The sequence below is a fragment of the Bradyrhizobium sp. NBAIM18 genome (assembly GCF_020193825.1).
GTDB classification, from domain to species: Bacteria; Pseudomonadota; Alphaproteobacteria; order Rhizobiales; family Xanthobacteraceae; genus Bradyrhizobium; species Bradyrhizobium yuanmingense.
Genome location: NZ_JADYVO010000032.1, coordinates 1 through 51,849 on the forward strand (window position 1 = coordinate 1; position 51,849 = coordinate 51,849).

Sequence of the window (51,849 nt, forward strand, 5' to 3'; positions counted from 1 at the left end):
GCGGCCGTCAAGGCTGGCCGTCGCTCTGCTCTCGCCTCATACCCGCTGCCGCCAGGCCACGCCTTGACGGTCGCAAGCGCGGCGTCATGCTCAAGGCAATCGGGCGCCCGCTTTAATGGTTGCTACGGAATCAATTCACCCGCCGATCCTTCCCCGCCCAATACGGCTCGCGCAGCTGCCGCCGCAGGATCTTGCCTGACGGATTCCGCGGCAGCGCAGGCAGGAATTCCACGCTCTTCGGCGTCTTGTAACCGGCGATGCGCGTCCGGGTGAAGTTGATGATCTCCGTGGCAGTCGCCTGCTTGCCCGGCTTCATCACCACCACGGCCTTCACGGCTTCGCCCCATTTGTCGTCAGGCACGCCGATCACGGCGGCTTCCGCGACATCGGGGTGGTCGCACAGTGCGCTCTCGACCTCGGCCGGATAGATGTTCTCGCCGCCGGAGATGATCATGTCCTTGATGCGGTCGTGGATGTAGAGATAGCCGTCCTCGTCCATGTAGCCGGCATCGCCCGTGCGCAGCCAGCCGTCGCTGCGCAGCGTCGATGCGGTCGCCTCCGGCAGGTTCCAGTAGCCCGCCATGTTGGAGCCCGAGCGCGTCGCGATCTCGCCGACCTGGCGCGGCGGCAGCGGCTTGCCGTCCACGTCCAGGATCGCGATCTCGACGCCCGGCAGCGCCTTGCCGGCCGAGCGCATCCGCTCAAGTCCCTCGACGTGATCCTCCGGCGGCAGCGCGACGATGGTGCCGGTGGTCTCGGTCATGCCGTACAATTGCACGAAGCCGCATTTGAAGACCTCGATGCACTCCTTCAGCAGCGCTGCGGGAATCGGCGAGGCGCCGTACAGCATGTATTTCAGCCGCGAGAAGTCGACCGTCCTGGCGCGCGGCTGCCGCACCACGAACTGCATCGCCGCCGGCACCATGAATAGTTTCGTGATGCCGGACTGCTCGAAGAAATCCAAAACCTTGGTCGGATCGAACTCGCGCGCGATCACGCCGCGGGCACCGTGATAGAGTCCCATGACGCCCCACCCCGAACCGCCGATGTGAAAGATCGGCATCGCCACCAGCGAGACATCGTCGGTCGACCACCGGTTCCACTCCGGCTTGTCCTCGGCATTGCCTGATTGCACCAGGTTGAGGAAGTTGGCATGCGACAACATCGCACCCTTCGGCTTGCCCGTCGTGCCCGACGTGTAGAGCTGGATCGCGATGTCGTGGGTGTCGATCGGCACCTTCGGATCATCGCCGCTCTGCGCATTGCGCCAGGCCGTAAAATCCGGCCATTCCGGCGCGCCGCCCTCGGTGGTGATGACGGTGCGCACGCTTGGTATCTGCTCCCTCATCTGGCGGACGAGCGTGATGAACTCCGGCCCGACGAAAAGCGCCGGCGCATTGCAATCCGAAACGATGAAGGCGACCTCGGGCCCTGCTAGCCGCCAGTTCACCGGCGCCATCACGACGCCTGTCTTCATCGCCCCCATCAGGAGCTCGAAATAGATGTCGCTGTTCTTGCCGAGATAGGCGATGCGGTCGCCCTTCTTCACGCCCATTGCCAGGAGCGCGTTCGCGACCTTGTTGGTCTTGGCGTCGAACTCGGCGAAGCTGGTGGTGCGGCCTTCGAATTCATAGGCAATAGCGCTGCCGCGGCTCTTCGCACGCTCGCGCACCATGTCGGCGAGGTTCGCCAATGGCTGTGTGGACATGTTTCTCCCGGAGCTCTTGTTCTTATGCCCGGGAGTGTGGCGTCATCCGCCGGTGAAGACAAGATGGGTCCCGCTGTCGTCCCGGACAAGCGCGCCTCGAGCGCGCGCAAATCCGGGACTCATAGCCAGAGGAAGTTGTTTGGCGAAGACACGCAGTTACCTGTCTCGCGCCACGACTGCTCCCTGTGGTTATGGGTCCCCGCCCCCGTGCGTTTTGCGCACTAGGCGGGGACGACAACTGGGGGCGTGGTGAAAACGTCAGCCCCTCACACGTCCGCGCATTTGCAATGCGCCGTCACCCCCGCTTCGCGCGGTCCTTCTCGTTCTGAGCCATGATGCTCTCGCGCGCGGTCTTCCAGTCGTCGTCGCTCCAGTCGCGGAGCTGGTAGAAGTTGCCGCCCATGGCGAGCGCCTGGGCGCCGTCCATGGCGATGGTCTCGCCGTTGATCCAGTCGCAGCCGCCGGAGATCAGGAACACGGCCACGTTCTGCAGTTCCTCCATGGTGCCGACGCGGCCCATCGGGTTCATCGCCTTGGTGCGCGCGCCGGCTTCGTCACCGGGCTTGATGCGCTTGCTCATGCCCTCGGTCGGGATCTCGCCCGGGGCGATGGTGTTGAGGCGGATGCCGTGTCGTCCCCATTCGGTGGCAAGCGACATCGTCATGGCGTGGATCGCCGACTTGCTCATCGCCGAGGGCACCACGTAAGGCGAGCCGTTGCGCACCCAGGTTGTGCTGATCGAGACGACGTTGCCGGGCTGCTTCAAGGCGATCCAGCGCTTGCCGACCGCATGTGTCACGTAGAACGTGCCGTGCATGACGATGTTGGCGACCGCATCGAAGCCGCGCGGCGAGAGCTCCTCGGTCCGCGAGATGAAATTGCCGGCCGCATTGTTGATGAGATCGGTGAGGGGGCCATCGCGGAAGATGCTCTCGATCATCTCCTCGACCGCGAGCGCATTGCGGATGTCGACGCCGTGGCTGGTGGCGCGGCCGCCGTAGAGATCCATCAGCTCGGTTGCGGTCTCGTCGCACACGATCTTGCGCCGACCGCAAATGTGCACCTCGGCGCCGAGTTGGAGAAAGCGCGCCGCCATCGACTTGCCGAGGCCGGTGCCGCCGCCGGTCACGAGAATGCGCCGGCCCGCCAGAAGATTTTCCTTGAACATGGCTGTTTCCTCTGCCGCGATTGTCAGTTAATTGGTCGATTGACTAAATCCGGCCGCCGGCGTCCTGTAAAGCGGCACTGAACAAGAACAGGCAAGAACTAGGGGAGAATTCGTCCATGGACGACCGCGTCTCGATCTCGATCTCGGAAGGCGTCGCCGATGTGCGCCTGGTGCGCGCCGACAAAATGAACGCGCTCGATCAGCCCATGTTCGAGGCCCTCGTCGCCGCAACCGACCGGCTGTCGAAGGAGAAGGGCGTGCGCGCCGTTGTGCTCTCGGGCGAAGGCCGCGCCTTCTGCGCCGGGCTGGACATAGGGCGTTTTGCCGCCATGAAGGAGAAGGGTGGCAACGGAATTCCGGGTGGCGAAAATCGCGATCTCACGGTGCGCACCTATGGCAAGGCCAACTTCGCGCAACAGGCGGTGTGGGGCTGGCGCCAGCTACCGATGCCTGTGATCGCGGCCGTGCACGGCGTCGCCTTCGGTGGCGGCTTCCAGCTCTCGCTCGGCGCCGACATGCGCTTTCTCCGCTCGGATGCGCGCATGTCGATCATGGAGATCAAATGGGGTCTCGTGCCCGACATGGCTGGTACGCCGATCCTGGCCTCGCTGGTGCGCGACGACATCCTGCGCGATCTCACCTACACCGGGCGGATCTTCTCGGCGCAGGAGGCGCTGGCTTACGGCCTCGCCACGCGCATCTGCGACGATCCGCACGCTGCGGCGCTTGATGTCGCGCGCGAGATCGCAGGGAAAAGCCCCGATGCGATCCGCGCGGCGAAGCGAATGCTGAACAATCTCTCGGTCGATCCGGGCCCGGCGCTGCTCGCCGAATCCGTCGAGCAGCAGAAGCTGATCGGCAGCCCCAACCAGACCGAGGCCGTGCGCGCCAACCTGGAGAAGCGCGCGCCGAATTTTGCGAATTAGCAGTCTGCCGTCATTCCGGGGCGATGCGAAGCATCGAGCCCGGAATCCATAACCCCGACTCGTGGTTATGGATTCCGGGCTCGCGCCAAGAGGCGCGCGCCGGAATGACGACCGTGGTTGTGTCGACGCCCTTCAAACCCGACGAAAGATCGGAACTCAACAATGAGCCAAACGCCCCCCTTCCTCGGCATCGTCTCCGGCGAGCGCCGCCGCTCTCACGCCGAGGTCACTGAGCGCGCCGACCGTATCGCGTCCGGCCTCGCCAAGATCGGCGTCCGCCCGGGCGATAGCGTCTGCATGCTGATGCGCAACGACATCGCCTTCCTCGAAGCCGCCTATGCCGCGATGCGGCTGGGCGCCTATGGCGTGCCGATCAACTGGCACTTCAAGCCGGAGGAGATCACCTACATCCTCAAGGATTCCGGCACCGCCGTGCTGATCGCTCATGCCGACATGCTGCACGCTTTGCGCGATGCGATTCCTGAGGGAGTCACCGTGCTCAGCGTGCCGACGCCGCCGGAAATCCGCTCCAACTACAAGATCGATCCCGATCATCTGAAGACGCCGGACTTCGCGATCGACTTCGAAGCCTGGCTCGCGCAACACCCGCCCTATGACGGCCCGATCGTGCCGCAGCCCATGAACATGATCTACACGTCGGGCACGACAGGCCATCCCAAGGGCGTCCGCCGCAACGCGCCGACGCCGGAGCAGCAGTCTGCCGGTGAGCGCATGCGTGCGATGATCTATGGGCTCAAGCCCGGCGCCCGCGCATTGCTGCCGGGGCCGCTCTATCATTCCGCGCCGAACTCGTTCGGCATCCGCGCCGGCAAGCTCGGCGGGGTGCTGGTGCTGATGCCGCGCTTCGAGGCCGAGGAATTCCTGCAAGCGATCGAGCGCTACAAGATCGACACCATCTTCATGGTGCCGACCATGTTCATCCGCCTGATGAAGCTACCCGAGGAGGTGCGCAGGACGTACGACGTCTCCTCGCTCCGCCACGTCATCCACGCCGCCGCGCCGTGCCCGGCCGACGTCAAGCGCGCCATGATCGAATGGTGGGGGCCGGTGATCTACGAGTTCTACGGCTCGACCGAATCCAGCGCCGTGACCTTCGCAACCTCCGAGGATGCGCTGAAGAAGCCCGGCACCGTCGGCAAGATCTCGCCGGGCGCCGAGCTGCGCTTCATCGGCGACGACGGACGTGTGCTCGGCGTCGGCGAGATCGGGGAGATCTATTCCCGCATGGCCGAGATGGCCGATTTCACCTATCACAACAAGCCGGAGAAGCGCGCCGAGATCGACCGCGACGGCTTCATCACCTCCGGCGACGTCGGCTATATCGATGAAGACGGCTACGTCTTCATCTGCGACCGCAAGCGCGACATGGTGATATCAGGCGGCGTCAACATCTACCCGGCCGAGATCGAATCCGTGCTGCATGCGGCGCCCGGCGTGCATGATTGCGCCGTGTTCGGCATCCCCGACGCCGAGTTCGGCGAGGCGCTGATGGCCGTGGTCGAGCCGCAACCCGGGATCACGCTCGCTGCGTCCGATGTCCGCGCCGCGCTGAAGGCGCATCTGGCCGACTACAAGGTGCCCAAGCACATCGAGATCCGCACCGGCCTGCCGCGCGAAGATTCCGGAAAGATATTCAAGCGCCGCCTGCGCGATCCCTATTGGGAGCAGGCGGGAAGGAAGATCTAGCTACTTCGTAGCCCGGATGGAGCGCAGCGCAATCCGGGATGATCTCTCCACGGCAAGAGATCCCGGATTACGCTTGCGCTCCATCCGGGCTACGCCGCTTCACCTTGCGCGCCCTGAAGCGTCCTGGCACGGACAAATTCCGAGCCTATATGGATGGGATCATCCACCTCCGGATCGTCCCATGGCCCCCGTTTCCATCCTGCTCAACATCCTCTGGATCCTCATCGGCGGCGCCTGGATGGCGTTCGGCTGGCTGATCGCCGCGATCGTCATGGCGATCACCATCATCGGCCTGCCCTGGGCGCGGGCGGCGTTCAACATCGCCGTCTACACGCTGCTGCCGTTCGGCTCGCGAGCAGTCAGCCGCTACGAGGTTACCGGTGTCGAGGATATCGGCACCGGCCCGCTCGGGGTAATCGGCAACATCATCTGGTTCGTGCTCGCCGGCTGGTGGCTGGCGCTCGGTCACCTCCTGACCGCGCTCGTTCTCGCCGTCACCATCATCGGCATCCCGTTCGCCTGGGCTCATCTGAAGCTCGCCGGCATCGCGCTCTGGCCGATCGGCAAGGTGATCGTGCCGGCTTAGGACGTTGCCTCAACGTCGGCGTTCGGCGGCAGAGCGGAGCCGTGTGGCGCCGTCGCGGACTCAATCGCGCGGGCTACTTCTTTTTTGGTGTCAACCAGTCCTCGTCTTCCAGGGACGGTGCTTGTTTCTGCTGTTCCAGGATTTTTCTGTACTCCTCCGGGATCACCTGGCTGCGAGATGCTTCATGCAGCGTGTGTGGGAACCAGGTCGCAATGCCGGGGAAGGCAATCATCAGGCCAACGCAGATCACCTGCAGCACCATGAACTGGAACATGCCAGCGTAGATCGTTCCGAGACTCCAGCCCTTGACCACCTGCTTGAGATAGTACGCTGACATGGCGACGGGCGGCGACAGGAAGGCGGTCTGCAGCACCACCGCAACCAACGCTCCGAACCATATGAGGTCGATGCCCATGCCTTTCACGACAGGATAGAAGATCGGCAGAAACACCAGGATGATGGCCGGCCACTCAAACGGCCACCCCAGCAGGAAAATGAGAAGGAGCACGACAATCAGCATGAGGCTCGGCGGCAACTGCAGGCCGAGCATCGTCTCGGTGATCCAGTTCGCTGAGCCAAGGCGGGCGAACACCGCACCGAAGATGTTCGACGTGACCGCCAGCAGGAGGACCATGCTCGACGTCGCCATCGTCGAGATCAGCGCCCGTTGCAGTCCCCTGAGCGAGAACCTGCGATATGCGATGGCCAGGATCAGCGCGCCGACGCTGCCGATGCCGGCGGCCTCCGTCGGCGTCGCAAGCCCCCCGATGATCGAGCCGAGCGTCGCCGTGATGAGTCCGAGCAACGGCAGCGTGCCGACGGCCACCTCGCGTGCAATGTATCCAGCGGAGTAGATCCGCTCATCCTTTGGCACTGGCGGCCCGAGCTTGGGATTGATGAAGGAGCGGCCCATCAGATAGATGATGTAGACGCCGGCCAGCAGAAAGCCCGGTCCGAAGGCTGCAGCATAGAGATCGGCGACCGAAACCCCGAGCACCGGCCCCATCACGATCAGCATGACCGACGGGGGAATGAGAATACCGAGCGTGCCGCCCGCCGTGATGGTGCCCGCTGAAAGCTTGGCATCATAGCCCGCCTTCGTCATGATCGGCGATGCCATGATGCCAAGAACGGTGACGGCTGCGCCGACGATGCCTGTCGCCATCGCGAACACGGTCGAGGTCAGGATGACGACGAGGAAGAGTGCGCCGCGCACCGGCGCAAGCAGCATGCGGAATGCCGTAAAAAGGCGCTCCATCAGTCCAGCCTGCTCGGTGATGAAGCCCATGAAGATGAACAGCGGTACGGCGGCGAGAAGTTCTTCCTTCATCATGCCGATGGTCTGGAAGTAACCAAGCTCGAAGACCGTCCCGCCCATGCCCCAGTAGCCGAACGAGAAGGCGAGAAACAGCAACGTGAACGAGATCGGCACACCGATGAAGATCGCGCCCAGCAGCACCAGCAGCATGATGAGGCCGATGAGCGCTTCTGCGGTCATATCTCGACTTTCTCCTTATGCTCCAGCTCGACGCCGGTGCGCGCCATGTAGATGCTCTTGATCAACTCGGACACGCCCTGGACCAGCAGCAGAAGGCAGGCGAGCGGCACGACGAATTTGAACGGCCACAGCACGGGCCGCCAGGGAGTCTGGTCCGAAGTCTCGTTGATCAGCCAGGCGTAGTGAAATTCGTTCCAGCTGATCAGGAAGAGCATGATCAGGCTCGGGAAGAAGAAGACGACATAGGAGATCGTATCGATCCAGCCCTTCCTACGGATCGAGAACTTCTCCCAGAAGAAGTCGGTACGGATATGAGCACCCTTGTGCAGCGCGTAAGCGGCGCCAAGCATGAAGAGCGAGCCGTACAGCATGTAGGTTGCGTCGTAGGCCCATATGGTCGGCGCGTTGAACAGGTAACGCGCTCCAACCTCATAGGCGACGGCGAGAACCAGCGGCACCGAGAGCCACGAGATGATCGTGCCGGTCCGGTCGGTGAAGCCGTCGATCATCCTGATGATAGCCAGAAGCGCCGGTGGCTGCCCGCCTGTTATCTCAGCCATGCCTCGCCCCTTTCGCCGATCATTCGTGCGGCGCAAAGCAGGCCGCCTGCGTGCGAATTGAGGGCGGCCAAATCGGCCGCCCTCGGAGGAAGTCCTATTTCTCGGTTGGGAAGTAGTAGTTCGCCATGAAGGAGTATGGCGGGAAGTAAGACCTCTTGTACGGCACGACAGCGCTGGCATACGCCTTCTGCGAGTCGTGCACCTTCTTGAAGAACGGGTTCCTGGCGCCCTCGGCCGCCGCGATCTCGTCCCACTTCTTGATGAAGGCCAGCAGGATCTCCGTCGGTGTGCGGAGGATCTGTACGCCGTGCTTCTGCTGCATCTCAATCAGCGCATCGGCGTTCTGGCGCTGCCACTTGGTCCACCAGACGAGGAATGTCTCGTTGGCCGCCGACTTGATGATCTCCTGATGTTGCGGGCTGAGCTCTTTCCACACATCGCCGTTGATGACGAGCTCGCCGACCGTCACGTTCTCATGCAAGCCGGGTGAATAGTGATACTTCCAGACGTTGTGGAAGCCGAGCTGCATGTCCTCGATGCCGCCGACCCATTCGGCGCAATCGATCACGCCGCGTTGCGCGGAGGGAATGATTTCTCCGCCCGGCATGTTGACCACCGTGAAGCCGAGCGCCTGCCACACTTCGCCGGCCATGCCGGTCTGGCGGCATTTCATGCCCTTCATGTCCTCGACCGTCTGGATCGGCTTCTTGAACCAGCCGAACGCCTGCGGCCCTGCAGGCAGGATTGGAAACACGACGAGGTTGAGCTTGAGCTCCTTCTGATAAAATTCGTTGTAAAGCTCGAGGCCGCCGCCGTGATAGAGCCAACCCATCACGTCCATGAAGTCCATGCCGAAGGTGCCGCCGGGACCGCCGGTGAACAGGATCGCGGTCTTGTTCTTGCCGGTCCAGTAGCCGGCCCACGCATGCGCTCCGTCGAGCACCTTCTTGTTGGTTGCGTCCAGCACCTCGAACGCCGGCACGACCTGGCCGGCGGGCATCGCCTCGATCTTCAGCGCGCCGGCTGACAGCTTGTTCACTCGGTCGACGAAATAGGTGAAGTTGTCATAGAGCGTGAGCGACGCCGGCCATGTGGCCTGCATCTTCAACACCTTCGTCTGCGCCATGACTGTTGTGGTGGATACGACAAACGCCGAAGCGATCAAGGCAACGGCGACCAATCCCAGAAACATGCGTTTCATGAGCCATCTCCTCCCTTGGACAACGTGACCGCGGCGAACTATTCTCTTCGTTGTTCTTGGTCGCCAAGTCTTCAAACCACGTCTGTCATCATTCTGCCACCATCGTCGCAAGTTGTCATCTTGCTTTCTGGCCGTAGCAAGCGCTGGAATTGGACATGGTCGAGACGTCAGCTCTTTGACCCTTCGGCGACGAACCTCCATTCGTTTGTTACGCTGGCTGTCGGTGGCAAACCAGACGCCCGGGGCGCCTTTGGCTGCGGCGGGACGCGGCCAGGCGATCGGCGCACACCATGCCTCGCGTTGCCCGACGGGCAAAACACGCGAATGCAGGTCAAGTGGCGGGAGTGCAAATATTCTGATTGACCGAATTCGCTGTTTCGGGTAAACCGCAACACATCCCGGCTCGTCAAAGGGACGTTTCGCGATCGTCACGATACGTAGGCCGGGATGCGATGGACGCGGCAGCGCCGGCGCGTGACGGGATGGCAGGGCGGGCAAACCCGTGAGCCATCGCGATCCGCGGCACGACACGGTGTGGTCACAACGTTGCTTTTCGGCATTGGGGGCGAGCACGCGCGAGCTTCCGACAGTCCGGGAGAGACGTCCGCGGATGGCAAAAGCGTGTGGTCCTGACGCCCGGGGTCTGTGCGTCAAGGCTTGCGGTGGTGAAGCGGCCCGACCGGGCGCGCGCATCAGTGATCCGCAAGGCGACGGGGGCAATAGTGCATCGCTCCCGGGGAGAGCGCGCCATAAGCCGTAAAACCATTGCGCAGGGAAGGCCGGGATGTTCCGGCATCACCTGTGGTCACCCCGCGTGCGTCTTGTCGCGTGCGGACCTCGGGTGCCGGCTGGCGCCCGGCCTTCCCTGCGCCCTTGCTTCTCGATGAGGGCGAAACGGATAGCAAAACTTCGGGCGCCTGCGCCGCGAGACCGCGAAGGCATGTTTGTTGACCAGGCTGGCCATTCTCGTGCCCCGGACGCAGCGCAGCGCTCCTTCAGCGATGCGACTGCAGAGTCGGGGCCCATGTCGCGGCTGTCGCCCCTGGGGCCCCGGCTCTGCGCAGCAACGCTAAGCGGCGTTGCTGCTTGTCCGGGACACGAGCGCCGCCAGCGGTTTGCGTCGCCCCAACTTCATCTTGCACTGCGGTAGAAAAATATCGCACACTCTGCCGGACCGGGCCGCCAAGGGCGCGAGCAGGGGAGCGAGCCATGTCCCTCCAGACCGTATCATCCGACAGCACTGAGCAGCGCCCCAACCGCTCTGAGGATGTCCAGGCGATGGAGGCCGATGCCCGGCTGCGGGACGACATCCGCCTGCTTGGCCGCATTCTCGGCGACACCGTGCGCGACCAGGAAGGGGCCGACGTGTTCGACCTGGTCGAGCGCATCCGCCAGACCTCGATCCGGTTCCACCGCGACGAGGACCGGCTCGCCCGCCGCGAGCTCGAGCAGATCCTCGACAGCATGTCGACCTCCGAGACGGTGCGCATCGTCCGCGCCTTCAGCTATTTCTCGCATCTCGCCAACATCGCCGAGGACCAGAACAACATTCGACAGATGCGCGCGCGCGCGGCGGCCAAGAATGGCAGCTCCGGCGTGCTGGCGGAGACACTGGCGCACGCCAAGGCGGCGGGCATTGGTCCCGATCAGCTCCGCAACTTCTTCAAGACCGCGCTGGTCAGCCCGGTGTTGACCGCGCATCCGACCGAGGTCCGCCGCAAGAGCACCATGGACCGCGAGATGGAGATCGCAGCCCTGCTCGATCGCCGCGAGCGTGTCGCCATGACCGCGGAGGAGGCCGATGCCGGCGACGAGCAGCTCCGCCGCGAGGTGCTGACGCTGTGGCAGACCAACCTCTTGCGCCGGACCAAGCTCACCGTGCTGGATGAGGTCGCCAACGGCCTGTCGTTCTACGACTACACCTTCCTGCGCGAGGTGCCGCGGCTCATCAACGCGCTGGAGGATCGGCTGGAGGAGGGCGGCGAGCAGCAGGCGGCCGGCGAGCTCGCCTCGTTCCTGCGCATGGGCAGCTGGATCGGCGGCGACCGCGACGGCAATCCCTTCGTCACCGCCGACGTGATGCGCGGCACGCTGCGGCTGCAGTCGAGCCGGGTGATGCAGTTCTATCTCAACGAGCTGCACGTGCTCGGCTCCGAGCTGTCGATCGCAGCCCACCTCGCCGACGTCTCCGAGGAGCTGCGAACGCTTGCCGAGCGCTCGCCGGACACCTCGCCGCATCGGAGTGGCGAGCCCTATCGCCTCGCGGTATCAGGCATCTATGCCCGTCTCACCGCGACGGCTGAAAAGCTCGAGGTCGAGATCACGCGCCGGCCGGTCGGCAAAGCGGCGCCTTACGAGAGCGTCAGGGAGCTGCTGGCCGATCTCGACGTGCTGCATCGCTCGCTGATCTCCAACAACGCCCGCGTCATCGCCCGCGGCCGGCTGCGGCTCTTGCGCCGCGCGGTGGATTGCTTCGGCTTTCACCTGGCCCGGCTCGACATTCGCCAGAACTCGGCCGTCCACGAGCGCACCATCGCCGAGTTGATCGACGCCGCCAATCCCGGCATGTCCTATCTCGCGCTCGGCGAGGACGCTCGCATCTCGCTGCTGACCAACGAATTGCGCTCGACGCGCGCACTGGTCTCGCCCTTCGTCAAATACAGCGACGAGACCATGGGCGAGCTCAACGTGTTCCATGCCGCCGCGGAAGCGCATGCGAAATTCGGCTCGGACGCCATTCCTCAATGCATCATCTCGATGTGCAAGGGCATGTCCGACATGCTCGAGGTCGCCGTGCTCCTGAAGGAGGTCGGCCTCGTCCATCCCTCCGGCCGTAGCGCCATCAACATCGTGCCGCTGTTCGAGACCATCGAGGATTTGCAGGCTTCGAGCAGCATCATGGACCGCATGCTGTCGTTGCACGATTACCGCCGGCTCGTCGACAGCCGCGGCAGCGTGCAGGAGGTCATGCTTGGGTACTCCGACAGCAACAAGGACGGCGGCTTCGTCACCTCGGGCTGGGAGCTCTACAAGGCCGAGATCGGCCTCGTCGAAGTGTTCGAGCGGCACCACGTGCGCTTACGTCTGTTCCACGGCCGCGGCGGCTCGGTGGGTCGCGGCGGCGGGCCGAGCTATGACGCCATCATCGCGCAGCCCGGCGGCGCGGTGAACGGCCAGATCCGCATCACCGAGCAGGGCGAGATCATCTCGTCGAAATATTCCAACACCGAGGTCGGTCGCAACAATCTGGAAATCCTCGCCGCGGCGACGCTGGAGGCAAGTCTGCTGCATCCGCGCCAGAGCGCGCCGCGCCGCGAATATCTGACCGCGATGGACGAACTCTCGAACCTCGCCTTCAAGGCCTATCGCGGCCTCGTCTACGAGACCGAAGGCTTCGTCGAGTACTTCTGGTCGTCCACCGTCATCAACGAGATCGCCACGCTCAACATCGGCAGCCGTCCGGCCTCGCGCAAGAAGACCCGCGCGATCGAGGACCTCCGCGCGATTCCCTGGGTGTTCTCCTGGGCGCAATGCCGACTGATGCTGCCGGGCTGGTACGGCTTCGGCAGCGCGGTCGAGCAGTGGATCGCGGAGCATCCAGAGCAGGGCATGCCGTTCCTGAAGGAGCTCTACAGGGAATGGCCGTTCTTCCGCATGCTGCTGTCGAACATGGACATGGTGCTGGCCAAGAGCTCGATCGCGATCGCCTCGCGCTATGCCGAGCTGGTGCCGGACGAGGCCTTGCGCGAAAAAATCTTTGGCCGCATCCGCCGCGAATGGCATTCCTGCATCGAGACGCTGCTCGACATCATGGGTCAGGACCGTCTGCTCCAGGGCAACCCGCTGCTGGAGCGCTCCGTGCGCCACCGCTTCCCCTATCTCGATCCGCTTAACCACGTGCAGGTCGAGCTCTTGAGAGAGCACCGCGCGCAGAACCCCGACGAGCAGGTGCTGCGCGGGATCCAGCTGACCATCAACGGCATCTCGGCGGGGTTGAGGAATACGGGGTAGGGCGAGTTGCGAATGGCGAGTAGCGAATAGAAACCCTATTCGCCATTCGCCACTCCATATTCGCGCTACCTTACACCGGATCCCAGGTGAAGATGTCGGCGGAGCGGTCGAGCTTGTAGAACGAGCCCTTCAGCGCCGGCATGCCGTGGTCCGCGATCGACTGCGGAGTCCAGCCTTCGTTCCGCTGCACCGAGCGGATCGGACGGTTCTGGCTGAACAGGAAGATCTCGTTCATGCGCACGCCAAAGATCTGGCCGGTGACGTCCTTGGCGGAATCGCCGAGCAGATAGCCGCAGAGCGGCGCGATCTTCTCCGGGCCCATCTGCTTGATCTTCTCGACACGCGCCTTCTCGGCGTCGGTCTCGGTCGGGATGGTGCCGATCATGCGGGTCCAGGCGAACGGCGAGACGCAGTTGGAGCGGACGTTGAAGCGGCCCATGTCGAGCGCGATCGACTTGGAGAGCCCGACGATGCCGAGCTTGGCCGCCGCATAATTGGCTTGGCCGAAATTGCCGATCAGGCCGGAGGTGGAGGTGAAGTGCACGAACGAGCCCGACTCCTGCTCACGGAAAATGCGGGCCGCGGCGTGGCTGACGTAGAACGAGCCCATCAGATGCACCTTGATGACGGCTTCGAACGCTTCGACGCTCATCTTGTGGAAGATCATGTCGCGCAGGATGCCGGCATTGTTGACGACGCCGTCGAGCCGGCCGAAATGATCGGTCGCGGTCTTCACGATCTTGCTGGCGGGAATGGCTTCCGCGACGCTCTCGAAATTGGCGACCGCCGTGCCGCCGCGCTTCTTGATCTCCTCGACTACCTCCTCGGCAGGCGCCGCGTTCGAACCCGCGCCGTCGGCGGCTCCGCCGGGATCGTTGACGACGACCTTGGCGCCCTCGGCGGCGCACAGAAGCGCAATCTCGCGCCCGATGCCACGGCCTGCGCCGGTGACGATGATGACCTTGTCTTGCAGTGATTTTGTCATGCTAGCCTCTCTATGTTGCCTTCGGCCGCAGCTAACTCGGCTCGTCATGCGCGGGCTTGACCCGCGCATCCATCTTCAGAAGAGGATGGATTGCCGGGTCAAGCCCGGCAATGACGAGCACATGTCGTCCGCGCCGCTTACCTCTCGTTCGTAAACACGATCGTGCCACTCGCCGCGAACATGCCGCCGACGCCGTGGCACACCGAAACCTTCGCGTTCGGCACCTGGGCCGGCGCGATGCCGCGCATCTGACGCACGCTCTCCTGCAGCGCGTACATGCCGTACATGCCCGAGTGCATGTAGCTTAATCCGCCGCCATTGGTGTTGAGCGGCAGCTTGGCCCCAGGCCGTGTGTTGCCGTCCGCGATGAACTGGCCGGTTTCCTCGTAAGGCATGAAACCGAGATCGCCGAGGCCGAACAGCGGCAGATGCGCGAACGCGTCGTAGATCATGAGATGGTCGACGTCGTTGTGCGCGATGCCGGCCTCCTTGAACGCCAGCGGCCCGGCCGTCTTGAACGCACGCGAGGAGTTGAACGTCTCCATCTGGCTGACCATCGGCGTTTCCACGCTCTCGCCGGTGCCCATGATGTAGACCGGCTTGCGCGGAAAATCCCTGGCGCGGTCGGCCGAGGCCAGGATCAGCGCGCCGCCGCCGTCGGTGACGAGGCAGCACTGCAGAAGCCGGAACGGGTAGGCGATCATGCGCGAGTTGAGGACGTCGGCAACCGTGATCGGGTCCTTCATCAACGCGCGCGGATTCTTCGCCGCCCATTCCCGCTGCACCACCGCAACCGAAGCCAGCTGCTCGTGGGTAATGCCGTAGGTCTTCATGAAGCGCAGCACGGGAATGGGGAACATGCTTGGCGGGCCGTAGACGCCGTAGGGCGCCTCGAACTGGCCGTTGAGGCTGTCGGCCGGCGTCGAGCGCGGCAATTTGCCGATCATCGACTTGCCGCTTTCGGCATGGGTGATCAGCACCGTCTTGCAGAGACCCGCCTCGATCGCCGCCGCGGCGTGGCGGACATGCAGCATGAAGGAGCAGCCGCCGACCGAGGTGCCGTCCACCCAGGTCGGCTTGATGCCGAGATAGTGGCAGACCTGCTGCGGCGTTTCGACCGCGGTGGCAAAGCCGTCGATGTCGGACAGCTTCAGCCCGGCGTCGGCAATGGCGTTGAGCGCGGCATCCGCATGCAGCTGGAGCTGCGAGGCGTTCGGAATGACACCGAGCTCTGTGGTCTCGGCCGCGCCGACGACGGCAACCTGGTTCTTGCGCATGGCCTTACCCCTTCGCCGGGCGGAAGACGGGGAGGGTGATCTTGTCGTCGAGCTCCTGGAACGCGACCTCGAGCTTCATGTCGAGTTCGAGCGCCTCGGGGGTCTGCGGGCAGTCGATGATGTTGCTCATCATCCGCGGGCCCTCGTCGAGCTCGACCACCGCGATGGCGTAAGGCGGCGTGAAGCCCGGCGCGGCCGGACGATGGTTGATCACGTAGCTGTAGAGAAAGCCCTTGCCGCTGGCCTTGAAGATGCTGACCTTGCGCGAGGCGCAGGAGGGGCAGAACGGGCGCGGCGGGAAGTAGACATGGGCACAGGCATCGCAGCGCTGCAGGCGCAATTCGCCGGCCTTGGTGCCGTCCCAAAAGTGCTGGGTCTCCGGCGTCGGTTTCGGTCGCGCGCGCTGCGGTTCGGCCATGTGGGCGGCTCCTCCCAAAAGACAGGCCCCGCGCCCGCCGGTTTCGAACTTGATGCGACAATCGACCATGGCGCGTCAACGGTCCAGCAATGCGCATGCATGCCATCATGCGCACAATGCTTGTGTCGAGCTGAGCCAGCGCTATAGATTGCGCGCGAAATATTCCGTGAGACAGACATGCCTGATTTTCCGACACTGGCGCAGCTTGCCGAAGACCTCGAAAGCGGCCGCACCACCTCCCGCAAATTGGTCGAGGCCTGCCTCGCCAGGATCGCCGACCCCGCGGGCGAGGGCCAGCGCGCCTTCATCCATGTCGACAAGGACGCCGCGCTCGCGGCGGCCGATGCGATGGATGGCTTGCGCAAGGCCAAGGCGGCGCCGTCGCGCTATGCGGGCATCCCGGTCTCGATCAAGGATCTGTTCGACATCAAGGGCCAGGTGACGCGCGCCGGCTCGCGCGCGCTGGATGACTCAGCCCCGGCCGAGCACGATGCCTCGACGGTGGCGCGGCTGCGCAAGGCCGGCTTCGTCGTGATCGGCCGCACCAACATGACCGAGTTCGCCTATTCCGGCATCGGCATCAATCCGCATTATGGCACGCCGAAGGGGGCCTGGAACCGGTCCGAGGGCCACGTGCCCGGCGGCTCGTCCGCCGGCGCGGCGGTGTCCGTGCTCGACGGCATGGCGCATGGCGCGCTCGGCACCGACACTGGTGGCTCCTGCCGGATTCCGGCCGCCTTCAACGGCATCGTCGGCTACAAGCCGACGCAGCGCCGCGTGCCGCTCGACGGCTCGGTGCCGCTGTCGTTCTCGCTCGATAGCATCGGGCCGCTGGCACGATCGGTCAGTTGCTGTGCCATACTCGATGCCGTGCTCGCGGCCGAGCCGATCGTCGCCTTGAGGCCGCGGCCGATCCAGGGCATGCGCCTCGCGGTGCCCACCACGATCGCGCTCGACGATCTCGACGCAGAGGTGGCCAAGACCTTCGAGCGCGCGCTGAAGACGCTGTCCGATCACGGCGCCATCGTCGAGCGTATCGAGATGGCGGAGTTCCATGACGTCGGCCCGATGAACGCCAAGGGCGGTTTTGCGGCCTCCGAGAGCTATGCCTGGCACCGCTATCTCATCACGGCCAAGGGCGACGTCTACGATCCCAGGGTGGCCGTGCGCATCATGCGCGGCGAGGCGCAGAGCGCGGCCGACTACATCGATCTGCTCAACGAGCGCCGCTCGCTGATCGCGCGCGTCAATGCGCGCATCGCGCCCTATGACGCGCTGGTGCTGCCGACCACGCCCAATACGCCGCCGAAGATCGCCGACCTCGCCGACGATCAGGCATTCACCCGCGAGAACATTCGCGCCTTGCGCAATTGCAGCCTGATCAACCTGATCGACGGTTGCGCCATCTCGCTGCCCTGTCATCGCGAGGGCGACGTTCCCGTCGGCCTGATGCTGGCGGGCGCAGGCGGCTCGGACCGCCGCATCTTCGAGCTTGCTGCCGGCATGGAGGCCGTCATTCGTGTTTGACCTGACTTTCACCGTCGACGCCAAGGACACCACCACGCCGCTGACGCTGGCGATCGACCAGCTGGTCATCGCCGGCTGGACCGGCCGCGACACGGTCGCGCGCGACAAGCACATCGCCGAGCTGGAGGAGATGGGCATCGCCCGGCCGGCCTCGACGCCGATCTACTATCGCGCCTCGGCGCGCCGGCTGACCCAGGAGGACAGCATCGAATGCACCGGTGGCGATTCCTCCGGCGAGGTCGAGTTCGTGCTGATCGGCTGGCAGGGCCGCATCTTCGTCGGCTGCGGCTCCGATCACACCGACCGCAAGGTCGAGGCCTACAACGTCACGGTCTCCAAGCAGATGTGCGACAAGCCGATCGCCTCCACGCTGTGGGAGCTGGAAGACGTCATCGGTCATTGGGACAAGATGATCCTGCGCTCCTACGCCACCATCAAGGGTGAGCGTGTGCTCTACCAGGAGGGCACGCTGGATGCGATGCTGCCGGTCGCCGACCTCATCGCGCGCGGCTTTGACGGTGGCAAGTTCCCCGACGGCTGCGCCATGTTTGGCGGCACCTTCGCCGCCAAGGGCGGCATCCGCCCGGCGGATCGATTCGACTTCGAGCTGGAAGACCCCGTGCTGAAGCGAACGATCAGGCACGGGTACGACGTCGCGACGTTGCCGGTGAGGGGGTAACTCGCGCCACAAGCGACGGCCTCGTAGGGTGGGCAAAGCGAAGCGTGCCGACGTATTGCGAAGACGTGGGCACGGCGCAAGAGCGCCTTTGCCACCCTACGAAACTGCCGGTGAGGGGCTGATCTCTCTCCGCGTCATTGCGAGCGAAGCGAAGCAATCCAGGGTCTCTCCGCGGAACCAGTCTGGATTGCTTCGTCGCAAGGGCTCCTCGCAATGACGGGGAGAGAGTCATCGGAAATCGGGTGGTTGTGGCGCCCGGGATCTGCGACACCCACATCCGTCATTCCGGGGCGCGCCCACTTGGGCGCGAGCCCGGAATCCATACTCCCGATCGTGGTTATGGATTCCGGGCTCGCGACTGCGTCGCGCCCCGGAATGACGGATGTGGATAGGATCGTCGCCATGGCCATCGCGAAACTCGTTTCCGCTCTCGATGAAACAGCCAACCTCGCCTCCCATGTCGACGCTCTCGACTGGCCGCAGATCACCGCTGAGCTCGACTCCCAGGGCTGCGCCGTCCTGAAGAACCTGCTGACGCCGGACCAATGCCGCGCCATCGCCGCGCTCTACCCGGACGATGCGCAATTCCGCAGCCGCATCGTCATGGGCCGCCACGGTTTTGGCCGCGGCGAGTACAAGTACTTCGCCTATCCGCTGCCCGATCTGATCGCGCAGCTCCGCCCGGCGCTCTACGCGCACCTTCAAGCCGTCGCCAATCGCTGGAACGAGGCGATGGGGATCGACATCCGCTATCCCACCGCGCACGCGGCGTTCCTGAAGCGCTGCCACGACGCCGGGCAGACGCGGCCGACGCCCCTGCTGCTGCAATATGAGGCCGGTGATTACAATTGCCTGCACCAGGACCTCTATGGCGAGCACGTGTTCCCGCTCCAGGTCGCGATCCTGCTCTCCGATCCCGGACGCGATTTCACCGGTGGCGAATTCGTGCTGACCGAGCAGCGTCCGCGCATGCAGTCGCGGGCCGAGGTGGTGCCGCTGGCACAGGGCGATGCGGTCGCCTTCGCTGTGCATCATCGTCCGGTGCAGGGGACACGCGGCACCTACCGCGTTAATCTCCGCCATGGCGTCAGCCGGATCAGGTCCGGCCGGCGCCACACGCTGGGTGTGATTTTTCACGATGCCAAATGAGTGGAGCCGTTGACGGCTGATTTGTTCGATAGCGTCGCCGAAGCCCAACCGTCGCGCGAAAACATCGCCGACGGCGCCGTGCTGCTGCGCGGCTTCGTCAAGCCGATCGAGAGCGGGCTGATCGACGCCGTGCGCGCCATCGTGGCGCAATCGCCGTTCCGGCGGATGACGACGCCGGGCGGCCATCTGATGTCGGTGGCGATGACCAATTGCGGCGAGCGCGGCTGGATCACCGATCACACCGGCTATCGCTATGATCCCATCGATCCGCGCACCGGTGCGCCATGGCCGGCGATGCCGCCGCTGTTGGCCGATCTCGCCCGCCGCGCCGCGGAGCAGGGCGGCTTTGAAGGCTTTGCCCCCGATGCCTGCCTCGTCAACCGCTACGAGCCGGGCACGCGGCTGTCGCTGCATCAGGACAAGGACGAGCTGGACTATTCCGCGCCGATCGTCTCGGTCTCGCTCGGCCTGCCCGCGACCTTCCTGTTCGGCGGCCTCGCGCGCAATGACAAGCCGCGCCGCTTCCGCCTCGTCCATGGCGACGTGGTGGTCTGGGGCGGGGCCAGCAGGCTCGCCTATCACGGCGTCGCGCCGCTCGCCGACGGCGAGCATCCGCTGCTCGGCCGGAAGCGGATCAATCTGACCTTCCGCAGGACGCGCTGACGCGTTTCCTCGCCGCCTTCGCTCGTCTAAGCTTCGGGCGGGGAGGCGGCGACATGACCACCACACAGAACTCGACCGGCACGGGCACGGCGAACCGCACGGGGCTTTATCTCGCAGGCCTGCAATTGGTGTTCACGCTGGGCTGGACGACCTACGTTGTCTACCTGCCAAAGCTGGCCGCAGAGGTCGGCATCGCGCCGTCCGCCGTGATCCTCATCTGATGCTGGATCAGGCGATCTTCACCATTGCGGACACCGCGATGGGAATCGCCGCCGACAAGCTCGCGCCCCATGTCGGCAGGCTCGGCCTGTTCGTCGCCCTCGTGACCGCGATCTCCTGCGGCGCCTTCGTCGCGCTTCCGTTCGTTGCCGGAGCCGGTGCGGCGGCGCAGGGCTGGTTCATCGCGCTGATCGTGATCTGGTCGATCACGTCCTCTGCGTTGCGGGCGCCGCCTCTGACCTTGCTCGGCAAGTACCGCGCCAAGCCGCAAGTGCCGTTCCTCGCCGCGCTGACCATGCTAGGCTACGGCGTCGCCGGCGCGCTCTCGCCCTATCTCGGCGTGGTGCTGCGCGAGCACGATGCGCGGTTGCCCTTCGTGATCTCCAGCGCGGTGCTGCTCCTGACCGCGCTCGGGCTGTCGCGCATCGAGCATGACGTGGCACGCGACACCGCGCCGCCCACACCGGACGAAGCGGCAAAGCCGCTCGGTCTCGTCCCGATCGCCTTCATCGTCGCGATGATCGCGCTCGCACTCGGCTACCAGCTGCACTTTCCATGAACAGCGCGCCGTTCTATCTGCGCTTTGCAGCTCCCGGCGACCTGCAATGGCTGATGCCGGTATTCTGGATCGGCTTCAACATCGCGATGTTTCCGGCAAGCCTGATCGTCAAGCATCGCGGCGGCCTCGTCGTGATGGGTGCCGCCGGCCTGTTCGGTGCGGTGGCGATTGTGGCGGCCGAATTCGCCGGCAATCTCAACACGCTGATCGCCGCGCAATTTCTCGCCGGAGCCGCGTGGGGCTGCATGCTGATGAGCGCGGTCTCGGCTGCGCTCGCGATCGGCTCGACCGGCGCGGAAGGCAAGGTCACGGGCCTCGTCTTCTCCGCGCTTGCTCTCGGCACCTTCGCGCGGATGGCGGCGGTTGCCGGCGGGCCTGGAGAAGATGCCGGAATACACGCCGCTGCTGCACTGGGCGCCGGTCGCCTGCTGGTCGGTCGCAGGCGCCGGTCTGCTGGTGATTGCAGCCGCGCGGCTACAGGGAGCGTCCGGCCTCAAGGCTTCGGCGGGTGAATGAAAGCCCACGGGCTGACTTCGGAATCCCTGGGCACCTCGACTGAAATCAGCACCGGCCCGCCGTGGCCGAGCGCCTTCTCCATCGCCGCCTTGAACTGCTCCGGCGCGGTGACGCGCGCCGCGGCGACGCCAAAGGATTCCGCGAGCTTGACGAAATCCGGATTGACGAGGTCGGACGCCACCACGCGGCCATCGAAATGCTGGCGTTGGTCGCGGCGGACATTGCCGTAGGCGTTGTTGTTGAACACCAGCGTCACCACGCCGATGTTGAACTGCACGGCGGTGGCAAGCTCCTGCACGCCGAACATGAAGCCGCCGTCCCCGGTGATGGCCACCACCGGCTTGTCGGGATTGGCGACCTTGGCGCCGAGCGCGGTCGGGAAACCCGAGCCGAGCGTGCCCTGGTAGCCCGAAGTGATGAAGGTGCGCGGCTGGTACACCGGAAAGCCGTACCAGGAGGCGAAGCCGACCTGCGATAGTTCGTCGGTGACGATCGCGTTCGCCGGCAGTACCTCGCGCAGGATGTTGAGATAGGCCATCTGCGGCTGGACCCGCTGGATCTCGGCTTGCGCGGCCGCGGTGGCCTCGCGGATCGTGCCGCGCCGTCCGGAGGTCTTGCTGTAGCCGGCCTTGCGCACGGCGGCGGCGAGATCGCGGGTAGCGGTCTTGGCATCGGCGACGATCGCGGTGTCGGACGAGAACCGCCGCATCTCGACCGGATCGATGTCGATGCGGATGCACTTCAGGCCAGCGGGCCGATACGGCCAGCGCGACATGGTCGGCAGCTCCAGCCGCGTGCCGATGCCGATCATGAGATCGGTATTCGGCCACAGCCTGTAGGCCGCGGCCATGGTGAGCCCGAGCTCGTGTGCATTGGAGACGATGCCGCGGCCGCTGCGGAAGGCGACCACGGGCGCATCGATCATCTCGGCGATCTCGAGGATTTCCTCGCCGGCTTCGATCGCGCCGCTGCCGACGAAGATCATCGGCGCCTTGCTGGTCCTGATGAGCGCAGCGGCCTGCTTGATCATATCAGGATCGGGCTGCGGCGCCGGCAGCGGCTCCAGCACCTGCGCAGGCACTGTTGCCGCGCGCTGCGTGAAGACGTCCCAGGGCATCTCGACCGAGGCGGGGCCGCGCCGTCCCGACATCATCTCCTGGAACGCGCGCGCGACGATCGTAGGCGCATTGCCCGGATATTCGATGCGCTCGGCCCATTTCACATAGGTGCGCAAGGTCGCGAGTTGGTCCGGCATCTCATGCAGATGGCCGCGACCCTTGCCCAGGAACGAAGTCGGCACCTGGCCGGTGACGCACAGCACCGGCTCGTTGCAGCCGAACGCGGTGAGCAGCGCGGCGCTGGCATTGAGCACGCCCGGGCCGGGCACGACGCTGAACACGCCGGGCCGGCCGCTGGAGCGGGCATAGCCGAATGCCATGTAGCCGCAGGCCTGCTCGTGCCGCGCGCCGATCACCTTGAGCTGGGCCTGGTGGAAGGCGTCGAACAGGCCGTAGACCTGCGCTCCCGGCAGGCCGAACACGGTGTCGACGCCGTGGGCGACAAGGCCGCTTACGATCGCTTCGCCGCCGGTGAGGGTGGTCATTGCATCATTCCACTTCGTTTGTTGGCCAGGCCTCGTCGACGACGCCGTTGCGCAAGCGCCCGATCCCCTCGGCCTCGACCTCGACAACGTCGCCGGGCTCTAGATATCGCGGCGGATCGAACCGCGCACCGGCTCCGGTCGGCGTGCCCGTGACGATGATATCGCCGGGGACCAGGGTTGCGAAGGTCGAGATATAGTTCAGGAGATAGCGGAACGAAAACATCAGCCGGCTGGTGCGATCGTCCTGCCTGAGCTCGCCGTTGACATGCGTGGTCAGCCTGATGTCCTCGATCTGCGATTCCCGCGCGTAGGGCACGAGCCACGGGCCGAGGCTGCCGCTGGAATCGAAGTTCTTGCCCTGCGTCACGTTGAACTTGGCGTGGCGCAGCCAGTCACGCACCGAGCCCTCGTTGCAGAGCGTGAGCGCGGCGATGTGATCGAGCGCCGCGCTTTCCGGAATGTGCCGGCCTTGCTTGCCGATCACCAGCACGATCTCGCCCTCATAGTCGAGCTGCGCCGAGGCGCGCGGGCGCACCAGCGGCGTGTCGTGGCCGACGAAGGAGCGGGGCGAGCGCATGAACATGCTCGGATATTTCGGCGCCTCCTGGCCGTCCTTGTACTCGGCATTGCGGTCGGGATAGTTGACGCCGATGCAGATGATCTTCTCCGGCGCCGGGACCGGCGGCAGCCAGGTGATGTCGCCGAGCGCGTGATCCGGTTTGCGGCCGGCGGCCTCTTCGGCAAAGCTGATCAGCTTGCCCGCAGCGATCACCTCGCGCAGCGTGGGATAGTCTCTGGCGTGACGCGCGGAGAGATTGACGATGCCGCCCTCCAGGACGGCGCCATAGCTGACATCACCCTTGACGGAATAGGTGGCGAGACGAGGCAGCTTCATCAATCCGCCACCAGCACATCGGCCACGAATTTCGGCTCGCGCACGGCCTGCCCCGTGAACGGCGAGCCCTGCTCGAACCAGGAGCGCGGGGCAGGGGCGCCCCACAGCGTTTGGCGGCGGGGATCGCGCAGCGACCAGCGCAGCGGCTCGTGGTCGTGATCTCCGGTGAAATAGTCGCTGGTGTAGAGCTCGAGGCGGTGTCCGTCGGGATCGCGCACATAGAGGAAGAACGCGTTCGAGATGCCATGGCGTCCGGGCCCGCGCTCGATGTTCTTCACAAAACCTTGCGAAGCCATGACGTCGCAGAGGTGGATGATGTTCATCGCCGTCGGCGTCCAGTAGGCGAAATGGTGCAGCCGCGGGCCCTTGCCGTTGGTGATCGCAAAATCGTGGACGTTGCCCTTGCGATGCATCCAGGCCGCGGCGATGCGCCCGTTCGGCCCGTCCTCCTCGGCATATTCGGTGAGGCGAAAGCCGAGCCGGGCGTAGAATTCCATCGTGTCCTGCACTTCTGCGGCGAAGACGTTGAAATGGTCGAGCCGCTGCGGGTGGCAGCCTCGGTAGAGGTCGTAGCGGCGCAGGAGATGCGGCCGCCGCTCCATCGCCGCGTAGAGCTCGATTCTAAAGCCGAATGGATCGGTGAATTGCAGCGTGCGGCCCTGGAACGACTGGTCGACGAAGGTGTAGGCGAGGCCGTTCTCGGACAGGAACGCGGCGGCCTTGTCGAGATCTTGGTCGTTGCCGACCTTGAAGCCGAGCCGGGCGCAAGCCGGCACCGCGGCCTTGCGCAGCACCAGCGAGTGATGCTGGTGCTCCTCGGCCGCGCGCAGGTAGACGGTCTCGTCGTCGGCGTCCTCGACATGCAGGCCGACAATGGTCTCATAGAACTCGCGGCTCAGCTTCAAATCGGTGACGTCGAGCACGACGTGGCTGGAGCGGATGATGTTGAACGGCGGTTCGAAGACATGTTGCGGTACCGGCATGTGCGTTTCCCCTCTCTCGGCTTCGTCATTCCGGGGCGTGCGAAGCACGAACCCGGAATCCATTCATCCACCAACTCTGCTGCTCGATGGATTCCGGGTTCGGCTCTTCGAGCCGCCCCGGAATGACACCGCCGCTAGATTCCCAGCTTCTGAATCTTGTGCGTGCCCCGCGCCAGCGAGACGTGCTTGGTTTCCATGTAGAAGTCGAACGAGTAGTCGCCGCCGTCGCGCCCGATGCCTGAAGCCTTCATGCCGCCGAACGGCGTCGGCAGGTGGCGGACATTCTCCGAGTTCAGCCAGATCATGCCGGCCTCCAGCGCATCGGCAACGCGCAGCGCGCGTCCCATGTCATTGGTCCAGACATAGCCGGTCAGACCGTAACGGATGTCGTTGGCGATCTCAATCGCGTCCGTCTCGTCGCGGAACGGCAGTACGGTGAGGAACGGCCCAAACACTTCTTCCTGCGCCACACGCATCTTGCCGTGCGCGCCAGTGACCAAGGTGGGCTCGACGTAATGCCCGCCGCCGGGGCCGTCGTAGGCCTTGCCGCCGACCGCGATCGTCGCGCCGTCCTGGCGCGCCACGTCGAAATAGGAGCAGACCTTTGCTAGATGCCGCTCATGGATCAGCGGCCCGATCTCGGTGGCGGGATCGAGGGGATGGCCGACCTTGAGCGCCTTCACCCGCGCCGTCAGCTCCTCCACGAATTCTTTCGCGATGCTCTGCTGGATCAGCAGGCGGCTGGAAGAGGTGCAGCGCTCGCCGTTGAGCGAGTAGATCATGAACACGACGGCATCGAGCGCGCGGTCGAGATCGGCATCGTCGAACACGATCACCGGATTCTTGCCGCCGAGTTCGAAATGCACGCGTTTTAGCGTGGGCGCGCCCTGCATCATGATGGCCGAGCCGGTCGCGCTCTCGCCGACGAAGCCGATTGCCTTGATGGCGGGATGCTCGGTCAGCGCCTTACCCGCTTCCTCGCCGAAACCGTGCACGGTGTTGAGCACGCCGTCGGGGACGCCGGCTTCCTTCACGAGCCTTCCCAGAATGGAAGCGGTCACCGGCGACCACTCGGCTGGCTTGTGCACGACGGTGCAGCCGGCCGCCAGGGCAGGGGCGATCTTCCAGGTCGAGAGCATGAATGGCGTATTCCATGGCGTGATCACGCCGACCGGGCCGATCGGCACCCGCGTGGAGACGTTCCAATGCTCGTCACTCGGCGTGTTGTGGCCGTCGCGTGCTTCGGCGCATTTGTCGGCGAAGAAACGGAAATTCTCTGCGGCGCGGATCGCGGCCTTGGCCATGAAGCGATAGGCCTGCCCGGTGTCGATGCATTCGAGCACCGCGATGTCGTCGGCATTGTCCTCGATGGCGTCGGCCACCCGATGCAGCAGCTTCTTCCGCATGGCCGGACCCATGTCGCGCCAGGACTTGAAGGCGAGCGCAGCCGCAGTCGCCGCCGCGTCGATATCTTCGGCATTGCCGCGCGCGACGCTGGCGAGCACGGCGCCATCGACCGGTGACCTGGTCTCGAACGTCTCGCCCGAGATCGAGGCGACGGTCTTGCCATCGATCATGTGGCCAATGCCGTCCGCGCGCAGAGTCTTCAGCAGCGGCGCGACGCGGTCGCGGTTGGCCTGGAACAGATCGGTTTTCGGCGTGGGCTTATCCATGAGCGGCCTCCGCTTTCAGGGCGTCGTGAATGTTGTTGCGCTTCCAGCTGGTGTCCTTGTCGTTGATCTGCATGTCGAACGACAGGGCGAACTTGCTGGCGGCGAAGACGGGATCGAGATGTCTCGAGAGCGCCTGGAAGACGTGCTCGCCAGCTTTCTGGCGCGTCCCGAGATCGCGCCCCTCGCCGATGCGCAGCACCATGTCGAGAAAGCCGTAATCCTGCTTTGCATCCGCAATCGCATAGTGCTCGCAGCGGATGGCGCGGACGCGGATGCCGCCGAGCGGGAAGATGCCAGTCTCGACCGCTGCGTTGCGTACGACCTCGCACACCGCACCGATGTCGAGACGGCCGTCGAGATTGGCCGAATATTCGATGGTGAAATGCGGCATCGCGGTTTCACTCCCTGTCTTCGTTCGTTCTACGCGAAGTAGCAGCTCACCGAGCCATAGGCGCCATAATCGGCCTGGATTGTGTCGCCCTTGCGGGTCTCGATCGGACGGATGAACGAGCCGGCGAGCACGACCTGGCCAGGCTCGAGCGCCAGCCCAAGCGGGGCGATCTTGTTGGCGAGCCAGGCGACGGCAGTCGCGGGATGGTTGAGCACGCCGGCGGCAAGGCCGGTCTCTTCCAGCTGGCCGTTCTTGAAGCACAGCGCACCGATCCAGCGCAGGTCAGCATCCAGCGGGCGGATCGGCCGCCCCCCGAGCACGATGCCGGCATTCGCCGCATTGTCGGCGATGGTGTCGAAGATCTTTCGCGTCGCCTTGGTCTTGGGATCGACGCGCTCGATCCGTGTATCCAAAATCTCCAGCGCCGGCACCACGAAGTCGGTGGCGTTGAGCACGTCGAATAGCGTGCAGTCGGGCCCTGAAAGGCGCTTGCTCATGACGAAGGCGAGCTCGGCCTCGACGCGCGTCGCGATGAAGCGCTCGGTCGGCACCAATCCGCCATCGGCAAAGAACATGTCGTCGAGCAGCACGCCGGAATCCGGCTCGTCAATGCCAAGCGCGCTCTGCATGGCCTTCGAGGTCAGGCCGATCTTGTGGCCTTTGACCACGCGCCCCTCGGCGATCTTGACGTCGACCCAGGCCTTCTGAATCGCATACGCATCCGAGATGCTGATGTCCGGGAAGTCTTGCGAGAGCTGGCGGATCTGCGTGCGCGTCTTCTCCGCCTGGTGCAGACGCCTCGCGCAAGCTTGGATATCGTCGTTGGAAAGCGCCATTTGTGATCTTACAAATCGTGGTGCCGCGAGATACTTAACATGTTAAGTGAATGCGTCAAACACAAATTCGGCTTGTTGCACTGCAAACGTTTTGCGGCTTGAAAGGGCGGTCATGACCAAGAAATCCGTCGATCCCGCCAACGGTCACCCGCCTGCCGCGCGGCAAGTGCCGATGCGCGATTTCTCGCGTTCGCTGCCGATGTCGCTGCTGCGGGCCCGGGAAGCTGTGATGCGGCAGTTTCGTCCCTCGCTGCGCGAGCACGGCCTGACCGAGCAGCAATGGCGCATCCTGCGGGCGCTGGCGGCGATCGAGGCGGTCGAGGTCACGGAACTCGCGCGCACCGCGTTCCTGCTCGGGCCCAGCCTGTCGCGCATCCTGCGAGACCTCGAGGCGCGCAACCTGATCGAGCGCAAGACGGCGAAAGCGGATCAGCGCCGCAGCATGGTCTCCATCTCGAAGGAGGGGCTGAAGCTGATGGCCTCTGTCGCGCCGACGTCGGAGGCGATCTATGCCGAGATCACGCGGCGTTTTGGCGCCCGCAAGCTCGCCGAATTGCAGGAGATGCTCGGCGAACTCGAACGGAGCCTTGCGGGGCTCGGCAGCACCGATGATACCCTCGCGGAGGGATGAACCCTGATATGCGTGCGTGCGCGGCGAGAGCCATGGACATTGACGCTTTTTTTCGCTCAAAGTGCGGCCCAACCCGATCCGCGGCGAAGTGAGAGCAACAGGGAAGGAAAGGCAACGTGGCCAATAAAGTCAAAGAGATCTGGAAGTCGGGCAAGGCGGTCGTCAACGCGTGGCTTGCCATTCCCTCCGGCTTCTCGGCCGAGATGATCGCGCAATGCGGTTTCGACAGCGTCACCGTCGACATGCAGCACGGCGTGCAGGACTATCTCTCGATGGTGCAGTGCTTCCAGGCCATGGACAAGCATCCGATCACCCCAATGGTCCGCGTGCCCTGGAACGAGCCCGGCATCATCGGCAAGGTGCTCGACGGCGGCGCCTATGGCGTGATCTGCCCGATGGTCAACACGCCGCAGGAAGCCCGGAACCTGGTCTCCTATTCGAAGTATCCGCCGAAGGGCGTGCGCTCCAACGGTCCGATCCGCGCCGGCATGTACGGCACCGCCGGCTCCTATCAGAAGACGGCCAACGACGAGATCGTGCTGCTGCCGATGATGGAGACGCGGACCGCCGTGGAGAACATGGAAGCGATCCTCGACGTCGAAGGCCTCGACGGCGTCTATATCGGCCCGTCCGATCTCGGCTTCTCCTACGGCCTCGAGCCCAAGCTCGACCGCAGCGAGCCCGAGATCCTCGCGATCTACGAGAAGATCATCAAGGAATGCGGCAAGCGCGGCCTCAACCCCGGCATCCATTGCAGCGGCGCCGAAGGCGCAGCGCGCGCCATCAACATGGGCTTCAAGCTGGTGACGCTGTCCAACGAAGTCGGCCTGATGACGACCTACGCCAAGATGCAGGTGAACGCGACCCGCAAGGATTCGGGCGGCAAGGCCTGAGAAACTCGCGAATGGCGAATGGGGAGTAGCGAATAGGGCTACTCCCTTTTCCATTCGCCACTCGCCATTCGCTATTCGCCTCCAAAGGAGACTTCCATGACCATCAGTCCCGTCATCCGCCTGCATCCCGATGATGGCGTGGTGATCGCGCGCGCGAGCCTGCCGCCGGGAACAGTGGTCGCCGACGGCGTCACCACGGTCGATCGCATTCCCTCCGGCCACAAGGTTGCGATCAAGCCGATCGCTGTTGGCGAGCCGATCAGGCGCTACGGTCAGATCATCGGCTTTGCCACGCAAGCCATTGCGCCGGGCCAGCACGTGCACGTGCAGAATTGCGGCATGGGTGATTTCTCGAAGGACTATGCCTATTGCGCTGACGTCAAGCCGACGCCGAATTTCGACCTGCCGGCGACCTTCGAAGGCATCCGCCGTCCGGACGGCCGCGTTGCCACGCGCAATTATATCGGCATCCTCACCTCCGTGAATTGCAGCGCGCATGTCGCCAGCCTCGTCGCCGACGTCTTCAAGAAGAATCCCTTTACCGGCGACAATCCGCTCGCCGACTTCCCCAACGTCGACGGCGTGGTCGCGCTGACCCACAAGACCGGCTGCGGCATGACGCAGAACGAGCCGCTGGCGCTGCTCCGCCGCACGCTCGGCGGCTATGCGCGGCACGTCAATTTCTCCCACGTCATCGTGCTCGGTCTCGGCTGCGAGGTGAACCAGATCGGCGGCCTGATGGAAGAGCAGAAGCTTGCCGGCCGCCTGCGCGCGATGGACATCCAGGAGGTCGGCGGCACGCGCAAGACGGTCGAAGCCGGCATCGCCTTCGTGCGCGAGGCGCTGACTGACGCCAATAAGGTCAAGCGCGAGACGGTGCCGGCGAGCGAGCTCACCGTGGCGCTGCAATGTGGCGGCTCGGACGGCTATTCCGGCGTATCGGCCAATCCCGCGCTCGGCGCGGCCAGCGACCTCATCGTGCGTCACGGTGGCACCGTGATCCTGTCGGAGACGCCAGAGACCTACGGCGCCGAGCACCTGCTCACGCGCCGCGCTGTCAGCCGCGAGGTCGGCGAGAAGCTGGTCGACCTGATGCGCTGGTGGGACGAATACACGACGCGCGAAGGCGCCGAGATGAACGCCAATCCCAGCCCCGGCAACAAGGCCGGCGGCCTCACCACGATTCTGGAGAAGTCGCTCGGCGCGATGGCGAAGGCCGGCACCACCAACCTCGTCGAGGTGCTGCGCTATGCCGAGCCCGTCACCAAGAAGGGGTTCGTGTTCATGGACACGCCCGGCTACGACCCGGTGGCCGCAACCGGACAGGTCGCCGGCGGCGCCAACCTCGTCTGCTTCACCACGGGCCGCGGCAGTGTGTTCGGCTGCAAGCCGGCGCCCTCGATCAAGCTCGCCACCAACACGCCGATGTACAAGCGCATGGAGGAGGACATGGACGTCAATTGCGGCACCATCCTCGAAGGCGAGGAGAGCGTCGAACAATGCGGCCAACGCATCTTCGAACTCATTCTCAAGACCGCCTCGGGCCAGCCGACCAAGAGCGAGAGCTTCGATTTCGGCGGCGCCGAGTTCGCGCCCTGGGTGCTGGGCGCAACGATGTAGTCGCGCGTCGCGCGAGCACCGTCACGCGGCGCGATCAAGAGCCGCGGTATCCGATGATTGCAACCGGAATCGGAGCGCGTGTGGCGATCCGAAATACAACGGCCGTTCGCTAAGTAATGATACGGAGGCGGGCGCCTCGCGCAAAAAGTTCCCGGCTTACATCTGGTTAACACTGTTGCCGTAGACAGGAGGCGATGCGGCTTCACAGCGTGGTGGGGCCGGCGTGATTTGAGGATCGAGCCGATGCAAGCGATACGTCCCACTGGGGTGGAAAATCTCCTCGGTGAGGAGGAGCTGATCGTATCGAAGACCGATCTCAAAGGCCGCATCACCTACGCCAACGACGTCTTCATCCGCATGGCGAAGTATTCGTGGAAGGAGCTGATGGGCGCGCCCCACAGCCTGATCCGCCATCCCGACATGCCGCGCGCCGTGTTCAAGCTGCTCTGGGATACACTGCAGTCCAAGCAGGAGATCTTCGCCTACGTCGTCAACCTGGCGAAGGACGGCAGTCATTATTGGGTATTCGCCCACGTCACGCCGACATTCGACGAGCGTGGCAACATCGTCGGCTATCACTCCAACCGTCGCAAGCCGGATCCCGCGCAGATCGAGCGCATCAAGCCGATCTACAAGACGCTGTGCACTGAGGAGGCGCGGCATGCCAACGCCAAGGAGGGCATGCAGGCGAGCTTCGAGGCGATGGTCGGCCTGCTCAAGCAACAGGGTGTCGGTTACGATGAATTTGTGCTCTCTCTCTAAGGCGCAGGGAGCGACCGCGCTCGCGTGTGGTCTTGCCGTCGTTGCGTTCGTTCTCTCGCTTCTCGGCATGACCGGGATCGCGAGTGCCGCTTCTCTCGGCGCGACGATCGCGCTCTCCGGCTATGCCGTCTGGTGCCAGCACCGCACCGCGGTTGCCGTCGACGAGGTCGCCGCTGTGTGCCGCAAGGCGGCGGGCGGCGATCTCGAGGCGCGCATTCTCAGTGAGCGGCAGGCCGGGCGCATCGGCGCCATCCAGAAATCGGTCAACGACATGCTCGACATTACCGATGCGTTCCAGCGCGAAGCTTCGGCGTCGATGGACTATGCCAGCCGCGGCAAGTATTTCCGCAAGATCCTGGCGCGCGGATTGCCCGGCTCGTTCCGCCGCTCGGCGACCGTCATCAATACCGGCACCGACAGTCTCGGCCGCCGGGTCGTCGAGATCGCGGACCTCGCCAGGCGGTTCGGCACGCATCTCGATCAGGTTGCGGGCACGCTGATGGGCGCCGCGACCGATCTCGAATCTGACGCCGGCCAGATGGCGGCGGCGGCGGAGAAGACCAGCCTGCAAACCTCCGGCGTGCTCTCCGCGTCCGACCAGGCCTCGCGCAACGTCGCCACTGTCGCCAGCGCCGCCGAGCAGCTCGCATCGTCGATCGCCGAGATCAATCGCCAGGTCGCCGGCTCGACCGCGAGCACGGGGCGGGCGGTGAACGAAGCTAATCGCGCCGGCAGCGAGATCCGGAGCCTTGCGGACGCCGCGATGCAGATCGGCGACGTCGTCAAGCTGATCAGCGAGATCGCCTCGCAGACCAACCTGCTCGCGCTCAATGCCACCATCGAGGCGGCCCGCGCGGGCGACGCCGGCCGCGGCTTCGCCGTGGTGGCCTCCGAGGTCAAGAGCCTCGCCAACCAGACCGCGAAGGCGACCGAAGAGATCAGCGCCAAGGTTGGCGAGATGCAGCAATCGACCACCAATTCGGTCGCCGCCGTCGAAGCGATCGCGGAGACCATCGCCGAGATCAACGGCATCACCGCCTCGATTGCCGCCTCGATCGAGCAGCAGGGCGCGGCAACGCGCGAGATCGCCCGCAACGTTCACGAAGCCTCCGCCGGCACCTCGCAGGTCTCCTCCAACGTGACGGGCATCAGCGAAGCCGCCGCCGACACCGGCCGCGTCGCTGCCCGCGTCAACAGCGCCTCCGAACGCGTCCACGGCGAAGTCGAGACGCTCCGCCGCGAAGTGACCCAATTCCTGCAAAGGCTGACGTCGGCAGCGTAGCGTTTCTGCAAACGAGATCGTCATGCCCGGGCTTGTCCCGGGCATCCACGTTCTTGGTTCTGCGCGGCAAAGGTCGTGGATGGCCGGGACAAGCCCGGCCATGACGCCGTGGAAGCAGCACCGCGCCAACTCTAACGTCGGATGCGATCGCCCCCACGGCGATCGGGATAGTTCCTAGGCACCCCGTGCCCGTTGTTAGTGCTTGATCGCGTTGACCTCAGGTGTTCTGCTCAAAAATGCTGCTGGAGCACCGCATCCCGTGTCGATCTACGTCGCGCTACACCACGTCACGCATTACAAATATGACCGCCCGATCGACCTTGGCCCGCAGACCATCCGGCTGCGACCGGCCCCACATACACGCACGCCGATCCTGAGCTATTCGCTCAAGGTCACGCCTTCCAATCATTTCGTGAACTGGCAGCAGGATCCGCAGGGCAACTGGCTGGCGCGCTACGTCTTTCCGGAGAAGACCACCGAGCTGAAATTCGAGGTCGACTTCACGGCGCAGATGACCGTGGTCAACCCGTTCGACTTCTTCGTCGAGCCCTATGCCGACAGCTTTCCGTTCGAATATCCCAAGGATCTGAAGACGGAGCTCGCGCCGTATCTCGAGACCATCAAGCCCGATCGCCTGTTCGCCAAGTTCCTCGATTCGATCCCGCATGAGGCCCCGAACACGGTCAATTTCCTGGTCGACCTCAATCGCGAGATCCAGAAGAAGGTCCGCTACATCATCCGCATGGAGCCGGGCGTGCAGACGCCGGAGGAGACGCTTGTCTCCGGCGCAGGCTCATGCCGCGACTCCGCCTGGCTCTTGATCCAGACCTTGCGCCATCTCGGGCTCGCCGCCCGCTTCGTCTCGGGCTATCTGGTCCAGATCCGTCCCGACATCGATCCGATCGAGGGGCCGCCGGAAGTCGAGAACGATTTTACCGATCTGCACGCCTGGGCCGAGGTCTATCTGCCGGGTGCCGGCTGGATCGGATTCGACGCGACCTCGGGTATGCTCGCAGGCGAGGGGCACATCCCGGTCGCAGCCACGCCGCACTACCGTTCGGCGGCGCCGATCTCCGGCGGGGCCGGCTTTGCCGAGGTCGAGTTCTCCTTCGACATGAGCGTGAAGCGGATCCGCGAGGCGCCGCGCATCACAAAGCCGTTCTCCGACGAATCCTGGGCGCGCCTCAACGACCTCGGCGAGCAGGTCGACGGCGATCTCGCCAGCGCCGACGTGCGCCTCACCATGGGCGGCGAGCCGACCTTCGTCTCGGTCGACGATCTCGAGGCGGGCGAGTGGAATACGGAGGCCGTCGGCCCGACCAAGCGCGCGCTCGGCGATGATCTGATCCGCCGCCTGCGCGCGCGCTTCGCGCCGGGCGGGCTGCTGCATTACGGCCAGGGCAAATGGTATCCGGGCGAGAGCCTGCCGCGCTGGGCCTTCGGCCTCTATTGGCGCAAGGACGGCGTGCCGATCTGGAAGAACGCCGACCTCATCGCCAAAATCGAAAATCCGCGCCGTGCCGAGGTGAAGGACGCCGAGGCCTTCATGGAAGGCACGGCGGCCCGGCTCGGCCTCGATGCCGGCTACATCATGCCGGCTTATGAGGACACCGCGTACTGGCTGCAGAAGGAGGCCGAGCTTCCCGTCAATGTCGATCCCTCCGATTCCAAATTATCCGATCCGGAAGCCCGCGCGCGGATGGCGCGCGTCTTCGACGAGGGCCTCAACACACCGCGCGGCTTCGTGCTGCCCGTGCAGCGCTGGAATGCACCGCCGCGCTGGCGCAGCGAGCGATGGCAACTCCGGCGCAGCCATCTGTTCCTGATGCCAGGCGATTCGCCGCTCGGTTTGCGGCTGCCGATCGGCTCGCTTGGTTACGTCCCGCCCAACCAATATCCCTACATCGTCGAGCAGGACCCGATGGAGCCGCGGGACAAGCTGCCGGTGTTCACGCTCGCCGCGCGTCCGGAAGCCCCGCCGCGGGCGGCGCCCGAGCAGCTCAACACCTCCGTTCCGGTGCGCACCGCGATGTCGGTCGAAGTCCGCGACGGCGTGCTCTGCGCCTTCATGCCGCCGGTCGAGCGCATCGAGGACTATCTCGAACTGGTTGCCGCGCTCGAAGCCACCGCGGAGGAGATGCAGCTACAGGTCCATGTCGAAGGTTATCCGCCGCCGTTCGACCCGCGGATCGAGGTGATCAAGGTGACGCCCGACCCCGGTGTCATCGAGATCAACATCCAGCCGGCCAGGAGCTGGCGCGACGCGGTCGAGATCACCACCGGCCTCTACGAGGATGCGGCCAAGGTCCGCCTCGGCGCCAACCGCTTCCTGGTCGACGGCCGTCACACCGGCACCGGGGGCGGCAATCACGTCGTGGTCGGCGGCCCCTCACCGCAGGATTCGCCGTTCCTGCGTCGGCCCGATCTTCTGAAGAGCCTGGTGCTGTATTGGCAGCGCCATCCGGCGCTGTCCTATTTCTTCTCCGGTCTTTTTATCGGCCCGACCAGCCAGGCGCCGCGCATCGACGAAGCCCGCCACGACAGCATCTACGAGCTCGAGATCGCGCTCTCGCACGTGCCGCCGCCCAGCTACCAGACGCCGCTCTGGCTGGTGGACCGGCTGTTCCGGCATCTATTGGTCGACATCACCGGTAACACCCACCGCGCCGAGATCTGCATCGACAAGCTCTATTCACCGGAAGGGCCCACGGGCCGGCTCGGCCTCGTCGAATTCCGCGCGCTCGAAATGCCGCCGGATCCGCGCATGTCGCTGGCGCAGCAGCTCCTGATCCGCGCGCTGATCGCAAAGTTCTGGCGTGAGCCGCTGAGCGGCAAGTTCGTGCGCTGGGGCACCGCGCTGCACGACCGCTTCATGCTGCCGCATTTCATCTGGGAAGATTTTCTCGATGTGCTCGGCGAGCTCAAGCAATCGGGCTATCCGTTCGAGCCGGAATGGTATCTGGCCCAGCTCGAATTCCGCTTTCCCGCTTTCGGCCGCATCTACCATGGCGGCGTGACGCTGGAGCTGCGACAGGCGCTGGAGCCCTGGCACGTGCTCGGCGAGGAGGGCTCGGCCGGCGGCACCGTGCGCTATGTCGATAGCTCGGTCGAGCGGCTCCAGGTCAAGGCCGAAGGCTTCGTCGAGGGCCGCCACGTCGTCACCTGCAACGGCCGCCGCCTGCCGATGACCCCGACCGGCCGCTCTGGCGAGGCCGTGGCCGCCGTCCGCTTCAAGGCCTGGCAGCCGGCCTCCGGCCTGCACCCGACCATCCCCGTGCACGCGCCGCTGACCTTCGACCTGATCGATACCTGGAACGGCCGCTCGCTCGGCGGCTGCGTCTACCACGTCGCCCATCCCGGCGGGCGCAACTACGACACCAAGCCGGTCAATACCTACGAGGCCGAGGCCCGGCGGCTGGCGCGCTTCCAGGACCACGGCCACACCCCGGGTCCGATGCAGCCGCCGCCCGAGGAACGCACAAATGAATTTCCGCTGACCCTCGACTTGCGGACCCCGCTCCTGCAATGAGTATGATGGTGGGGGAGGGAAAGGCCCATGGGCGAGGGCGCAGCCGAAGACAACGACCAGGCGGGCAGGGCGAATGCCCAGCAGCGGATTGCGCAGTGGGTCCGCGACTATAGCCGCCTGCCCGGCATCCCCGACGAGTTCCTGGGGCCCGACGGTGCGCCGCGCGCGGTCTGGAGCCGCTTCTTCGACGCCTTCGGCGCGCTGGCGCCCGACGAGATCGAGCGCCGCTTCGGCATGGCCGATCGCCATCTCCGCGAGGCCGGCGTCACCTACCGCGCGCCCGGCGATAGCGCCGACCGGCCCTGGTCGATCAGCCATCTGCCGCTTTTGATCGACGAGGCCGACTGGCAGCAGCTTTGCGCCGGCATCACCCAGCGCGCCGAGCTGCTCGAGCGCGTGCTGCGCGACATCTATGGCGAGGGGCGCCTCGTGGCCGAAGGCGCGCTCCCGGCCGCGGCGATCGCCGGCAGTCCCGAATATCTCCGTCCGGTCTGCGGCGTGCCGCCGCCCGGCGGACGTTATCTCTCGATCTATGCCGCCGATGTCGGCCGCGGGCCCGACGGCCGCTGGTGGGTGCTCGGCGACCGCACCCAGGCGCCATCGGGTGCGGGCTACGCGCTGGAGAACCGCCTGGTGCTGTCGCGCGCCTTCTCCGATCTCTACAAGTCGATGAACGTGCCGCGCGTCGCGCCGTTTTTCGAGGCGTTCCGCGACAGCTTGCGCGCGCGCGCCGATCGCGACGAGCCCAGGATCGGCGTGCTCACTCCCGGTAGCTTCAGCGAGACCTATTTCGAGCACGCGACGCTGGCGCGCTATCTCGGCTTCCTGCTGGTCGAGGGCGACGACCTCGCGGTCAGCGACGACCGCGTCCACATTCGCACCGTCGCCGGCCTGAAGCGGCTGGATGTGCTGTTGCGCCGGGTCGATTCCAACTCGCTCGACCCGCTCGAGCTCGATGCCTCCTCGCGGCTCGGTGTGCCCGGCCTCATCGACGTGCTGCGCAAGGACGGCGTCGTCGTCGCCAACATGCCGGGCTCGGGCGTTTTGGAGGCGCGGGCGCTGCTCGGCTTCCTGCCGGCGCTGAGCCGTCGCCTGCTCGGCGAAGACCTGAAGATGCCGCACATCGCGACCTGGTGGTGCGGCCAGCGCGTGGCGCGCGACGAGGTGCTGGCGCGGCTCGACGAGGTCGCGATCGAAGGCGCCTATCGGCGCGGCGTTCCCGGTTTCGACAGCAATGGTCCGGTGCTCGCGAGCGAGCTCGACGCGAGCGGACGGCAGCGCCTGATCGATGCGATCAGCGCGCGCGGCATGGACTATGTCGGGCAGGAGGTGGTGCGGCTCTCGACCATGCCGGTGTGGGAGCACGGGCAGCTCACGCCGCGCCCCTTCGTGCTGCGCGTGTTCGCCGCCGCCACGCCCGACGGCTGGGCCATCATGCCCGGCGGCTTCTGCCGCATCGCCGAGCAGCCGGACGCGCGCGCGGTGTCGATGGGCGACGGCGCGCGCGCCGCCGACGTCTGGGTCGTCTCCGACAAGCAGGTCGCGACCGCGACGCTTCTGCCCGCGACCGACAAGGTGCGCATCCGCCGCATCGCCGGCGTGCTGCCGAGCCGCGCCGCCGACAATCTGTTCTGGCTCGGCCGCTATCTCGAGCGCGCCGAGGCGACGCTGCGGCTGGTGCGCGCCTTGGGCTCGCCGAGCGGGCCGAACAAGGGCACCGCGGCCTCGGTGCAATCGGCCGAACGCATCCAGCGCCTGCTGGTCGCCTGGGGCGCGGTCTCGCAATCCTCGCGCACGGCCGCGGGCCGTATCGTCGCCGAAGCGCTGCAGGGCGCGGAGCGTTTCGGATCGGCCCTGTCGCTGGTGAGGGCGGCGCAGCGCACGGCGACCTCCTTGCGCGAGCGGCTGTCGCCCGATGCCTGGCAGGTGATCACCGAGATGGCCGAGCGCCTCGCCATCGAGGTGGAGGACGACGACAGCGTGCTGAGCGCCGCCGAGCTGACCCTGCAGGAGCTGGCGAGCTTCGCAGGGCTCGCGCAGGAGAACATGAATCGCGCCGCGGGCTGGCGCTTCCTCGACATCGGCCGCCGCATCGAGCGCGCCATCAACACCACGCGCTTCACCCGCCAGTTCGCCTATGACGAGGCCGGCGACGAGGATCTCGACATCCTGCTGACGCTGGTGGATTGCCAGATCACCTACCGCTCGCGTTATCTGCTGGCGCCGATCCTCGCCCCGGTGCGCGACCTTGCGGTGCTCGACGGCTACAATCCGCGTTCGGTGGCGTTTCAGGTGACGACGCTGAACGAGCACATTGCGGCGCTGCCGAGCCTGAAGGAGCATGGCCTGATCGAGAAGCCGCAGCGTCTCGCCGTGGCGATGCAGGCGATGCTCGCGACCGCCGAGGCCGAGAAGCTCGAGGTCAAGACGCTGTTCGCCCTGGAGCAGGATCTGCTCAGCCTCGGCGAGGCGATCGGGCAGCACTACTTCCCTCACGGTCCCAATGCCAGCCGTCCGGAAAAGCTGACGGGGCTGGCGTGATCTACGACATCCGTCACGTCACCACCTACGAGTACGAGAATCCCGTCAGCTTCGCCCGCTGCACGCTGCGGCTGGAGCCGCGAGGCGGCGTCGGCCAGGAGCTGATCTCGCACGAGGTCGAGATCCATCCGCGCCCGGCCGAGCGCAATGTGCGGCGCGACTTCTTCGGCACGCTGACCGAGAGCGTGACGATCGAAGCCGCGCATCGCAATCTGCGCATCGACTCGCGCTCGCGTGTCTCGGTGTCGCGCCGGCCGCCGGCGCGCGATGCGGTCAGCCCGCCCTGGGAGAGCGTCCGCGACATCGCGTTCGAAGCCACCAGCCTCGGGCCGTCCTCCCCGGTCGGTTATGTCTTTGCCAGTCCCCTGGTTCCGGTGCTGCGCCCGGTCAGCGCCTATGCGGGCATGAGCTTTCCGCCCGGCGCGGGCATCCTCACTGGGGCCGTCGACCTGATGCGTCGCATCCGCGGCGAATTCCGCTACGATCCGAAGGCGACCGTGATCTCGACACCGCTCGACGAAGTCTTCGACAAGCGTCACGGCGTCTGCCAGGACTTCGCCCATGTCATGATTGCCGGGCTGCGCGGGCTCGGCCTGCCCGCGGCCTATGTCAGCGGCTATTTGCGCACCATTCCGCCGCCGGGCCAGCCGCGGCTGCAAGGTGCCGACGCCACCCATGCCTGGGTGTCGCTGTGGTGCGGGGCCGAGCTCGGCTGGATCGACCTCGATCCGACCAACGATCTCCTCATCGGCAACGATCACATCGTGCTCGCCATGGGGCGCGATTTTTCCGACGTCTCGCCGGTCGACGGCATCATCGTCGGCTCGCCCAAGCAGAAGCTCAATGTCGCCGTCGACGTGCTGCTGGTGGAGTAGGGCGGGTGCTCAGAAGCGTCGCGAAGCGGAAGTCTGCCAGCTCTGTCATTTTGTGAATTGTGTTCGTACCGCCTCACCCGTCCGGGGATCCAGCCAAACGGCGTAACAACTCATGCTGTTGGCTCGGATTAACTCACCTTCAAGGGCTACACCGACGAAGCAGTCGTTCGGTTCGCTCGTTGGAAGCTTCGCCTTCCACCTCACGCTCCCGTCAGGTTCAAAGCAAACCAGATTTTCCTCGGGCTCAGAAGCCGGCGCCCATTCAAAGACGACCAGCTGACCGGCATCGTCGGGAAGATCAACAGATGCGTAGATTTTTCTCATAACAGTAGAGGTCATCCCCTGGGAGGCTTTTCATATCAGGACAAGCGGGCGATGTCGCCTGCGGGCGCCCATCTCCGACCTAGCGTGAGGGATGCCAACGCGCCGCTATACATGGCGGTGCGGACTCTACAAGGAGTGCAGCGCGGGTTTATGAGCGCACGCCCTGGTAATGGTCGTGCGCTCGCCCCTTCACCGCACCATGGTCTCGCGATCCCAAGCCTTGTAGTCCGGCGAACCCTGGGTGCGGATCGGACCGTCATAGCCGTACTCCACCATGTGCACGGTCACGTAGTCCTCCCCGAAAAATGCGACGCCGTAGGATTGCGGCAGGTCGCAGGCGCTCAGCAGCTTGGTCTCGGAGAACAGCGGATAGCTCGCGTGGTTGGTGCCGCGCAGCGACGAGACGGGCACGCCGGCAATCGAGCCGGCGAGAGGCAAGTGGCAATGCCCGAAGAAGACGTGGCGGATCTTGGCCCGATGGCGGCTGACGAGATGGCGGAATGGAGCTTCGTCGAGCAGGCCGATCTGGTCGAACGGGACGAGATGCACCGGCATGGGGTTGTGGTGCATGAAGAGCAGGAACGGCCCGTCATGCTCGGAAAGCCGTGCCTCAAGCCAGCCGAGACGATCGCCACAATAGCGGCCGGCGTGCGTTTCCGGATGCGCGGTGTCGAGGAATAGACAGCGACCGGCAGCGGTGTCGTGGATGCCCTGGACGAAACCGTTGTCGTCGGCGAGGTCGGGGAACACGCTCAGGAAGGCCGCGCGTCGGTCGTGGTTGCCGATGCACAGCCGCACCGGCAGGGGATATGCGTCGAGGCGCTGCTTGAGCCATTGATAATCGGCGAGATCGCCCCAATCCGAGAGGTCGCCGGTGATCACCATCAACTCGGCGTCGTGATGGTCGTTCAGCGCATGCGCCAGCGCCCGCTCGAAATTAACGCGCGGATCGCGGCCGCCGATGGTCGCGCCGGGCGCCGTCAGGTGAATGTCGCTCAGATGCAGCAGTTTCATCGCCAGCTCCGGTTATCGAGGCGGCACGGGGCGCCGAGGGCGTCCCGTGCCGGTGGATGTCAGCACGCTCAGCGCGCCGCGCCTGTCGTCTTTGGCAGCAGCTTCTGCACGTCCGCGGTCATGTCGGCGAGGACGGCTTCCGGCTCCCTGGCGCGCGCGCCTGAGATGATCGAGTTGAGATGATCCTTGATCACGTCGGTGATCTTGAGGCCGTTGTCGCCGGGGAAGGCGTACCATTTGGTAAGCAGCGCGAGCTGGCTGACCGCGGTGTAGTTGTTGGGGTTCTTGACGTAGAAGTCCTTGAGGTAGACGTCGTTGGCGACCTTGTTCGGCGGCATGTAGCCGGTGGTCTCCGCCATGATCGCGGCGCCCTTGGGGCCGGTCCAGAACTTCACCGCTTCCCAGGCCGCGTCGCGCTTGGCCTTGTCCTTGGCGAGGATCAACACGACATTGCCACCGGCCGGCAGCCTGCCGTTCGGAGAGACGACGTCCGGGAACGGGATCGTCTTCAGCGCGAATTTACCGCCGGTCATCTGCGTGACCTTGTTGAGATCCGAGGTCGAGGTGATGTGGAAGCCGGTCTTGCCGGCCGCGAACGTCGCGCGCATCGACGGCTGGTCGAGATTGGGCATGCCGCCCTCGTTGACGAGCCGCGCGATCGTGTTGATGGCGAACTTGCCTTCCGCCCCGTCGAACGCGACCTTGGTCTCGTCGGCGTTGAGCATGGTGCCGCCGCGCGCGAACACCGGCGCCTGCCACAGCCAGTTGCCGGTGATGTCCCAGGCATAGGTGACGCCGTTGGTGTCGTTGCCGAGCGCCTTGATCTTCCTGGCGAGTGCGATCAACTCGTCCCAGCTCTTCGGCAAATTGTTGACGTCGCCGCCGGCCTGCTTCACCAGGTCGAGATTGACGTAGACGATCGGCAGCGAGATCGCGAAGGGCAGGGCGTAGACCTTGCCGCTGGCGGTGCCGATGTCGAACATCGCCTGGTGGAAGCCCTGCTTGTCGAAATCCTTTTCGGCGGCGATGTAGCCGTCGAGCGGGGCCGGGATGTTCTTGTCGACCAGGACGCGGATGCGGTTCAAGCCCTGGAACGAGACGTCAGGCATCTGATTGGTCACGGCTTCGCGCAGCACCTTCTGGGTGCCGTCCTCGTAGGATTCGTAAGGCGCCCGCATTGTGACCTTGATCTCCGGGCGCACCTTGGCGAATTCCTCGGCGATGCGCTTGTGCGTCTCGGTGAACAGCTCCGGATAGGGATATTGCATCACGATCTCGGTCTTTGTCTGCGCGAGCGCAGATCCGGCCACGAGCGACAGAACCGCCGCGGCGATGATGGACTTCAGCATGGATAGACTCCTTGGTTGAGGTGACGTCGTTACTTGATCCCGGTCAGGGTGATGCCCTCGATGAAACGGCGCTGGGCAAAGAGGAAAGCGATCACGAGCGGCGCGATGATCACCATCGCCGCCGCCATCAGCGGGCCGTAGCTGGTGCCGGCCTCGTTGTTGCGGAAATGGGCGACCGCGAGCGGGGGCGTACGCAGGTGCTCGCTGTTGAGCACGATCAGCGGCCAGAAATAGTCGTTCCAATGCGCGACCACGGAGAAGATGCCGAAGGCGGTCACGGCGGGAATCGCGGCCGGCAGCATCACCCGCCAAACGATGCCGAATTCGGAGATGCCGTCCATGCGCGCGGCGTCGACGAGATCGTCGGGCACGGTCTTGAAGAACTGGCGCATCAGGAAGATGCCGAACACCGAGATGGTGAAGGGCAGCACCAGCGCGGCATAGCTGTCGAGCAGGCCGATCGTGTGCAGCAGCAGGAAGACCGGGATCGCGGTCGCCTGCGGCGGGATCAGGATCCCGAACAGCACCAGGGCGAACAGCGTCTCGCGGCCGAGGAAGCGAAGTTTTGCGAGCGCGTAGGCCGCCGGCAGCGCCACCATCACCTGCAGCACGAAGATCGAGACCGTGACGATGACGCCGTTGAGCAGGAAGCGCAGCAAATTGGCCTTGGCGAAGGCCTCGCGCAGATTCTCCACCAGCGCGAACTGGTACGGGACCAGGTGCAATTCGCTGGAGAAGATCTCGGTCTGCGGCTTGGATGCGGTCGAGATCATCCAGATGAAGGGGGCCAGCATGAGCGCGGCGCCCGCGATCAGCAGCACGTGGCGGAGGATCGCCCGGACTGGGATGGGATGCGCGTTGCTCATGTGTAATGCACCCCGCGATCGGCGAGCCTCGATTTAATCAGAGTGAGCAGGAGAACGAACACCAGGAAGACGACGGTGATTGCCGCGGCGTAGCCCGAGCGGAAGAACTCGAACCCTTCCGTGTACATGGTGTGGATCAGCACCTCCGTGGATTTCGACGGGCCGCCCTTGGTCAACACGTGCACGGTGTCGAACACCTGGAACGAGCGGATGCCGGAGATCACGACGACGAATGTCGTGACCGGCCCCAGCATCGGCCAGGTCACGAGGCGGAAGCGCGCCCAGCCGCTCGACGCACCGTCGATTTCGGCCGCCTCGTAGAGTTGCTTGGGGATGGAGACGAGGCCGGCGAGAAACAGCACCATGTTGAAGCCGACCGCCTGCCAGATGCCGATCGCGCACAGCGCATAGAGGGCGGTGCTGCGGTCCTGCAGCCAGGCGAAGGCCGGCAGGCCCGCGCCGCGCAACAACCCGTTCACGAGGCCGAATTGCGGGTGCAGCATGAATTCCCACACCACCGCCATCGCGATCAGGGTTGCCATGACTGGCAGGAAATAGATCGTCCGGTAGAGGCTGCGCAGGCTGGCGCCGCTCTGGATTAGCAGCGCGATCGCAAGCCCTGCGATCACGGCACCGGGCACCACGATCACGACGTAGGTCAGCGTGTTGCGCAGCGCGGTCCAGAACACCTTGTCGGCGAACAGGTCCTGGTAGTTGGCGAGCCCGATCCAGGAGAAATGCGGCGCGCCGAGCTGATAGTCGGTGAAGGAGAGGGCGATCACGCCGGCGAGTGGACCGAGCAGCATGACCAGCATGAGCGCGGCGGCCGGCGTCACCAGCGCGTAGGCGGAGTACGCGCGTCGGCTGCCATGGGCCGGCAGCGTGCGCCTTGGCGTGCCCGCGGGAGCGCCGGCCGCCCCGATGGTCATGGAGCCGTCAGACATGGGCGGGCTCTCGGATGCGCTCGGCCTGCTCCACTCTGAGCTCGATCCGTTTCCCCGCCGGATCGAACATCCGCACCGCATCTGGTGCGAAGCCGAAGGCGACGGAGCTTGCCATCGCCGGCAAATGCTTGACGTCCGCGAGCCGCGCGATCAGGCGCGACCCGGTGCCTTCGACCGCGAGATGCACGAAGGCCTCGGCGCCGAGATTCTCCAGATGGACGACGGTTCCGGAGAACGGCCCGGTGCCGAGCTCGATCCGCTCCGGACGGACCCCGATGCGGCAATCGCCGGCCGCCGCATTGCACGTAAGTTTCAAGGCGGTCCCCAGCAGATCGACGCCGCCGTCCTTTCGGATCCGGCCGGGGAGGATGTTGATCTTGGGGCTGCCGATGAATTCGGCAACGCGGATGTCGCCGGGCTCGTTGTAGATCTCGGCCGGCGTGCCGGCCTGGATCAGCTCACCGCCCATCATGACGGCGATCCGGCTCGACATCGTCATCGCTTCGGCCTGGTCGTGCGTGACGTAGACGAACGTCGCGTTGAGGCGACGGTGCAGCTCGGCGAGTTCTGCGCGCATGTGGACGCGCAGCTTCGCGTCGAGATTGGAGAGCGGTTCGTCGAACAGGAAGGCGAGCGGCTCGCGCACCATGGCGCGTCCGACCGCGACGCGCTGCCGCTGTCCGCCGGACAATTGCCCGGGCTTGCGCCGTAGCAAGGGAGCGATGTCGAGCTGCTCGGCAATCGCTTCGACATCGGCGCGAATGTGCCGTTCCTTGGCGCGCCGGCCCGGCAGCAGCGCACCCAGCAGTGGCAGTCGCTCGATCGCGGAGAGGCGCCGCATCCGCAGCGGCACCGCGATATTGTCGAAGGCGCTCAAATGCGGATAAAGCGCATAGGATTGGAATACCATCGCGAGGTTGCGCGCGCTCGGGCGAATGCCGTCCACGGGGCGGCCGTCGATGTGGACCTCGCCGGAATTTTGCGGCTCGAGCCCGGCAATGATGCGAAGCAGGGTCGACTTGCCGCAGCCGGACGGGCCGACCAGCGAGATGAACTCGCCGTCGGCGATGCGGAAATCGATGCCTTTCAGGACGTCGGTGCCGTCAAAGGACTTGCGGATTGCGGAAAGTTCGATTTGCGCCATGCGCGCTGATCCCCTGCTGGCCCGTTTGCGGCGCATGAGGAGTAGGAAGCGCGTCTGACATTCACATAACGGTCAATGGCCCGGCTTATGGTCGTCCCAGGTTTTGCTTTCAGGTCCGGAAGACGGGGAAGAACGATCTTGGGTTGCTTGTCGTGGCGTTGACGTCGTCGCGTGTCCGGGCGGTCAATGCGGTGTTCGAGACCGGCAGCTTTGCCGCTGCGGCAAGGCGGCTCGGGGTGTCGCAGCCGGCCGTTGCGCAGCTGGTGCGGGATCTGGAGGCCGAGTTCGGGGTGGCGCTGTTCGACCGGCACGGCCAGACCCTGATCGCGACGTCGCTGTGTCGGCGGCTCTATGCCGCAACGAGCCGCATGCAGGCGGTCGAGGCCGATGCGCTCGCCATCCTGCAGCAGCGCGACGAGCTCACGGGGGGTGAGCTTCGCATCGGGCTCGGCAACGCCATGCCCGGCATGGCGTTGATCGCGGCGTTCCGCAATCTCTATCCGAAGATCCAGATCAACATCGAGATCGGCAGCTGGTCGGCGATCATGGCCGCGGTGGTCGACCAGCGCGTCGACGTCGCCGTACTGCCGGAGGTGCCGCAGGACAACCGCTTCCGGCGCGAGCCTTGCGTGCAGCAACGCGTCGTTGCGATCTGCCATCCCGTTCACGACCTCAGCCGCCAGTCGCGCGTGTCCATCGCCGGCCTCATGCAATATCCGCTGGTGTTCCGGACCCGGGATTCCGCGACCCAGCGCGCCGTGGACAGGGCGTTTCGCGCCCTCGATTTGCGCGCCAGTCCGGCGATCATCGTCAATACGCGCGAGGGGATGCTGGAGGCGGTCGCCAACCGGCTTGGCGTCGGCTTCGTCTGGGAGCACGGCTCGAGCCGCATCGACCGGATCGCGAAGGTGGCGATCGCGGAAATCGAGGCGGAGTCGCCCGAATACATCTTCTCGCTGTCCGGCAAGCGCGGCAAGCTGGTCGAGCTGTTCTATCTCGCCAGAAGCCTTTCGCGCCCGGCCGATGGCGCCGATATCCTGGCCGCGCCCTGAGCGGCCGCCTTGCCGCCGCCTTGGGTTGTGCTGAAATGTGACGGCAACCGTGATGTTGCGCAGCGGGACGGTAAGGTATTTGCGTATTTTCCGTCCCCGAAGTTTGGTTACCCGGCCCAAGATGGGCTATGCTCCCCGCTGCGTCGACGACAAGAATGAGACGTCGGGAGATGGCATGGGATACCAGCGGCGGACGGGGCTGCGTCCATGATAACCTTACCCAGACTGGCAGCTGAATCGCTGGAGCAGTTCCTCGGCAACTTCATGCGCCGCCGGTACGATGAGACTTCCGCAAGCATCGTTGCAAGCGCAACCCGTACCGCGATGGAATGCATCGGCAACAGCGATGCGCTCTACCACAATATCGAGCATACGATGCTGGTGACCCTGGCCGCCCAGGCGATCCTCCGCGGCCGAAGCCTTCATACCCATCTTTCGGCGGAAGATTACGTTCATGTCCTGATCGCCTGCCTCGCCCACGACATCGGCTATGTCCGCGGCCTGTTCGAGGAGGATGACGCCGACGGCTTCGTCATCGACGCCGCCGACAACAAGATCTCGTTGCCGCGCGGCGCGTCGGACGCGAGCCTGATGATGTATCACGTCGACCGTTCGAAGCTGTACGTAACGCGGCGGCTGCGCCATATCCCGGGAGTCGATCCGGAGCGCGTTGCCCGCGCCATCGAGGGGACGCGCTTTCCCGCCCGTGAAGGGCAGGAATACGACGACGAAGCCTCGATCCTGCGTGCGGCCGACTTCATCGGCCAGCTCGGCGATCCCAACTATCTGCGCAAGGCCAACGCGCTCTATTACGAGTTCGAGGAGGTCGGCATCAACCGCCAGCTCGGCTACGACTCGCCCGCCGACATCGTGAACCGCTACCCGCAATTCTATTGGAACAGCGTTGCTCCGCACATCCAGACCGAGATCGGCTATCTCAACAAGACCGAGATCGGCCGGCAATGGATCGCCAACCTCTACAGCAACGTGTTCCGCGCCGAACGTGACATCTCGCTGTCCGGTCCGCAGAAATAGGCCCCTTGTAGCCTCGTAGCCCGGATGGAGCGTAAGCGAAATCCGGGAATCGCGGATACAGGCGTCCCCGCATTGTGCTTCGCTCCATGCGGGCTACAAGAGCTCTGCGCAACGAGATCATCCGTGAGCAAATCATGCAACAAAAAACCATCATCACTGATATCCTCGACATCGCTTATCGCGAATACGGTGCGCCGGACGGCTGGCCCTGCATCATGGGACATGGCTTTCCCTATGACGCGAACGCCTATGCCGAGGCCGCGCCGATCCTCGCCGAGGCCGGCGCCCGCGTGCTGGTGCCCTGGCTGCGCGGTTACGGGCCGACGCGGTTTCGCTTCGCCGAGACGCTGCGCTCCGGCGAGCAGGCGGCGTTAGGTGCCGATCTCTTGGCCTTCATGGATGCGCTCGGGATCAAGCGGGCCATCGTCGGCGGCTATGATTGGGGCGGGCGCGCCGCCTGCGTGGTTTCGGCGCTCCATCCGGAGCGCGTGATCGGTCTCGTCTCCGGCAATTCCTACAACATCCAGAACATCGCCCTCGCCATGGAGCCGGCCTCGCCGCCGGAGGAGGCGGCGTTCTGGTATCAGTATCTCTTCCACAATGAGCGCGGCCGCCGCGCCTTGGAGCGCAACCGCCGCGGCTTTGCCCGTCAGCTCTGGACGATGTGGTCGCCGAAATGGGCCTTCGATGACGCGACGTTCGAGACAAGCGCCGTGTCATTCGACAATCCTGACTTCGTCGACGTCGTGATCCATTCCTACCGCCATCGCTACGCGCTGGTGGCGGGTGATCCCGCCTATGCGGGAATCGAGGCGAAGCTTGCCGCGCAGCCGCCGATCCGTGTCCCGACGATCGCGATCGACGGCGACAGCGATGGCGTCAATTCCGGCACCGCCCACCACGCGCGCAAGTTCGAGGGATTTTTCGAGCGGCGCGTCTTCACCGATGCCGGTCATAATTTGCCGCAGGAACGGCCGGCCGAATGGGCACAGGCCGTGATCGACGTGCGGAAAGCGGCCGCGTCATAGGCGGCCCCGAGGCGCCCTCGGCGCACCTCATCATGAGGGGATTGGCGGGTCGGCACTAGGCCCTCCACCCGTTCCCCCAAATTTCCCCGACTTTCGGGAACCTTTTCCGATTGCGGCCGTCCAAGCTGTGGGTCCGCTTCCATATGCGGGCTCGTTGCAGGGGAGAAGCTTGATGAAGTCACAAGTGCGCAAGCTGGAACGTGTCGCGGTGGCGCAGGCGCCGTCCGATCGGCCTGAGAGGGCGGAGGTCGAACAGGCGATCCGGACCATGATCCGCTGGGCCGGCGATGATCCCGCGCGCGACGGTTTGCGCGAGACACCTGCTCGCGTTGCACGCGCGTTCGCAGAGTATTTTTCCGGATACGCGCAGGATCCGACCGAGATCCTGCAGAAGACCTTCGAGGAGATCGAGGGCTATGACGAGATGATCGTCCTGCGCGGCGTTCGCTTCGAGAGTCATTGCGAGCACCACATGGCGCCGATCGTCGGTCGCGCCTGGGTCGCCTATATTCCGCAGGGGCGCGTCGTCGGCATCTCCAAGCTCGCACGCGTGGTGGACGTCTACGCAAAACGGCTCCAGATCCAGGAGAAGATGACCGCGCAAATCGCCAACACCATCAACGACGTGCTCAAGCCCGAAGGCGTCGGCGTCATCATCAAGGCGACGCATCACTGCATGACCACGCGCGGCGCGCACAAGCCCGGGACCGATCTCGTCACCAGCCGTATGCTGGGTGTGTTCCGCGACAATGCGCTGACGCGCCAGGAACTGCTGGGGCTCGCCAGTTCGGACGATTGACCTGCGCTCGGCGCTGAACGCCGCATTCGATCTTGATTTGCGTCAAGGTTGCGGCAGGCGAGGTCTGCTCTGCTGGGTGTTGTCTCGGTCGGGTGCGTGCTATCATGGCGTGTGCCCGGGGGCTTCGCATGCAGGAGTGGCCCATGACAACTGCGTCAGATACGTCTCATCCGTCCGGTCTCGGCTCGGGAATGGCTGCGCTACACGCCAAATGGGGCTGGATCGTCGCGCTCGGCGTCGTCTACCTGATTGCCGGCTTCGTCGCGCTCGGCAGCATGGTGATGGCAACGGTGGCGAGCGTGATCGTGGTCGGCGCAATGATGATCGTCGCCGGCGTCACCGAGGTGATTGGCGCATTCCAGATGAAGAGCTGGGGAAAGTTCCTGATCTGGGCCTTGCTCGGTGTGCTCTACATCGTTGCCGGCTTCCTCACCTTCGCGAACCCGCTCTTCGCCGCGGTTCTGCTCACGCTGTTCCTCGGCGCCTCGCTGCTGGCCTCCGGAGCGGTCAGGCTGTTTCTCGCCTTCAGCATGAAGCGCGAAAGCCCGTGGGGCTGGGTGGCAGTGTCGGCCGTCGTCACGCTGCTGCTCGGGCTGCTGATCCTGGTGCGCTGGCCGGTGAACAGCGTCTACATCCTCGGCCTGTTCCTCGGCATCGACCTGATCATGGCCGGTGCCGGATGGGTCAGCTTGGGCTTCGCCTTGAAGCGGCGCGGCTAAAGCATGATCCGGAAAAGTGCCGAAGCGGTTTTCCGGAAAGCTCATGCGTCAACAACAACCTGACGCGCGATGACGATTCATCAAAATCTCGTCGCGCTTCAGGCGATGCCATCAGCAACTCGACGCAAGACCATCTTGATGAACTCCGCTGAGCTGAGGTGCTGACAAGAAGCAGCACGCGCGTGACCCTCTCGCGCCGCGATGATCATCGGGGAGAAACCATGAAAGCCGCTTTGGCCCTGGCCGCAGCGCTGGCTGCCGCCTGCTTGTCCGCTCCTGTCTCCGCGCAAAAATCCTACGGTCCTGGAGTTAGCGACACCGAGATCAAGATCGGCAACACCATGCCCTATAGCGGCCCGGCATCGCCGCTCAGCATCACGGGACGGGTGATCTCCGCCTATTTCGACGAGATCAACGAGAAGGGCGGCGTTGGCGGCCGCAAGCTCAACCTGATCTCGCTCGACGATGCCTTCTCGCCGCCCAAGACCATGGAAGCCGCGCGGCGCCTCGTCGAAGGCGACGGCGTCGCCTTCATCTTCGCCACCATGGGCACGGCGCCGAGCTCGGCGATCGCAAAATATCTCAACAGCAACAAGGTGCCGCAGATCTTCCTGATCAGCTCGGCCTCGAAGTGGAACGATCCCGCCAACATGCCTTGGTCGATCGCGCTGCCCTGGGCGCCGAACTACACCAGCGAGGCTGCGATCGACGTCGCCTATGCCCGCGCCAGGAACCCGAATGCGCGCTTTGCGGTGCTCTACCAGAACGACGACGCCGGCAAGGAATATCTTCGCGGCGTCAAGGAGGCGCTCGGTGCCGACGCCGACAAGGCGATCGCGATGGCCTCGAGCTTCGAGGTCGCCGATCCCACCGTCGATTCCCAGGTCCTGACGCTCGCCAATACCAAGGCCGACGTCTTCATGATCTATTCGGTGACGCCGCGCGCCTGCGCGCAGGCGATCCGCAAGGCGCACGAGGTCGGCTGGCAGCCGACGCGCTTTCTGGCTTCCGGCTGCGCCAACAAGGCTACCGTGATGGCGCCCGCTGGCCTGGAGGCCGGCAAGGGTGTGCTGTCGCTCGGCGCGCTCAAGCCGTTCGTCGAGGCGCCGAAGGACGATCCGGCGATGATGGCCTATATCGACTTCATGAAGAAGCGCCTGCCCAATGCCGACATCAACAACGTCGCCGGCCTCTATGGCTACACCGTCGCCGAGGCGCTGGTGGCGCTGCTGAAGCAGTGCAAGGACAATCTGACGCGCGAGAACATCATGGCGCAGGCCGCGAATCTGAAGAACGTGCCGCTGTCGCTCCTGATGCCCGGCATCACCCTCAACACCACGCCGCAGGATTTCCGCCCGATCAAGGACGGCTACATGCTCCAGTTCGACGGCAACGACTGGGTGGTGGCAAGCGAGCTGTTGCGCGGGACGTGAGGCATGAAATAGCGGCCACACGGCGGTGCACCCTCTCCCCTTGTGGGAGAGGGGGGATGCGCGAAGCGCAGCCGGGTGAGGGGTTTCTCTCCGCGTGCGAAGCTGTCTGTTGTGCTTGCGGAGACAACCCCTCATCCGGCGCTTCGCTGTCCAGCGGATGGATTGGTAACAAAACAGACCGGATGGATAGGTAACAATCGTTCATGGTTCGGTCCGCTGCGGCGCAGCGCTAGCGCAGCGCCGCAGCGTTGATGTTTTCTGATCGATGATG

The 51,849-nt window shown here is 65.1% G+C and carries 41 protein-coding genes and 1 pseudogene; 23 read left to right on the plus strand and 19 right to left on the minus strand.

Annotation, left to right across the window (positions count from 1 at the left end; all coding sequences use genetic code 11):
* Nucleotides 1-130 precede the first annotated feature (130 nt).
* Entirely contained in the window at nt 131-1,708 is a 1,578-nt protein-coding gene (locus I6F17_RS35200; RefSeq protein ID WP_225131089.1) for a fatty acid--CoA ligase, read from the minus strand.
* Nucleotides 1,709-2,003: 295 nt separating this feature from the next.
* Nucleotides 2,004-2,876 carry an SDR family oxidoreductase gene (locus I6F17_RS35205; protein WP_225131088.1) on the minus strand — a complete coding sequence of 291 codons (873 nt, stop codon included), beginning with the start codon at nt 2,874-2,876 and terminating at the stop codon, nt 2,004-2,006.
* Between the two features lie 116 nt (nt 2,877-2,992).
* On the opposite strand from I6F17_RS35205, the gene I6F17_RS35210 reads away from it, so the two are divergent.
* From I6F17_RS35210 to I6F17_RS35220, 3 genes are all read left to right on the plus strand, one after another.
* Nucleotides 2,993-3,802: a crotonase/enoyl-CoA hydratase family protein gene (locus I6F17_RS35210; protein ID WP_225131087.1), complete on the plus strand. Its 810-nt coding sequence runs from the start codon at nt 2,993-2,995 to the stop codon at nt 3,800-3,802.
* 162 nt (nt 3,803-3,964) lie between these two features.
* Complete coding sequence (locus I6F17_RS35215; protein ID WP_225131086.1) at nt 3,965-5,509, plus strand: acyl-CoA synthetase; 1,545 nt, start codon at nt 3,965-3,967, stop codon at nt 5,507-5,509.
* A 181-nt stretch (nt 5,510-5,690) separates the two neighbouring features.
* Nucleotides 5,691-6,095, plus strand: coding sequence for a YccF domain-containing protein (locus tag I6F17_RS35220; protein ID WP_036044658.1), 405 nt, complete (start codon nt 5,691-5,693; stop codon nt 6,093-6,095).
* A 73-nt stretch (nt 6,096-6,168) separates the two neighbouring features.
* Here I6F17_RS35220 and I6F17_RS35225 read toward each other — a convergent pair whose 3' ends face one another.
* The 3 genes from I6F17_RS35225 to I6F17_RS35235 form a co-directional block, all read right to left on the minus strand.
* Complete coding sequence (locus I6F17_RS35225) at nt 6,169-7,593, minus strand: TRAP transporter large permease subunit (RefSeq protein ID WP_225131085.1); 1,425 nt, start codon at nt 7,591-7,593, stop codon at nt 6,169-6,171.
* Nucleotides 7,590-8,153, minus strand: coding sequence for a TRAP transporter small permease subunit (locus I6F17_RS35230; protein WP_085968941.1), 564 nt, complete (start codon nt 8,151-8,153; stop codon nt 7,590-7,592). The genes I6F17_RS35225 and I6F17_RS35230 overlap by 4 nt, the downstream gene beginning before the upstream one ends.
* Nucleotides 8,154-8,247: 94 nt before the next feature.
* Nucleotides 8,248-9,354, minus strand: a complete 1,107-nt coding sequence (locus I6F17_RS35235; protein WP_036006206.1) for a TRAP transporter substrate-binding protein — start codon at nt 9,352-9,354, stop codon at nt 8,248-8,250.
* 1,209 nt (nt 9,355-10,563) lie between these two features.
* On the opposite strand from I6F17_RS35235, the gene ppc reads away from it, so the two are divergent.
* Nucleotides 10,564-13,365, plus strand: a complete 2,802-nt coding sequence (gene ppc / locus I6F17_RS35240) for a phosphoenolpyruvate carboxylase (RefSeq protein WP_225131084.1) — start codon at nt 10,564-10,566, stop codon at nt 13,363-13,365.
* Nucleotides 13,366-13,435: 70 nt separating this feature from the next.
* On the opposite strand, the gene I6F17_RS35245 is transcribed toward ppc, so the two are convergent.
* From I6F17_RS35245 to I6F17_RS35255, 3 genes are all read right to left on the minus strand, one after another.
* A complete protein-coding gene (locus tag I6F17_RS35245) occupies nt 13,436-14,350 on the minus strand; it encodes an SDR family NAD(P)-dependent oxidoreductase (protein WP_036044641.1) in 915 nt (304 codons plus the stop codon).
* Between the two features lie 137 nt (nt 14,351-14,487).
* On the minus strand, nt 14,488-15,627 hold the full coding sequence (locus I6F17_RS35250) for a thiolase (protein ID WP_225131083.1): 1,140 nt from the start codon (nt 15,625-15,627) through the stop codon (nt 14,488-14,490).
* Nucleotides 15,628-15,631: 4 nt separating this feature from the next.
* Nucleotides 15,632-16,045, minus strand: a complete 414-nt coding sequence (locus I6F17_RS35255; RefSeq protein WP_027558650.1) for a Zn-ribbon domain-containing OB-fold protein — start codon at nt 16,043-16,045, stop codon at nt 15,632-15,634.
* Nucleotides 16,046-16,222: 177 nt separating this feature from the next.
* Between I6F17_RS35255 and I6F17_RS35260 the strand changes: the two genes are divergently transcribed.
* The 5 genes and pseudogenes from I6F17_RS35260 to I6F17_RS35280 all read left to right on the plus strand — a co-directional run bounded on the left by I6F17_RS35260 (nt 16,223) and on the right by I6F17_RS35280 (nt 21,357).
* Nucleotides 16,223-17,572, plus strand: a complete 1,350-nt coding sequence (locus I6F17_RS35260) for an amidase (RefSeq protein WP_225131082.1) — start codon at nt 16,223-16,225, stop codon at nt 17,570-17,572.
* Entirely contained in the window at nt 17,565-18,251 is a 687-nt protein-coding gene (locus tag I6F17_RS35265) for a DUF2848 domain-containing protein (protein ID WP_225131081.1), read from the plus strand. The genes I6F17_RS35260 and I6F17_RS35265 overlap by 8 nt, the downstream gene beginning before the upstream one ends.
* 402 nt (nt 18,252-18,653) lie before the next feature.
* Entirely contained in the window at nt 18,654-19,400 is a 747-nt protein-coding gene (locus tag I6F17_RS35270) for a 2OG-Fe(II) oxygenase (protein WP_225131079.1), read from the plus strand.
* Between the two features lie 9 nt (nt 19,401-19,409).
* On the plus strand, nt 19,410-20,063 hold the full coding sequence (gene alkB / locus I6F17_RS35275; RefSeq protein ID WP_225131077.1) for a DNA oxidative demethylase AlkB: 654 nt from the start codon (nt 19,410-19,412) through the stop codon (nt 20,061-20,063).
* Between the two features lie 53 nt (nt 20,064-20,116).
* Nucleotides 20,117-21,357, plus strand: a pseudogene (locus I6F17_RS35280) (MFS transporter).
* Here I6F17_RS35280 and I6F17_RS35285 read toward each other — a convergent pair.
* The 6 genes from I6F17_RS35285 to hpaH form a co-directional block, all read right to left on the minus strand.
* Nucleotides 21,335-22,960: a thiamine pyrophosphate-dependent enzyme gene (locus I6F17_RS35285; RefSeq protein WP_225131075.1), complete on the minus strand. Its 1,626-nt coding sequence runs from the start codon at nt 22,958-22,960 to the stop codon at nt 21,335-21,337. The pseudogene I6F17_RS35280 and the gene I6F17_RS35285 sit on opposite strands and share 23 nt — an antisense overlap.
* A gap of 4 nt (nt 22,961-22,964) precedes the next feature.
* Complete coding sequence (locus I6F17_RS35290; RefSeq protein ID WP_225131074.1) at nt 22,965-23,855, minus strand: fumarylacetoacetate hydrolase family protein; 891 nt, start codon at nt 23,853-23,855, stop codon at nt 22,965-22,967.
* The gene (gene hpaD, locus I6F17_RS35295) at nt 23,855-24,838 is read right to left on the minus strand and encodes a 3,4-dihydroxyphenylacetate 2,3-dioxygenase (RefSeq protein WP_225131073.1); all 984 of its coding nucleotides are present in this window, start codon (nt 24,836-24,838) and stop codon (nt 23,855-23,857) included. The genes I6F17_RS35290 and hpaD overlap by 1 nt, the downstream gene beginning before the upstream one ends.
* 134 nt (nt 24,839-24,972) lie before the next feature.
* The gene (hpaE, locus tag I6F17_RS35300) at nt 24,973-26,511 is read right to left on the minus strand and encodes a 5-carboxymethyl-2-hydroxymuconate semialdehyde dehydrogenase (RefSeq protein WP_225131072.1); all 1,539 of its coding nucleotides are present in this window, start codon (nt 26,509-26,511) and stop codon (nt 24,973-24,975) included.
* On the minus strand, nt 26,504-26,902 hold the full coding sequence (locus tag I6F17_RS35305; protein ID WP_225131071.1) for a 5-carboxymethyl-2-hydroxymuconate Delta-isomerase: 399 nt from the start codon (nt 26,900-26,902) through the stop codon (nt 26,504-26,506). The genes hpaE and I6F17_RS35305 overlap by 8 nt, the downstream gene beginning before the upstream one ends.
* A gap of 29 nt (nt 26,903-26,931) precedes the next feature.
* The gene (gene hpaH / locus I6F17_RS35310; protein ID WP_157281290.1) at nt 26,932-27,738 is read right to left on the minus strand and encodes a 2-oxo-hept-4-ene-1,7-dioate hydratase; all 807 of its coding nucleotides are present in this window, start codon (nt 27,736-27,738) and stop codon (nt 26,932-26,934) included.
* Between the two features lie 112 nt (nt 27,739-27,850).
* Between hpaH and hpaR the strand changes: the two genes are divergently transcribed.
* From hpaR to I6F17_RS35350, 8 genes are all read left to right on the plus strand, one after another.
* Nucleotides 27,851-28,369: a homoprotocatechuate degradation operon regulator HpaR gene (gene hpaR / locus I6F17_RS35315; protein ID WP_036044620.1), complete on the plus strand. Its 519-nt coding sequence runs from the start codon at nt 27,851-27,853 to the stop codon at nt 28,367-28,369.
* A 116-nt stretch (nt 28,370-28,485) separates the two neighbouring features.
* Nucleotides 28,486-29,262: an aldolase/citrate lyase family protein gene (locus I6F17_RS35320; protein ID WP_225131070.1), complete on the plus strand. Its 777-nt coding sequence runs from the start codon at nt 28,486-28,488 to the stop codon at nt 29,260-29,262.
* Nucleotides 29,263-29,358: 96 nt separating this feature from the next.
* Complete coding sequence (locus I6F17_RS35325; RefSeq protein WP_225131069.1) at nt 29,359-30,882, plus strand: altronate dehydratase family protein; 1,524 nt, start codon at nt 29,359-29,361, stop codon at nt 30,880-30,882.
* Between the two features lie 243 nt (nt 30,883-31,125).
* On the plus strand, nt 31,126-31,644 hold the full coding sequence (locus I6F17_RS35330) for a PAS domain-containing protein (RefSeq protein WP_036006163.1): 519 nt from the start codon (nt 31,126-31,128) through the stop codon (nt 31,642-31,644).
* The gene (locus tag I6F17_RS35335; RefSeq protein ID WP_225131068.1) at nt 31,622-32,926 is read left to right on the plus strand and encodes a methyl-accepting chemotaxis protein; all 1,305 of its coding nucleotides are present in this window, start codon (nt 31,622-31,624) and stop codon (nt 32,924-32,926) included. The genes I6F17_RS35330 and I6F17_RS35335 overlap by 23 nt, the downstream gene beginning before the upstream one ends.
* Nucleotides 32,927-33,185: 259 nt before the next feature.
* Nucleotides 33,186-36,455, plus strand: coding sequence for a transglutaminase family protein (locus I6F17_RS35340; RefSeq protein WP_225131067.1), 3,270 nt, complete (start codon nt 33,186-33,188; stop codon nt 36,453-36,455).
* Between the two features lie 27 nt (nt 36,456-36,482).
* Nucleotides 36,483-38,996: a circularly permuted type 2 ATP-grasp protein gene (locus I6F17_RS35345; RefSeq protein WP_109144443.1), complete on the plus strand. Its 2,514-nt coding sequence runs from the start codon at nt 36,483-36,485 to the stop codon at nt 38,994-38,996.
* Complete coding sequence (locus tag I6F17_RS35350; protein WP_225131065.1) at nt 38,993-39,871, plus strand: transglutaminase family protein; 879 nt, start codon at nt 38,993-38,995, stop codon at nt 39,869-39,871. Before I6F17_RS35345 ends, I6F17_RS35350 begins: the two co-directional genes overlap by 4 nt.
* Before the next feature lie 513 nt (nt 39,872-40,384).
* Here I6F17_RS35350 and I6F17_RS35355 read toward each other — a convergent pair.
* From I6F17_RS35355 to I6F17_RS35375, 5 genes are all read right to left on the minus strand, one after another.
* Nucleotides 40,385-41,209, minus strand: a complete 825-nt coding sequence (locus I6F17_RS35355; protein ID WP_225131064.1) for a phosphodiesterase — start codon at nt 41,207-41,209, stop codon at nt 40,385-40,387.
* 68 nt (nt 41,210-41,277) lie between these two features.
* Nucleotides 41,278-42,558 carry an ABC transporter substrate-binding protein gene (locus tag I6F17_RS35360; protein WP_225131063.1) on the minus strand — a complete coding sequence of 427 codons (1,281 nt, stop codon included), beginning with the start codon at nt 42,556-42,558 and terminating at the stop codon, nt 41,278-41,280.
* A gap of 29 nt (nt 42,559-42,587) precedes the next feature.
* A complete protein-coding gene (locus tag I6F17_RS35365; protein ID WP_225131062.1) occupies nt 42,588-43,424 on the minus strand; it encodes a carbohydrate ABC transporter permease in 837 nt (278 codons plus the stop codon).
* Entirely contained in the window at nt 43,421-44,239 is an 819-nt protein-coding gene (locus I6F17_RS35370; protein WP_346657043.1) for a sugar ABC transporter permease, read from the minus strand. Before I6F17_RS35370 ends, I6F17_RS35365 begins: the two co-directional genes overlap by 4 nt.
* Before the next feature lie 121 nt (nt 44,240-44,360).
* Complete coding sequence (locus I6F17_RS35375) at nt 44,361-45,512, minus strand: ABC transporter ATP-binding protein (RefSeq protein ID WP_225131060.1); 1,152 nt, start codon at nt 45,510-45,512, stop codon at nt 44,361-44,363.
* 152 nt (nt 45,513-45,664) lie between these two features.
* On the opposite strand from I6F17_RS35375, the gene I6F17_RS35380 reads away from it, so the two are divergent.
* The 6 genes from I6F17_RS35380 to I6F17_RS35405 all read left to right on the plus strand — a co-directional run bounded on the left by I6F17_RS35380 (nt 45,665) and on the right by I6F17_RS35405 (nt 51,578).
* On the plus strand, nt 45,665-46,564 hold the full coding sequence (locus I6F17_RS35380) for a LysR family transcriptional regulator (protein WP_225131059.1): 900 nt from the start codon (nt 45,665-45,667) through the stop codon (nt 46,562-46,564).
* A 207-nt stretch (nt 46,565-46,771) separates the two neighbouring features.
* On the plus strand, nt 46,772-47,599 hold the full coding sequence (locus tag I6F17_RS35385) for an HD domain-containing protein (protein WP_036023069.1): 828 nt from the start codon (nt 46,772-46,774) through the stop codon (nt 47,597-47,599).
* Nucleotides 47,600-47,733: 134 nt separating this feature from the next.
* Nucleotides 47,734-48,627: an alpha/beta hydrolase gene (locus I6F17_RS35390; RefSeq protein WP_225131058.1), complete on the plus strand. Its 894-nt coding sequence runs from the start codon at nt 47,734-47,736 to the stop codon at nt 48,625-48,627.
* Between the two features lie 172 nt (nt 48,628-48,799).
* On the plus strand, nt 48,800-49,426 hold the full coding sequence (folE, locus tag I6F17_RS35395; protein WP_225131057.1) for a GTP cyclohydrolase I FolE: 627 nt from the start codon (nt 48,800-48,802) through the stop codon (nt 49,424-49,426).
* A 143-nt stretch (nt 49,427-49,569) separates the two neighbouring features.
* A complete protein-coding gene (locus I6F17_RS35400) occupies nt 49,570-50,145 on the plus strand; it encodes an HdeD family acid-resistance protein (protein ID WP_036006124.1) in 576 nt (191 codons plus the stop codon).
* Nucleotides 50,146-50,366: 221 nt separating this feature from the next.
* Nucleotides 50,367-51,578, plus strand: coding sequence for an ABC transporter substrate-binding protein (locus tag I6F17_RS35405; protein ID WP_225131056.1), 1,212 nt, complete (start codon nt 50,367-50,369; stop codon nt 51,576-51,578).
* Nucleotides 51,579-51,849: the final 271 nt, after the last annotated feature.

What these genes read in the sequence shown, in the direction of transcription:
- I6F17_RS35200 (WP_225131089.1), bottom strand. Translation starts at nt 1,708, where the DNA reads ATGTCCACACAGCCATTGGCGAACCTCGCCGACATGGTGCGCGAGCGT.
- I6F17_RS35285 (WP_225131075.1), bottom strand. Translation starts at nt 22,960, where the DNA reads ATGACCACCCTCACCGGCGGCGAAGCGATCGTAAGCGGCCTTGTCGCC.
- I6F17_RS35260 (WP_225131082.1), top strand. Translation starts at nt 16,223, where the DNA reads ATGCCTGATTTTCCGACACTGGCGCAGCTTGCCGAAGACCTCGAAAGC.
- I6F17_RS35325 (WP_225131069.1), top strand. Translation starts at nt 29,359, where the DNA reads ATGACCATCAGTCCCGTCATCCGCCTGCATCCCGATGATGGCGTGGTG.
- hpaH (WP_157281290.1), bottom strand. Translation starts at nt 27,738, where the DNA reads ATGGCGCTTTCCAACGACGATATCCAAGCTTGCGCGAGGCGTCTGCAC.
- I6F17_RS35370 (WP_346657043.1), bottom strand. Translation starts at nt 44,239, where the DNA reads ATGCTGGTCATGCTGCTCGGTCCACTCGCCGGCGTGATCGCCCTCTCC.
- hpaR (WP_036044620.1), top strand. Translation starts at nt 27,851, where the DNA reads ATGACCAAGAAATCCGTCGATCCCGCCAACGGTCACCCGCCTGCCGCG.
- I6F17_RS35385 (WP_036023069.1), top strand. Translation starts at nt 46,772, where the DNA reads ATGATAACCTTACCCAGACTGGCAGCTGAATCGCTGGAGCAGTTCCTC.
- I6F17_RS35215 (WP_225131086.1), top strand. Translation starts at nt 3,965, where the DNA reads ATGAGCCAAACGCCCCCCTTCCTCGGCATCGTCTCCGGCGAGCGCCGC.
- I6F17_RS35245 (WP_036044641.1), bottom strand. Translation starts at nt 14,350, where the DNA reads ATGACAAAATCACTGCAAGACAAGGTCATCATCGTCACCGGCGCAGGC.
- hpaE (WP_225131072.1), bottom strand. Translation starts at nt 26,511, where the DNA reads ATGGATAAGCCCACGCCGAAAACCGATCTGTTCCAGGCCAACCGCGAC.
- I6F17_RS35220 (WP_036044658.1), top strand. Translation starts at nt 5,691, where the DNA reads ATGGCCCCCGTTTCCATCCTGCTCAACATCCTCTGGATCCTCATCGGC.
- I6F17_RS35345 (WP_109144443.1), top strand. Translation starts at nt 36,483, where the DNA reads ATGGGCGAGGGCGCAGCCGAAGACAACGACCAGGCGGGCAGGGCGAAT.
- I6F17_RS35330 (WP_036006163.1), top strand. Translation starts at nt 31,126, where the DNA reads ATGCAAGCGATACGTCCCACTGGGGTGGAAAATCTCCTCGGTGAGGAG.
- folE (WP_225131057.1), top strand. Translation starts at nt 48,800, where the DNA reads ATGAAGTCACAAGTGCGCAAGCTGGAACGTGTCGCGGTGGCGCAGGCG.
- I6F17_RS35205 (WP_225131088.1), bottom strand. Translation starts at nt 2,876, where the DNA reads ATGTTCAAGGAAAATCTTCTGGCGGGCCGGCGCATTCTCGTGACCGGC.
- ppc (WP_225131084.1), top strand. Translation starts at nt 10,564, where the DNA reads ATGTCCCTCCAGACCGTATCATCCGACAGCACTGAGCAGCGCCCCAAC.
- I6F17_RS35360 (WP_225131063.1), bottom strand. Translation starts at nt 42,558, where the DNA reads ATGCTGAAGTCCATCATCGCCGCGGCGGTTCTGTCGCTCGTGGCCGGA.
- I6F17_RS35355 (WP_225131064.1), bottom strand. Translation starts at nt 41,209, where the DNA reads ATGAAACTGCTGCATCTGAGCGACATTCACCTGACGGCGCCCGGCGCG.
- I6F17_RS35405 (WP_225131056.1), top strand. Translation starts at nt 50,367, where the DNA reads ATGAAAGCCGCTTTGGCCCTGGCCGCAGCGCTGGCTGCCGCCTGCTTG.
- I6F17_RS35250 (WP_225131083.1), bottom strand. Translation starts at nt 15,627, where the DNA reads ATGCGCAAGAACCAGGTTGCCGTCGTCGGCGCGGCCGAGACCACAGAG.
- I6F17_RS35390 (WP_225131058.1), top strand. Translation starts at nt 47,734, where the DNA reads ATGCAACAAAAAACCATCATCACTGATATCCTCGACATCGCTTATCGC.
- I6F17_RS35225 (WP_225131085.1), bottom strand. Translation starts at nt 7,593, where the DNA reads ATGACCGCAGAAGCGCTCATCGGCCTCATCATGCTGCTGGTGCTGCTG.
- I6F17_RS35255 (WP_027558650.1), bottom strand. Translation starts at nt 16,045, where the DNA reads ATGGCCGAACCGCAGCGCGCGCGACCGAAACCGACGCCGGAGACCCAG.
- I6F17_RS35235 (WP_036006206.1), bottom strand. Translation starts at nt 9,354, where the DNA reads ATGAAACGCATGTTTCTGGGATTGGTCGCCGTTGCCTTGATCGCTTCG.
- I6F17_RS35335 (WP_225131068.1), top strand. Translation starts at nt 31,622, where the DNA reads ATGAATTTGTGCTCTCTCTCTAAGGCGCAGGGAGCGACCGCGCTCGCG.
- I6F17_RS35230 (WP_085968941.1), bottom strand. Translation starts at nt 8,153, where the DNA reads ATGGCTGAGATAACAGGCGGGCAGCCACCGGCGCTTCTGGCTATCATC.
- hpaD (WP_225131073.1), bottom strand. Translation starts at nt 24,838, where the DNA reads ATGCCGGTACCGCAACATGTCTTCGAACCGCCGTTCAACATCATCCGC.
- I6F17_RS35290 (WP_225131074.1), bottom strand. Translation starts at nt 23,855, where the DNA reads ATGAAGCTGCCTCGTCTCGCCACCTATTCCGTCAAGGGTGATGTCAGC.
- I6F17_RS35305 (WP_225131071.1), bottom strand. Translation starts at nt 26,902, where the DNA reads ATGCCGCATTTCACCATCGAATATTCGGCCAATCTCGACGGCCGTCTC.
- I6F17_RS35400 (WP_036006124.1), top strand. Translation starts at nt 49,570, where the DNA reads ATGACAACTGCGTCAGATACGTCTCATCCGTCCGGTCTCGGCTCGGGA.
- I6F17_RS35210 (WP_225131087.1), top strand. Translation starts at nt 2,993, where the DNA reads ATGGACGACCGCGTCTCGATCTCGATCTCGGAAGGCGTCGCCGATGTG.
- I6F17_RS35365 (WP_225131062.1), bottom strand. Translation starts at nt 43,424, where the DNA reads ATGAGCAACGCGCATCCCATCCCAGTCCGGGCGATCCTCCGCCACGTG.
- I6F17_RS35270 (WP_225131079.1), top strand. Translation starts at nt 18,654, where the DNA reads ATGGCCATCGCGAAACTCGTTTCCGCTCTCGATGAAACAGCCAACCTC.
- I6F17_RS35375 (WP_225131060.1), bottom strand. Translation starts at nt 45,512, where the DNA reads ATGGCGCAAATCGAACTTTCCGCAATCCGCAAGTCCTTTGACGGCACC.